Origin of the sequence: Aliterella atlantica CENA595 (genome assembly GCF_000952155.1) — a bacterium.
In the GTDB taxonomy this organism is placed as follows: domain Bacteria; phylum Cyanobacteriota; class Cyanobacteriia; order Cyanobacteriales; family Chroococcidiopsidaceae; genus Aliterella; species Aliterella atlantica.
The window spans coordinates 57,672-115,342 of record NZ_JYON01000009.1 but is presented as its reverse complement, the minus strand read 5'-3'; the positions used below and the strand labels follow the sequence as shown (position 1 = coordinate 115,342).

The following is a 57,671-nucleotide window of genomic DNA, read 5'->3' as shown; positions in this document are numbered from 1 at the left end:
ATCCACATTCGCGTCCCAAAAAATTTACAGGAATTAGCTGCAACTTTTGCAGACGCAATCAAAGCATTAGCAAAACTTTTACGCATTATGTAATAACAAAAAGCTCCATGAAAAATATCGCCAGCACCTAGAGTATCTACAACTTTTATTTGAGGAACATCTGTATATTTAATTTCGCTATTTTCTAAGTATTGAATCGAATCCCCACCACGAGTAATGGCAATATTATTAATACCAAATCTATCTAAAAAAGCAAATACCTCTGTGACACTGTTGCAGTTGGGAGGATAAAAGTTATTAGAACAAATAGCGTAGTTTACAAAAGGTAAAATATGCTCAAATCCCGATTTCCAACTGCCACCGTCAATTACAACAGGAATATTTTTAGATTTGGCTAACCGAGCGATCGCTTGTCCTACTGCCATTTGATGACCGTCAATCAAAACAATATCAGTATTTGTCAAAATATCAGCAGGAATATCACTACTATCTACTTGAGTTTTAACAGCATTGAGAGAAACTACAGCCCTTTCTCCGGTACTTTGAGTAACAATAATAGAGGAAACAGGTGGTACTTGAGAATTATTAGGTGCAAGGTCAGCGATTGCAACTTGGCATTTTGCTAAATCTGACTTAATTACTTCGGCAATTGCGTGAGTTCCTAAAGCTGCCAAAAGTGTTGCTTGGTTGCCTAAATAACTAAAAGTTGCTGCTGCATTTGTCGCCGGACCACCTGCGGCGATTGTAAAATCTGAAGCAACAATCTTTTGATTGTTAGTAGGTACATTACTAGCTAGATATATAGTGTCCAAAGTTGTCAAGCCAACAAATAACCCGTTATAAGTTCGCTCAAATCCCATAACATAAATGACCTCTGAACCACAACCAGGAACGCTTTACATAGTTGGTACGCCCATAGGTAACCTAGAAGATATAACTTATCGAGCAGTACGAATTTTACAAAATGTAGACTTAATCGCCGCTGAAGACACGCGCCATACAGGCAGATTATTACAGCATTTTCAAGTAAAAGCACCGCAAATTAGTTATCACGACCACAACCATAGCAGCCGTACTCCAGAGATATTAGAACATTTAGCCAGTAAAAAAGCGATCGCTCTAGTAACAGATGCCGGAATGCCAGGTATATCCGATCCTGGGTACGAATTAGTCAAAGCCTGCGTTGATGCTGGTATTGCAGTAGTCCCTATTCCTGGTGTCAGCGCCGTAACTACGGCTATTAGCGCCTGTGGATTGCCATCAGATAGATTTATCTTTGAGGGATTTTTACCCGTCAAAGGACAAGAGCGAAAAAACCGCTTAGAATCTCTGCAAACAGAAGCCAGAACAATAGTATTGTACGAATCTCCCCACCGCTTGCAACAAACACTAAAAGACTTAGCCGCAGCTTTGGGAATCGAAAGACAAATCGTACTAGCGCGAGAACTAACTAAATTGCATGAGGAATTTTGGCGAGGAACATTGCAAGAAGCGATCGCTCGTTGCAAGCAGCGCGAACCCCAAGGCGAATACACTTTAGTTGTAGCAGGCACTCCACCAGCATTACCTTACCTTTCGGAAGTAGAACTCAACGCCGAGTTGCTCAAAATCATGCAAGGAGGGGTATCGCGATCGCAAGCTAGCCGCCAGCTAGCAAAAGTTACCGCTCATTCCCGCAGCGAACTATATAAATTAGCCTTAGCGATCGTTATGCCTACCGCAGAAACAGAAAATTCGTAGCCTCATTACTTGCCATCTGCGTTTATCTGCGTTCGATATGTATTTATCCCATAGGCTTTATCTCAGCTTCTCCACAATCTGACTTAGCAGTAGAAAATTCACAAATAGAACTAAAAGAACAGTAACGACAGTGAGAACCAGGATTAGGCGGAAAAATCTTACTAAAATTAACTGGCTTTTGTTCGTATCTCCGCAAATCTTGCTGGTGTTTTTGCGCTACTACTGCCAGTTGATTTTCAATCGTATCTAGCTGGCTAGAACTAACAGTAATTAAGGCTGACTTCTTGCACCTTTCCAAATTGTAGAAAGAGGCAACCGCTTTGTGGTGCGGATACAAGTAACGCGCAGCTACTAAATATACTAAAGCTTGCCTTTGGTCAAACGCTGACTTACCAGTCTTAAAATCCAGAATATGCAACCTGCTTCCAGCTTCGCTAAAAACGCAGTCCATAGCCGCATACAAGCGAAATGGATACTCAACTTGTTTAATGAAAATTGGTCTGGGGAAGCCCTCATCACCGCGCGTTAATTGCACGATCTGCTTGCCTGCCAATACAGGATCGCCGTGATAGTTCTTTAAAATTTGAATTACTCGCTGCTGGACTTCCTCGCTTGTTTTGCTCAATTTTAATAACTGGGCAACTTTTTCTACACCGTCAGCTTGACTTAGTAATTCCCTATGGTGGTGAAATTCATACACGCCTTTTTGGGCAAGGATGCCAATCCGCTGCGGTGGTGTAGCTTGGGCAAGGAGTTCTTGAACTATTGGTTCTTTTTGCCGCGCTTTAATAAATCCTCGCTTCATTTGGCAATGCCAGCGTTCTTGCCCCACTGCTGGCGCAACTAATGACCAAAGATGATAGCTGGCAAACGGTCGCCCAAGAACAAACATCACTCAGTTTCAGTAACTACATTGCCCTATAAAAGAAATTTAGGGTTACAGGTGCGTCCCAACTCAAGGCGATCGCTCTTAACACATCGCAAAGGGAGAAGCTTCCTGTACTATTAATGATAAACACTTCCTTGAGTGGCAAAGGATGAGCAGTATTAGCAATTCTCAAAAAATTAAATTCGGCACTGATGGTTGGCGAGGAATTATTGCCGATGACTTTACTTTTCCCAATGTACGAAAAGTAACTAGAGCGATCGCAAGTTACCTCGAAACCGCTTACTCTAAAGACCGTCCGGTTCTTATCGCTTACGATACTCGCTTCCAAGCGGAGAAGTTTGCCTATAGCGCAGCCGAGGTTCTAGCAGATTTAGGTTGGACTGTTAAGATTTGCGATCGCGATTGTCCTACACCTGTAATTGCCTACAATGCCCGTCATCTCAATTCGGCTGGGGCGTTAATGTTTACTGCTAGCCACAATCCCGCGCCCTACTGTGGAATTAAGTATATTCCCGATTATGCGGGACCTGCCACACCAGAGATTACAGATACAATTGTGGCAAATCTTGAAGGCGCAGCAGATACGCCAGTTACGAACAAAGTAGCAGATAAAATCTCAACTTTCGACCCCAAACCAGAGTATCTCAAATTTATCTACACGATCCTTGATGTCGAGCGAATTCGTAGCGCTCGTTTGAAGGTAAAGTATGACGCGCTATATTCAACGTCTCGCGGCTACTTAGATGAAGTTTTGCAGCATTGCGGTTGTGACGTAGAAAGTTTCCACACCTACCGCGACGTACTATTTGGCGGTGGAATGCCAGAACCCAAGGGCGAACAATTAGTCGAACTAGCTGAGGCAGTCAAGAAAGATAATGCCGATATTGGACTAGCAACAGATGGAGATAGCGATCGCTTTGGTATCATCGACGAACAAGGTAATATGCTATCGCCAAACACCGTTTTGCTACTGTTGGCACGTCATTTGAGCAAAAATAGAGGCAAAACAGGAGCAATTGTTCGTACTGTGGCGACAACCCATTTACTCGACAACTTAGCGGCTAAATACGGGCTAAAGATTTACGAAACAGCCGTAGGCTTTAAGTACATCGGCGAGAAAATGCGCGAAACTGAGGTACTTATCGGCGGTGAAGAATCCGGCGGTTTAAGCGTAATCGGGCATATTCCTGAAAAAGATGGCATTTTAGCAGATATGCTCGTAGCAGAAGCGATCGCCTATGAAGGTAAGCCATTAAGTCAGCTAGTAGCAGAAGCCATTGCTGAAGCTGATGGACCTTTGTACAACCAGCGTCTAGACTTACACCTAGATGATGCCCATAAAGCCGCGACAATCGAATCTTTTACTAACAATCCTCCCGCAGACGTTGCAGGGATTAAAGTTAAAGAGGTTGGACGTAAAGATGGCATCAAGCTTTACCTAGAAGATGGTAGCTGGGTATTGTTACGTCCTTCGGGAACCGAACCATTGATGCGCGTTTACTTAGAAACTAACTCTACAGATAAGCAAAAACAAATTGCTACGCAAATGGAACAATCAATCGAAAAGTTAAAGCCAGTAGCAGTTTGAGTAACGCTAACTCCATAGCAGAAGTAAATACAAAGGTCAGAAGTTTTACGATTATTTGACCTTTTCCTAAGAGTAGGAGCAAAATATCTTTTTGCTTCTATTTTTATATGTTAGACCTCTTGCATAAATAATAAGAGTGCTTTACTTAACTTCGCTAATACAGCATCACATAGATTTCAATCTGCATTTATCTGCGTTTTATGCGAGAAGTTCATTTTACTCATTGCAGGCAGAAAGTAAATTTTGTGAATGTTTTTAACGAAACCTAACATTTTGCTGGAAAGAAAAGATGTAGCCTTGAGGTAATAGTCACAAACTCAAGATCGTTACTTTGTAGTTGGCTCGACCCTACTCATACATTGTTTGAGTGCATTAGCTGCGTACTTTAATGCATCAACAATTGTTGTGCAAAGAACGAGCTTAATATTTTGAGGTGATAAACCATGAAAAACATCAAATACGATGTAGTAGCTTTATCAGTAACTCTATGGTTCAACAGATACGGCGACCACGACCATAATGGTTTGATGTACGTATTGCAAGAACATCAAGATATTATTAACTATATTAAAGACGTTCAATCGGGCAAGCTGGATGAGGAAGAATTAGCGAGGAAAAAACAGGAGCTAATTCTTACTTACGATCTAACTGGAGATACTCGTCGGATTGAAGAATGGCTTCCCGACACTCAAGAAAAAGCTAGGCAACCTCACCCTTTAATTGTTCCTTTGGTGCTACGCGCAAGTGTAGGGGATACTATTACTATAAATTTAAAAAACGAAATAAAAAATCGTCCAGTTGGAATTCATTTAGTTGGTCCTGGTACTGACGCAAACAATGATGGCAGCCACATCGGCAAAAATCAATCTAGCCTGGTAGATTGTGGAAAAGAAAAGTCTTTTGTTTGGCAGTGCGATCGCGAAGGAGTATTTGTCTTTCACGATGCTGGCGATTTTCGTGGCGACGAACGAGGAACCAATGTACATGGACTTTTTGGCGCTTTAGTTGTCGAACCTAGTGGTGCGCGTTGGACAGATCCAGAAACAGGAAGATTGCTAAGTAGTGGTTTATATGCAGACGTGCATCAGCGATCGCAGGCGGAATTAGAAACACTCAAGCAAGAAGGTAAACTAGCACCCTATCCCAACGCCAACAATCCTGAATCGCTAACTAGCGAATATCCCGAACCGAAAGCATCTTTTCGAGAATTTGTCATCTTTTTTCACGACGAGCCAGAATGGGTTCCTCCCCACACACCATTAGAAACTAATCCTTGCGATGACCCGAACGCTTCGCAAGCAGAATTAATGCACGAGCATACAGAAGGCTCTTTGATGCCTGTTAGCTATCGAGCAGAACCAATGATCTCTAGAGAACGAGAGCTTTGGAAAAAGATGAAGGATGGGGAAATCGATCCCCATAATATCGTAGTCAATGAAGAACAACATCACTCAAGCTGGTTATTTGGCGACCCCTGCACGCCAGTTTTCAAAGCTTATTTAGGCGATCCTGTGCGGATTCGCTTAGTTCATGCTGGCGTGAAAGAAACTCACGTTTTCCACCTCCACGTATATGAATGGAACGCGATTCCCTTCCATCGCGACTCCAACATCATCGATGCAATTACAATCAGTCCCCAAGTAGGTTATACAATTGTGCCTTTTTACGGAGCGGGGAATCGGCAAATGGTTCCAGGCGATGTAATTTGGCACTGCCATCTGTATCCGCATTTTCATCATGGGATGTGGGGAATATTTAGGACTTTTGACAAGCTGCAAGCAGGTATAGATGGAGCATTGTTTCACAGTAGAACAGGGAAGGAATTAACGCCAGCAGAATTAGCGGCAATTAATGCAATTGGCGATCGCATTAGAAAAACTAGAGCAAAAAATCAAATCATCCGTCAGTTAGGGCGTTATCCTGACCTTACGCCTATACATAAATTAGTGCCGCTACCAGATCGCGAAGCTCCACCCGAACCAACTCCTTCGCATCCTGGTTATCCTTTATTTATTGCTGGAGAAGTTGGGCAAAAGTCATATATACCACCTTGGCATAAGCGGCAAAACAAACAAGATACCTTTGAAGGTTTGCCAGTAACAGATTACGACTATCGTCAGCCTACGCAATTAGAACTTAACGCCTTCAATCACGATCCTCGACCTGGTGAATTATTTACAACTTTTGCCTATCCAGACAGGGATAAAAGCTTGCATAAAATTGCTAAATCTCAGACAGTCAAACACAATATCGATGTCCTGATGACACCGATTAAATATAACGACTATGGGTGGTGGGACCCTCACGGACATTTGTATGTATTAGCCGATGAAGATCCTGGCATCCAAACTTTTTCCGAACTTCTCGACGAAGCGGTTCACCACGCTACTCATCGCCTGCAAGCTGAAGATCCGCATATAACTCCAGAACGAGCCAGACAAGTAGTGGCAAGTCGGGGAGTAACTATTGAGCCAACTAAGCAACAGCCTTTATTTTTACGCTGTCGTAAGACTGAAGTAATGCAATTGACTCTGCACAATCGTCTGGAAAGGTATATTGCCGAAACGCCCTTCGATAGTGCTTTTCCTAAAGGCATTGAGAGCAATTGTCTAGAATTCGCTAGCTATCGAGGTGAGTGCGGTTTGCACGTTCACATTGTCAAATTTGACCCAATTTGTTCAGACGGAGCTAGCACTGGTTGGAACTACATGAGTGCGCCGCGCTTTGGTAAAAAGTTAGTTTATCGTTGGTGGGCTGATGAAGAATTTGGCACAATTTTTACTCACGATCACCTGTTTGCTAACTATCGGCAGAAACATGGTTTATTTGGTGCTTTGTTGGTAGAACCTGAAGGCGCAACTTTTCACGATCCTAAAAATCCATCTCAAGAAATCTTAGTTGGTCAAAGTGCGGTAATTCGCTATCGAGAGCAGGGGCAAGAAAAAGCCTATCGAGAATTCTGTTTTGGTAATGCTGATTGGGTTCCTCTATTTAAGCAAGCTGCGACTACAAATCCACATTCAGGGCATAATATGGGGGCGATCGCGCATGGTAACGCCCAAATAACACAGAACTTTGTCGCTCAAGCGTTCTATGAAGTAAAAGATAACCCCAAAAAAATCCTCCAAAAAATCAACATTACCTATGGAATGCCCTTGGAACCGCCAAATATGCAGGATTCTCACGATGATAATGGTGTGTTTGGAGTAAACTATCGTTGCGAACCTCTAAGCGAGCGCCCAAACGATCCTAGCGAGTGGTTTAACTCAAAGAAATTTTTTATCAACGCTGACGAGCATGGTAGCGAAGCTTCAAAACCTTTCCAATATGGCGATCCCAATACGGCTGTTTTCCATACCTTACCAGGCGAACCCGTACGCTTGCGTCTAGTACAGGGTTCTCATGAAGAGCAACATAGTTTTCAATTGCATGGTTTGCGCTGGCAGAGGTTTTGGCAAGATAAAAATTCTCCCCTACGCAATCAACAGACATTAGGAATATCTGAGGCTTTTTCCTTCAACCTCGATCGCAATTATGGCGCTGGCGATTATCTATGGAAATACTCAAGTGCTGAAGATTTATGGCTGGGTTGTTGGGGAATTATTCGCGCCCACGATCCTAATTCATACGCAAGTCATAAACCATCACCGTTGATGGCAGACTATACACCGCCCCAACCACTTTGTCCCCCACCGTTAGAGCAATGTCGTCGTTTTAAAGTAGTAGCAAAAGCGAAAACCATTCCCTATAGCCCTGTCCTTAAAGACCCATTTGGCTTAGTTTTTAATTTAGTAGCATGGGCAGAGCCAGGTGAAATTAGTTGTCATCCAGTTACAACTCCTGACGATGAGCCGCTAGTTCTGCGCTGTCGTCAAGGCGAATGGGTAGCTATTGAATTAGTAAATCAAATTCCTGACGAACTAGAAGTAGAACCTTTAGCGCCTGAATTACCTCACGATGATGCTGAGAGAAGGATATCTAATAAGGTTTCTATTCATGCCGACCTACTGACCTATGATGTAATTGCACATGATGGTGCTAATGTAGGCATCAATCAAAATTCTACTGTCGATAATTCAGAGGCAGAGCCAAAAGGCGAAAAATCTCGAACATACTACTGGTTAGCCGATCGCGATGTTGGGGCTGTTTTACTCCAAGATATGGCAGATTTTCGCAATCATCGCCATCACGGTCTAATTGGTGCTTTAGTCATAGAAGATCCCAATACCATCCCCTACGCGGTTGCTGATAATACAACAACTGCTGCACTTGTGCCTAACGCTGTGTGTTGGCATGGAGCTAGAGCCACAATCTATCACAAATATACTCACAATAAGACTGAAGAAATGGTCTTGCTCGTGCAAAATGGATTGCGATACTTTCTACACGGTAATCCAGCGCTACCAATTGGGGATATTCCTGGCGATGTTGGCGAAGATGGACCTGATACTGAAGATCAAGGGTTAAAGGGATTTAACTACAGAAGCGAACCTAGTAGCCATGCACGGGGTTATGCATTTACGCCCTCTACGCCTGTATTCAAAGTCAAGCCTGAAGCTAACGTCAAACTACATTTAGTTGGCGCTTGCGATAAGCCCCGCAACCATAGTTTTACTTTACACGGTCATTCCTGGAAGGAGTGGGAATATTTGGGTGAAAAAAGTCCAGAAACGTCTTCTACTTCTGGGGTTACTTCTGGCTTTGCTCAAACTTATCATTTCACTGCCAATAAAACACCTGGAGATTATATGTATCGTAGTGGTGTGCTTAAGTATGATGTGGAACAAGGATTGTGGGGGATTATGCGGGTGAGAAATACCTGTTGAACTTAGAGAGTACGAACGCAGATGAACGCAGATAGACGCAGATGCAATCGAGGTGACATTGCACTAGCAAGATTTAATACATCAAACTGTTGGACAACCTGAAAAGTCTGCTAATTACGGTTGTTCGACTTTCCCTTTTTAAATTGGCGATCGCTGTTGACACTTCTGCTATTAATTTGCTAGGTTAACGTTAACGTCAATGTTGAGATGCAACTGTGATGGCAAAAATGCGGATAGGAGACTTAGCTCAAAAAGCTGGTGTAACTCCCAGAACAATCCGCTACTACGAAAACTTAGGCTTAATTAGCCCTAGCGAACGCGAAGGGGCAGGCTTTCGCTACTATACAGATACAGAATTAGCTAGACTCCAGAAGATTGATTGTCTCAAGTCGCTAGGATTGACTTTGGAGGAAGTTGCTAGCGTGATCGATCTGTATTTTGAAGACTCTACAGGGATTAAAGGTAAGCAAAAAGTGCTGGAAATTTTACACCGCCATCTGCACGAGACTGACGACAAAATTGAAGCTTTAGCTCAGTTCCGCAGTGAATTGCAAGCAAGTATCCATAAAATTCAGCAGTGCATTGAGACAGGAAGCAGTTAGTATTTATGCTTGAAGCTAATCGCGATCGCTAAACCTAGTTATTTTTTAACAGCAAACTAACGTAAACGTAAAGGTTAAAGCATGATGAAGGTATTCGAGATTCAAAACAAGTTTGGCTTAGAGTCCCTCACCTTAACAGAACGCCCCGAACCTAGCCCTAGTTACGGACAAGTGTTAGTTAAAATGCGGGCTTTTTCGCTCAATTACCGCGACTTGATGGTAGTAAAGGGTTTGTATAATCCCAACATACCTTTACCTTTAATTCCTCTATCTGACGGAGTAGGGGAAGTAGTTGCAACTGGCGCAGGAGTAAAGCGCGTAAAAGTAGGCGATCGCGTTGCGGGGACATTTTTCCAAAATTGGTCGTGCGGTGGGCTTACTGAAGCTGGATCAAAATCAGCACTAGGCGGAGCAATAGATGGCGTACTAGCAGAGTATGTCGTACTGCAAGAAAATGGTGTCGTCCTCGTACCCGAACACCTCAGCGACGAGGAAGGAGCAACTTTACCATGCGCCGCAGTTACAGCTTGGAATGCCTTAGTTACATCTGGCGGCGTAAAAGCTGGCGATACAGTATTAGTGCAAGGTACAGGCGGAGTATCTATATTCGCCCTGCAATTTGCCAAAACTTTAGGCGCAAGAGTAATTGCTACATCTAGCAGCGATGAAAAATTAGAGCGAGTAAAGCAATTAGGCGCATCAGATACGATTAACTACAAACAAACGCCAGATTGGGGCAAACGGGTACTAGAACTTACAGATGGCGTAGGCGTTGACCAGGTTGTGGAAGTCGGTGGCGCTGGGACTTTAAATAACTCGCTGCGGGCTGTACGTCATGGCGGACAAATTAGTTTAATTGGCGTTCTTACAGGCGGTAGTGGCGAGATAACTACAGCATCAATATTGATCAAAAACGTGCGCGTGCAAGGCATTTATGTAGGTTCAGGGCAGATGTTTGAGGACATGAATCGAGCGATCGCATTTAACAAAATCCAACCAGTATGCGATCGCGTATTTGACTTTTCAGACACAGTAGCAGCCTTGAAATATATGGAAAGTGGTTCGCACTTCGGCAAAATTTGTATTCATTTTTAAGGAAAAAGCAGATGCCACAATTATTTGACCCTTATCAACTCAAAGACATTACTCTCCGCAACCGCATCGGTGTTTCTCCCATGTGCCAATACAGCGCCGAAGACGGCGTACCTAACGATTGGCATTTAGTTAATCTCGGTTCTCGCGCTGTTGGCGGAGCAGGGTTAGTTATAGCTGAAGCTACTGCGGTAGAAGCAAGAGGGCGAATTTCTCCTGGAGACTTGGGTATTTGGGCAGACAAACATATCGAACCCCATTACCGCATGACCAAATTTATCAAAGAGCATGGAGCAGTACCAGCAATTCAAATTGCTCATGCAGGGAGAAAAGGTAGCGCCGCCCGTCCTTGGGAGGGCGATAATTCCCTCAAAGATGAAGAAGGTGGATGGGAAACAGTAGCACCAAGCGCGATCGCATTTGGCGGCGAACTTTGGCGCGTTCCTAAAGAAATGACGCATCAAGATATTCAGGAAGTGCAAACTGCTTTTCGTTCCGCAGCCCTCCGCGCCTTAGAAGCTGGATATGAGTGGTTAGAATTGCACTTTGCTCACGGATATTTAGCACATAGTTTTTATTCGCCGTTATCTAACAAACGCACAGATGAATATGGCGGTAGTTTTGAAAATAGAATCCGCTTTGTAGTAGAGACAACTCGCGCCGTTAGAGAAGTATGGAGCGATCGCTTACCTTTAACTGCTCGTTTATCTTGTTATGACTGGGTAGAAGGCGGTTGGACAATTGACGACTCAGTAGAACTATCGAAAAAGCTCAAAGCCGAAGGCGTAGATCTAATTGATTGCAGTTCTGGCTTTAACTCTAGTGACTATAAAAACTATCCATTTGGTGCGGGGTGGCAAGTACCATTTGCCGAAAAGATCCGCAAAGAAGCGCAAATAGCAACAGCCGCCGTTGGTTCTATCACCCAAGCCATGCAAGCCGATGAAATAATTCGCAACGGTAGAGCAGATATAGTCCTATTAGCTAGAGAAATGCTACGCGATCCTTACTGGTCTTATCATGCTGCGCTAGAATTGCAAACTAAAGATGCAGCCAAAGAGTTATTACCCGTTCAGTACGGCGGTCGAGTCTAAACTGAATTTTAGTTACCGAGAAAAATAAAAAATTGGGTGGAGACAAGAGCATGAGTGCAATTATTTTTGATTGCGACGGCGTACTAGCAGATACAGAACACGACGGACATCTACCAGCTTTTAACCAGACTTTTAAAGAATTTAATCTTCCCGTACAGTGGTCGGAGGCTGATTACAACGAAAAAGTTCAAATCGGCGGTGGTAAAGAGCGGATGGCAAGTATATTGACTCCTAACTTCGTGCAGAAAGCAGGATTGCCTAGCGATGCTGAAAAACAAAGCAAAATGCTAGTCGAGTGGCATCTACGTAAAACTGATATTTATAAAGAAATGGTCAAGGGCGGACGCTTACCAGGACGACCTGGAATTGCTAGATTGACCAAGGAAGCGATCGCCGCCGGATGGACGTTGGTTGTAGCTTCAACTTCGGCTGAAGAATCAGTACGCACTGTATTAGAGTTCGTTGTAGGCAAAGAACAAGCGGCACATTTTCATGTATTTGCAGGCGATATGGTACCGAAAAAAAAGCCCGCACCGGATATTTATTTGCTAGCTAAAGAGCGATTGAATTTATCGCCCCAAGACACGCTAGCAATTGAAGATTCCCACAATGGACTTATGGCAGCAGTCGGCGCAGGATTTCGCTGCCTAGTCACTGTTAGCACCTACAGCAAACACGAAGATTTGAGCGAAGCCTTACTTGTGGTATCGGATTTAGGCGAACCGAACTCACCAATGCGGATAATTGCTAACCGCAGCCGCGCTAAACCTGGTGACTACATCACCCTGGAAGACGTAAGAGCTTGTATTAAAACTTAAATCTTAATTAGGGGCGTAAGCTCTAACGTTATCTGCGCTTAGATAAGAATATAAAACGGCTAACATCCTGTGCCGGACACCGAGCCAGAGTTGCCAAGTTTACTTTTCTATCTTTATTGCTAGTTGTATCGACATAAGTGTAGGCAAGGTCGATATTTTGCTCGTTGACATATACTCCCCAAAAATTTTCATAGCCGACAGTACCAGCACTGACAGAATTTATTTTCACTGCTTGGGGTACTTTATCTCCACAAGGTTCGCACAATTTATACATAGTTTGACCTTTTTCTAGGCGCGATACAGCCGCGATCGCTTGCTGCTTTGTAATGTACGCACATTGATCTGCAAATGCTGCCGAACCTAACGCCAAAGTAAAACCAATTCCCAACCCAAATACTTTACCTAATTTCTGCACGTTCATAACTTCACGGACATTGACTGATAAGTGAGACAGCTAGGGATTTGTTATGGTTCCTAGATAAAATAAGCGGTAGACGCGATCGCATCTACCGCTGGGAACATTCTTGCTTTTAGCCTAATTGCTCTCTTTCGTCGCTGCCTTTTCTTCAGCGCTCGCTACATCCCCCAATCGAATCTGAATTTTCGGTCCTGTAGGTGCAATTCGCACGATTGTACCGTCTACAACTGGCACTTGAGAAATTCGCTCATCACCGACAAAAGTTCCATTTGCACCCCGACTAATAAGTTCCCATTTTCCGTTACTTTCCCGCAGTTCTAAGTGCAGGCGCGAAACTACAGAACTATATAGGACAACTTCATTATCTGTTGCCCTGCCAATGCGAATCAGAGATTTGTCCTCAAATTTCCAACTCTGCATTGGCGTAGAATTCTGCGGATGCAAAAGCATTAATGTAATCACTTGCCAGTATGTTATCGCGCGAAAGGGCTAAGAAACTTGGAATATGAAGGTGACTAAATCTCCCTTACCAAGAGCAATGCGATCGCCTGCGCGTAAGCGATGGCGGTTGCCTAATGATAAAGGTAAGTTATTTATGTACGTGCCATTAGCACTGCCTACATCTTCAATATAATAGGCATCGCTTTCTACGCGAATGTCAGCATGAACCCGCGAGACGATTTCGGAATTGGGAAAACCTGCTACATCAACATCTGGCGGTATGCGATCGTTGGGCTTGCCGATATGAATTACTGATAAATTGGGCGGTAATTCAATTAATGTATCTGTCTGGACGTGCAAAAGCCTAGCTATTTGTAATTGTAGTTGCGTTTTAGAACTAGGAGCGGGCGATGCAACTGGTGTTGGCGCTGCTGGCGGTTCTGCAGCCATAGTAGGTTCAGGAGGTGGCGGCGAACTTGGTTGTTGAGACATTGTTGGGTTTGGCGCTGATACTTCTGTCTCAGGGACGGGCATTGCTTCTGTTCTATTAATGATAGAAACTAAAGGGTCGGGCTTAACGAGTGGCTCTGGAGCCATCAGATCGGGCGTTGGAGAGGAAACATCAGTAGCAAGACTTGGTTCTACTTCTGTCGCTCCCGGCTCGTTAGCAAAATTAGCGCCACCTAAACCGACTTCTGTCTCTTCGGTTGTACTCATAATATTTACACCACTATGTCCTACTTCTGTTGCTTCTGTAAGATTAGAGCCACATTGACCGCAGAATGTAGCATCTGATTGAACTTCTGCCCCGCAATTAGGGCAATTTGTCGTACTTGGCAAAGGCGTATAACAAGCTTCGCAAGATTGTGCGCCTTCGGGGTTGGAGTGATTGCAGTTAGGGCAGACGATCATATATCAGATAGGAATAAAAGGATTACTTTACAAGTTTGGGGTAGAAAAAGATACTTTTACCCATCTCAGTTTTAACCTGAGCCAATCAAAAGCAAAGAGAAATAACTATTTTAAGGCAAATTCTCCGATCGCAAATCTTCACCCGCCGCTCGATCTAACAGCCACCACAGTTCGCCTTGCGGTTGAATCAATCTACTGGGGTAAGTAGATGCATCTCCATTGGGGGCAAAAATCTCTGCTAGTGCTGGCTTTTTGCTTGCACCTGCAACTACAAACATTACATAACGAGCTTGATTGATTAATGGATAGGTAAAGGTAATGCGGGGTTGTCCGTCTTTATTGCCGACTGTAACTAAGCGATCGCTTACTTTTAACGCTTCTGTATGCGGAAATAAAGATGCTGTGTGTCCGTCATCTCCTATCCCCAGCAAAATTATATCGAAGAGCGGAAATTCTCCTGGTGCTACTTGAAAAAATTCTTGCAACTCCCGTTCGTGCTTGCTAGCTGCTACTGCTGGATCTGCTTTATCTGTAGGCATAGGATGAATGTTGCTAGCAGGAATATCGACTCGATCGAGCCAAGCTGTACGCGCCATGAGTTGATTGCTTTCGGGGTCATCTGCTGGTACGTAGCGTTCGTCTCCCCAGAATATATGGATCTTATCCCAAGGCAATTTTTGCTGGGCGATCGCTTCATACAATGGTTTTGGCGTACCACCACCTGATAAAGCAATTGTACATACTCCTCTTTCGGCAATCGCTGTATTAATTTTTTCTAAGGTAACGACGCGCGCTCGTTCGATCAGTGCCTCTACATCCGGTAAAACTTCTACTATTTTTTTCATGCTTTGTTTTTCGCTAAGACCTTATCAAAGCTACTACATTTTACGTTCTCAGTGTCCCAAATCACCCTATCATTTAAACAAGTACGCATTTAATATTACTGTTAATAAATATTTTATTAAACTGAACAAGACTATCTAGTTCTACGTGCTTATTAGCTTTTCCCAATAATAGCTTGCTCTATTTTTACATCCATCTTGCTATACTTTTGCCCGGTGAAATAGTCAAAAAGCTTTAACAATAAGATGCATACATGGCAATATAAATTGCCAGCATAAACTTGTATTTTAGTGCCAGTTAATAAATAAATATTAATATAAATCGATTTTATATATGATGCTGTAGATACGATCTGTATAACAAACTCCATAATAATGACACAACAACGTTTAATTGTTTTCACGCGCTACCCAGAACCAGGAAAAACAAAAACTCGTTTAATACCAACTTTAGGTGCGCTAGGAGCAGCAACACTCCAGCAGCAAATGACAGAGTACGTGCTGTCGCAAGCAAAAGCATTACAAGGCATTCATCCTATTTCCATAGAAGTGCGTTTCGTTGGTGGCGAACAGCAATTAATGCAAAATTGGCTAGGAGAACATTTGCAGTACGTGGCGCAAGGTACAGGCGATTTGGGTTGTCGGATGGCAACAGCGCTTGCTGAAGCTTTTCAAAACAAGATAGAATTAGTAGCAATTATTGGTAGCGATTGTCCCCAGTTGCAAGCTGAGTTAATCTACCAAGCATTTCAGCTATTAAACCACGATCGAGATTTAGTTCTCGGTCCTGCTTTAGACGGCGGTTATTATTTGATTGGGTTAAGACGTTTAATTCCAGAACTATTTACTGGCATTGACTGGGGAACTGAGCGAGTGTTGCAACAAACAGTTAATATTGCTAAAACTCTCAACTTAGAAATTGCCTATTTACCTACCTTAGCGGATGTAGATCGCCCTGAAGACTTACATATCTGGCAAAATATTATTACCAAGCCGTAGAAGCGTTTATGGCGTGTAAGCGATCGCTATCCTCAATCGTATGAAAGACTTAAAATCCCTTAGTTATATTGGTATATTAGTTTTAGCTGTTCTAGGTGCAGTTATGGCAATAACTAACCCCGATAAATCTACTTATGAGGAGTATGCAGTCGAACAACTAACAACTTATCTTACCGATGATGTTTGCCCTCAAGTACCTAAAGCTTTTGCAAGTATAGTCAGTAACTCCTGTGCTGCAATAGTTGATTCTAGCCGCCCACACATTCAGCAGATTATCGCTAGAACTACCCAAAGACAAAACTTTATCCTGTTTAGTATTTATCGTACTGATTTATCAATTAGTCCTGCAGTTCCTTTTTATCGTTTTCAAACAGTAGGTATTCTGCAAAACTTTTATACATATTCTGCTGAAAAGCAATAATCTAAGTAGTTTTTCTGATTCGGTGTAAAAGTTTTTACTTAGCAAAAAGTACAAATAAATATTTTTAAACTATCTTCATTAAAGATTATCAAAAACCACCCAAACTTTAGATAGATCCAGTTAAAAAATAATTCTTTCTTAAGGAATAGGATTGTGTAGAGCGCAACAATTAGCATAAATGAAGTCAAGCATTACTGTTGAACACTCGGTGATGCTTTAATTTATTGCTCATAGACTTCATCCTCTGCCGACTTAATATCCATTACAAGAGAGAATTGAATTATGTTTTTTCACAAGAAAGAAACTATCCATACAGTAGATATCAAAGAAGCAGATCCTCGTTTTGCTCAACTACTTTTAGAGCAATTCGGTGGAGCTACAGGCGAACTTTCTGCTGCATTGCAATATTGGGTACAATCTTTTCATGTTGAAGATCCAGGCATCAAAGATATGCTCCAAGATATTGCCATTGAAGAGTTTGGACACTTGGAGATGGTAGGAAAAATGATTGAATCCCATACAAAAAACGTCGATCAAACAGAAGCTTATAAAAGCACGTTATTTGCTGTACGCGGTATGGGTCCGCATTTTCTAGACAGTCAAGGTAATACTTGGACAGCAAGTTATTTAAATGAAGGTGGCGATGTAGTACGAGATCTAAGAGCAAATATTGCTGCTGAAGCTGGAGCGCGTCAAACTTACGAATCTTTAATTAAGTTAGCTACCGACGAAGGTACAAAAAAGACGCTCGTACACTTGTTAACAAGAGAGATTTCCCATACCCAAATGTTTATGAAAGCTTTGGATGCAATGGGTAAATTAACAGATCCAATGTTTGGCAATATTCAGCCAGATGAAACCGTTGATATTTACTACAACCTATCATCCAATGGCAAAGACGAACGCGGTCCTTGGAACTCCGAACCCACTTTCCGCTACGTTGCTGACCCTGTAGGTGAAGCTCAACCTAACTAACAGTGACCAGTGACCAGTGACCAGTGACCAGTTAATCTAACTTAATTAGCGAAAAATTGCATAAGTCAGTAGGTAAATACCTGCTGACTTTTTAATATCTAAAATATAGATACAAAATATACAGAAAGTTAGCCAAAACGCGATCGCATAATAAATACTATATTTGAGTTGAAACTTACAGCCATACACTTACAAAATGCCATCTGCTTATCTGTTGGTGTCTCACGGTAGCCGCGACCCGCGCCCTCAAATTGCAATGGAGGAATTAGCTAAACTGATTTACCAGCATCAAGAGCGGATCGCAGCAAACAATTTTTATAATAGCAATCGGCTAAAATCTCGTAGTTCTCTAGCTTATTTAGCAAAACCCCTAGTAGAAACAGCTTGCTTAGAACTAAGTTCGCTACCATTGCACCAGCAAATCGTCGAATTTAGCGATCGCGCTTTAGTCGAAGGTTACGATCGCCTTCAAGTAGTACCATTATTTCTTTTAGCTGGAGTTCACGTTACAGAAGACATTCCCCAAGAAGTAGATCGAGCAACAGCAATAGTTGGGCAAAAATTATCTATAGATTTGCGATCGCATTTAGGTACTCACCCTAATTTAATGCGCCTGTTAGCAAGCCAAAGGGCAACTAATACAGCAGATGCAAGCATCCTACTCGCTCATGGTAGCCGCCGCCCTGGTGCTAAAGTAGCGGTAGAAAGAATTGCCAAAGAGCTAGGTGCATCAGTAGCATACTGGGCAATACCGCCAAAATTAGCCACAAGGGTACAAGAATTAGTAGATATTGGTCGTCAGCGGATCGCAATTGTGCCATACTTTCTATTTGCTGGCGGGATAACAGATGCGATCGCCTCTCACGTCACAGAACTAAGCCACCGATTTCCATCTGCTCATCTCCAACTCCTAGAACCAATTGGTGCTAGTGCAGAATTAGCTAATTTAATTATGGATTTATTTGAGGAATGAACCACAATACGACAAGAAAATATGTAGGTAAAGTCTATCTAGTAGGTGCAGGACCAGGAGATCCAGGACTTTTTACTCTCAAAGGCAAGGCTTTGTTAGAGTGTGCAGATGTGGTAGTTTACGATGCTTTAGTCAGTCCAGCAATTTTAGCTAGCATCAACCCTCAAGCTGAAAAAATCGACGCGGGAAAACGTCGAGGTCGTCATTCTCTAAGCCAAGAGGAAATCAATCAAATATTAATAGCCAAAGCTGAAGGTAACGCCATAGTAGTTCGCCTCAAAGGCGGCGATCCGTTTGTATTTGGTCGCGGTGGCGAAGAAATGGAAGATTTAGTCAAAGCAGGGGTATCAGTAGAAGTAGTCCCTGGCGTAACTTCAGGAATCGCCGCACCAGCTTACGCAGGTATTCCCCTCACTCACAGAGATTACAGTTCTTCAGTAACCTTCGTTACAGGTCATGAAAAAGCTGGTAAGTATCGTCCTGTGGTCAAATGGAGTGCGATCGCTCAAGGCTCAGAAACTATCGTAGTTTATATGGGCATTCATAACTTGCCCTATATTATCGAGCAACTACACGCAGCAGGCTTAAGCTTAGATACGCCGATTGCTTTAGTTCGTTGGGGTACGCGACCAGAACAAGAAGAATTAATTGGAACTTTGGCAACGATTGTAGCGCAAGTAGAAGCCGTCCAATTTAGCGCACCAGCGATCGCTGTTATCGGTCAAGTAGTAAATTTACACGATATCTTATCATCAGTGACCAGTTAGAATACTTTTATTTGGTTGCTAATCAATTACAGTTTAAATTGCTTGAAATTGCTGCATTAACCAAGCGCCTACCGTACTTTGGTCTGCTACTCTAGTACGCTGCAAAGCTTCCTCTAACAAACTAAAGGATAATCCAGGCAATAACGTTGATTTTGCGATCGCTTGACTGCCACCATTAGCAATAGTAAAAGCTTTCAACTGGGCTTTTTGCACATCTACTATCCAATACTCTTTTACTACTAATTCTTCATACATGAGCCGTTTATTACCTAGGTCGCTAGAAAGGGTGCTATCAGAAATCTCAATGACTAAATCGGGTGCAGGGTATGTATTTAAGTCCACAATTTTAGTTAGCTGAGGAATTAAATTTGCCCTTTCACCTACATAATACGAACAATCTGGCTGACACTCTTGCAGTCCTAATTTACGGAAACTACAGCCAATCTGCCCTTTTAAGGGGATACCTTTTAGAGTACAAAATAAGCTAACTGCAAAAAGAATTATTGTATGGTCACAGGAATGAGCAAAGCCTATAGGAGCCATATCAATCAACATCCTGCCATTATGATAGAAACCTTTTGCTTGCTCGTAAGCTGGATTTTCAATTGTTTGGATATACTCGTCCCAGGTTGCTACAGTCCAAATATCTGTAGCTAATTGTGTCGGTGCTTCCATATAACTACATATAAACTTAATTACTGCTGCACATCCTAATTGTAATGACTGCTGTAAAAACTCTCCAAGTTCAAGAAAAAGGCGATCGCTTAGACCGTTATTTAGCTGCAAATTTATCCGATTTATCTCGTTCTCGCCTGCAACAGTTAATCGAGCAAGGAAACGTGCAAGTTAATGGTAAAGTTTGCACTTCCAAAAAAGTTGTCGTCCAAGTAGGCGATTTGCTAGCTGTAGAAATTCCTGCTGTCCAGCCTTTAGAACTGAAAGCTGAAGATATCCCTTTAGATATCCTCTATGAAGATGATTGCTTGCTGATTATTAACAAGCCAGCAGGTTTAGTCGTGCATCCTGCGCCCGGTCATCCAGATGGTACTTTAGTTAATGCCTTGCTAGCTCATTGCCCAAATTTACCAGGTATTGGCGGCGTGCAGCGTCCTGGAATCGTGCATCGTTTGGATAAAGATACTACAGGAGCGATCGCGATCGCTAAAACCGATTTTGCCCAGCAAAACCTGCAAGCACAACTTAAAGCAAAAACAGCAAGGCGGGAATATTTAGGCGTGGTTTACGGTGTCCCATCGACTGCTAGCGGGACAATTGACTTACCTATCGGTCGTCATCTAGTAGAGCGTAAAAAAATGGCTGTTGTCCCTTTAGAAAAAGGCGGACGCACTGCTATCACTCATTGGCAAATTCAAGAACGATTGGGTAACTATACTCTTATTCATTTCCAGCTAGAAACTGGGCGCACCCATCAGATTCGCGTCCATAGCGCCTACATTGGTCATCCTATTGTCAGCGATCCGCTTTACAGTTCGGGTAAAGATATCGGTGTCAATCTACCTGGTCAAGCCCTCCATGCTTGGCGACTTCAATTGCAACACCCGATAACTGAGCAGTCAATCTCTGTTACCGCTCCTCTTCCCTCAGCTTTGATGACGCTTTTAGAGGTTTTACGGCGGAGAATTGCTGCAATTAGCAGTAATATTTAGACATATATTCGTTATATAAATTTACAAAACTACTTAATTGAGTATTAAGGTTTTAGCCAAAACCGTTGCTAGATAATACTTTTATAAATATTAAAACAATATTAACTTTCTACTAAAACCTGAATTAAGTATAAATACTACAAAGTTGTGTTGCGAAAATTGGAGGCTTCAAAGAGATGAAAGACTTACTGGGCATCAATTGCAGCCTCTATAAGCTTTGTAAAGTTATCATTAATAATTCGTAATAAACAATGGAACGGCAGCATTGTATAAACATAACCTAGAGAGGATAAATCACAGGGAAAGCCATGAAGTAATCGAGTTTGCTAAATTCTCATATAAAAAAGAAACTTCTCAGATTTCTTAACATTGTGAGTAACCATCAACTGCAACTTGAAAATAGAGTATTTCTGCTTAACCTGTCTTATCTGATTAACATTTGCATTTTTAATCAAAACTGCACTCAACTAAAGCAAGTAGGAGAATTGAGTTCATGTTAGACGCATTCGCCAAGGTAGTTTCTCAAGCTGATTCAAAAGGTGAATTTTTGAGCGGCAATCAGTTTGATGCACTGTCGAATATGGTCAAAGAAGGTAACAAGCGGATCGACGCAGTAAACCGAATCAGCACAAATGCTTCTAGCATTGTTTCTGATGCTGCTCGCGCATTGTTTGAAGATCAGCCTCAACTAATCCAACCAGGCGGAAATGCTTATACAAACCGTCGGATGGCTGCTTGTCTGCGCGATATGGAAATCATCTTGCGTTACGTTACATACGCATTAATGGCTGGTGATGCTAGCGTTCTTGACGATCGCTGCTTGAATGGTTTGCGTGAAACATATCAAGCACTTGGCGTACCTGGTGGTTCTACCGCTTCTGGCGTGCAAAAGATGAAGGACATCGCGATCAATATCGCTAACGATCCTAAAGCTCCTGGAATTGTTCAAGGTGATTGCAGTGCCATCATGTCTGAACTAGCAAGCTACTTCGACCGCGCTGCATCTGCTGTTGCTTAATTAATTCAAGTTAATTTATCGCTTGAAAAAATACATTGCAAAACAAGTTTAAGGGAGAAATCTAGAAAATGAAAACACCAATCACCGAAGCGATCGCCTCTGCTGATACCCAAGGACGTTTTTTGGGCAATACAGAACTACAATCAGCTAACGGTAGATTTGCACAAGCAAATGCAGGTCTAAACGCTGCTCGTTCTTTGACTCAAAACTCGCAAAAGCTAATCGACGGTGCAGCTAACGCAGTTTACCAGAAGTTTCCTTACACAACTCAAATGCAAGGACCTCAGTACGCTGCTGATTCTCGCGGTAAGTCTAAGTGCGCTCGCGACATCGGTCACTACCTCCGCATGGTTACATACTGTCTAATTGCTGGTGGTACAGGTCCAATGGACGAGTACCTAATTGCTGGATTGGATGAAATCAACCGTTCCTTCGAGCTATCTGGTAGCTGGTACATCGAAGCTTTAAACCACATCAAAGCAAATCATGGCTTGAGCGGTCAAGAAGCAAACCAAACCAACACCTACATCGACTACGCAATTAGCGCTCTAAGCTAGAAACTAGCTAGTTTGCCCGGAAGAATCAGTGAGTGTTGGCACAACCGCTAGCAGTTACTAATTTTTCCGGGCATTGTTTTTCGCATTTGAGTAACAAAATTTAAAAATTGCGTGGGGTAAGCTGTTCATGAGCGCATTAATGGTGAACAATTTGGCAGCAGCAGGATCGCTAGGTCTATCAGCGTTCGATGCATCATCGAGAATCGAACTGCGACCAGACTGGACAGAAAGCGATTTGCAAACGGTAATTAAAGCCGTTTACCGTCAGGTGTTGGGCAACGACTACATTATGAAATCGGAGCGCCTCACCTCGGCTGAATCGCTGCTACGGCAAGGTAGCATTACAGTGCGCGAATTTGTCCGTGCTGTAGCTAAATCAGATTTATACAAAAATAAGTTTTTCTATCCCAATTCCAATCAACGCTTTGTAGAACTCAACTTCAAGCACTTGTTAGGTCGTCCTCCCTACGATGAAAGGGAACTTAGCGATCATACAGGGATGTGTGAAGACCAAGGCTACGATGTCGAAATTGATTCCTACATCGATAGTATTGAGTACGAACAAAAATTCGGTAACAGTGTAGTTCCTTACTATACCGGATTTATGGTTGATGCTGGAGTTAGGACAGTAGGCTTTAACCGGATGTTCCGCCTGTATCGGGGTTATGCTAGTAGCGATCGCGGTTCTGTTGGCGGTAAGTCTCCGCGTTTGATGCGCGAACTCGGTCAAAACCAAGCAGGAACAATTGTTAAGCCCTCTGGTGGTGGTTCGAGTTGGAGACACGGCGCAGCTATTCCTAAAGACGCTGCTTCGACCAAAGCTTTAGGCGGTACGCCCCAAGAAAGCGGACGGATGTATCGAATTGAAGTAACTGGAATTTTACAACCAGGCTATCCTTCTGTGCGTCGTAGTGCCACAGCAATTATGGTTCCCTACGAGCGGTTATCGCAGAAATATCAGGAAATTGTCAGAAAAGGCGGCAGAATCGTCAGCGTTACGCCCGCCTAGTCCCAATTGTAGAGACGTAGCAGTGCTACGTCTCTACGTCACCGTAATTTTGTCAGGGAATAGGGGTGTAATGCATCATGTCTATACAGGCAGGTTAAAAAATTCGCCCGTATCCAAATTAATCAATTGCAGGAGATACATAAATCATGTTTGGTCAAACTGCACTTGGCAGTAGCAGACTCAGCGGCGCGGAAAATCGAATGTTTCGCTACGAAGTTGAGGGTATGCGTCAGACTTACGAAAACGATCAACTCAGCTATCCAATTCGCGCTAGTGGCAGTTTCTTTATTACAGTGCCATATAACCGCATGAATGAGGAAATGCAGCGGATCAATCGTATGGGTGGCAGAATTGTTAGCATTCAGCCTTTAAAATTGGACGCTGATAGCAACGCTAAAACTCAAGCTGCAACAGCCAACCAAAATCTGGAAGCAAAAGGCAAAAGTAAAGCTACAGCAGCCCAGGAGAGCGAAGGTCATAGCTAACTTTACAGGAGATAATAACTAATGTTTGGTCAAACAACAGTCGGGACTGGCGGAATTTCTTCATCTGCTAGCCGCGTTTTTCGCTACGAAGTTGTTGGCTTACGCCAAAACGAAGAAAACGACAAAAATGATTACGCGATTCGTCGTAGTGGCAGCGTATTTGTTACTGTTCCCTACGATCGCATGAATGAAGAAATGCAGCGCATCACCCGTATGGGCGGCAAAATTGTCAACATCGAACCGCTCACTGCCCAAAGCTAAACAATGCTGGAGTCAAGCGCCCAAGAACAGCCTGAAGCAATAGCACAACCATTAACGGTAGAGCAAGCGATCGCTAATTTGCGCTCTCTCGATCTGAGCTTGCGCTACTACGCTGCCTGGTGGTTGGGCAGATTTCGCGTGCGCGAATCTGCTGCTGTAGAAGGATTAATCCTTGCCTTGGCAGATGAAGACCACCGCACCGAAATGGGAGACTATCCCCTGCGTCGCAATGCTGCTAGAGCTTTAGGCAAAATTGGGGATAAACAAGCTGTACCAGGATTGATCCGCTGCCTAGATTGCTCGGACTATTACGTGCGCGAGGCAGCAGCCCAATCTTTGGGAATGCTAGGCGATTTTACCGCAGTTCCTCCTTTAATGCAATTACTATCTTTAGGGGTGGATGCTACGGCGCAAGTGTCAGGACGACCTCATGCAGTTGAACCTTGTGAAGCAGCAATTGAAGCTTTGGGGAGTTTGGGCGCAACTCAAGCAGTACAGCTGATTCAGCCTTTTCTCAATCAACCTGTAGCTAAGGTGCAATATGCCGCAATGCGGGCTTTGTATCAGCTTACAGGGGATGATAGTTACGGTCAGCGCTTAGTGCAAGCTTTGGCTGGTGACGACCTGAAGTTGAGGCGGGTGGTTTTAGCGGATTTAGGTGCTGTTGGCTATTTGCCTGCTGCTGGGGCGATCGCCAGTTGTGCGGTAGAAAATAGTTTCAAACTATTTGCCCTCAAGGGACTATTGGAACATCAATCTAATTCTGGTACTGGATTGTCTGATGGGGCACTTGAGGTGATGGGATTGATGGATTCTCTGTTGTAACGAACCGCATTTACGTAGTGTAGCGAAGCGTTTAGAGCGCGAAGAAATGAACGATCTAGCCTGCCGAGATTTAATTCAAGCTGTAGAACGTGCGAGTTCTCCGGCTCAGTTGGTTTCGGCGGTGCAGGCTTTGGTTGCAAGTGGTGAGGCTGCGGCTATTCCAACTTTGATTGCTGTGTTGGGATATAACAATCCTGTGGCGGCTGTAGCTGCTGTTGATGGATTGGTGAGTTTTGGGGCGGTGGCTGTGCAACCTTTGATGGAGCAGTTGGATGAGTATAACTATGGGGCTAGGGCTTACTCGATTCGCGCTTTGGCGGCGATCGCTGACCCTCGTGCTATGGATGTATTAATTCCTGCGGCTGCTACTGATTTTGCCCCTAGCGTTCGTCGGGCTGCAGCTAAAGGGTTGGGGAGTTTGGACTGGAATCTGCTAAGTGGGAAGGCGCGATCGCACTCTCAAGCTTTGGCGCTGCAAACTCTGCTGTCTATTTTAGATGACCCAGATTGGTCGATTCGTTATGCGGCTGTAGTTGGCTTGTCAGCTTTGGCTCATAGTCCCGATTTAAGAGCGCAAATTCAAGTGCATCTCAAACAAATTGGGGATGCTGATGTGGCTGTGCGATCGCGCTTGCTATTGGCACAAAAAGTTTTATCTGACGTATAAGAACAAGGTCAATATTTATGTCAATTCCTTTACTTGAAGTTACGCCCAAAACGCAAAATCAGCGCGTTGAAGGTTACGAAGTTCCTGACGAAGATAGACCGAGAATTTATCGCGCTACAGATGTTAGCTCCGATACGGATATTAACGATTTAATTTGGGCTGGCTATCGCCAAATTTATAGCGAACACTTGATTTTGGAAAGCTATCGCCAGCAATATCTAGAGTCTCAGTTGCGTAACCGGGCGATTACAGTGCGCGATTTTATTCGCGGCTTAGGTAAGTCTGAAGTTTATCGTCAGCTAGTAGGCGAGACAAATTCTAATTATCGCTTGGTTGATATTACGTTTAAGCGGTTTTTGGGACGCGCTACTTATGACAAAGACGAACAAATTGCTTGGTCGATTGTCATTGCTACGCGCGGTTTAAATGGCTTTATAGATGCGATCGTCGATGGCGAAGAGTACCGCCAAAGCTTTGGTAATGATGTAATTCCTTACCAACGCCGCCGCTTTAAAGACCGCCCGTTTAATTTGGTTAATCCCCGCTATGGCGATGACTTCCGCGATCGCCAAAATTTACGCGCTTTGGCTGGGCGTTCTTACTATCAAACTCGTCAAACTGGCGAAGTAACTAAAGAAGTAGTTCGTAAAGCAATTCCTTTCAACTTCCTCAACATGGCTGGTAGTATTCTCTCACCGGAAGTCAACTATCAACGTGCGATCGCAACCGCAACCTCCCAAGTCAAGAATATAGAAATTCCTGACATGACTCGCGGGGAAAACTCCATCGAACGCACTGTTAAACCCAAAGAAGCTGCTTTACCCTACCGCTACATCCCCAAAGCTAACCCCAAAGTTTAAACCAACACCTAGCTAAAACTATGTCTATTCCCTTACTTGACTACAAACCCTCCTCGCAAAACCAGCGAGTAGAAGGCTATGAAGTCCCAGGCGAAGATACTCCTTGGATTTATCGCATTGAAGACTGTAGCAATCCTAACGATGTGCTGGAGTTAATTAACGCAGCTTATCGCCAGGTGTTGAGCGAACACCAAATTTTGCAGTTCAACCGTCAAGTTCAACTTGAATCGCAACTCAAAAACCGCTCGATTACCGTGCGCGACTTTATTCGAGGATTAGCTAAATCCGACGCTTTCCGTAATTTAGTTGTAGAAACTAACTCTAACTACCGCGTAGTGGAACTTTGCCTCAAAAGATTGCTAGGCAGATCCCCATATAGCAAAGACGAAGAAATTGCTTGGTCGATCAAAATTGCTACCCTAGGATGGGGCAGCTTTGTTGATGCTTTAATCGATAGCGAAGAGTACCGCAGCAGTTTTGGCGATAATACCGTACCATATCAGCGCCGTCGCTATAAAGATCGCCCGATCAACTTAGTTACACCGCGTTATGGCAACTACTGGCGCGACAAACTCGAAACTGAGCGCTACAAGTGGGGCGATATCAATAACTATATGGATATGGCACGCAGCCTAAATATCAGAGTAGTTACACCCCAACCAGTTCAAACAGCTAACATTCAAATTCCTGACATGACGCGGGATAATAAGGAAGCAGCCGTTTCAGTCAATCCTTCGGCTAGTTTTCCAGTACGGTTATAACAGTCAAATTTTTGACTTTTAACCATTTAATTTATTAACCTTACTAAACGGAGATAAGCAGCATGGCACTGCCGTTGCTTGAATACAAACCCACAACCCAAAATCATCGCGTCCGCAGCTTTGGCAAGGCAGATTTAAACGAAGAAACTCCATACATCTATCGCATTGAAGATGCGGATTCTGTAACTGCAATTCAAGACATTATTTGGGCAGCCTACCGCCAAGTATTCAGCGAACACGAGATTTTAAGAGCAAACCGTCAGTTGCAACTAGAGTCTCAAGTCAAAAATCGCAGCATTACAGTCCGCGACTTTATCCGAGGACTTGCTAAGTCAGCGCGGTTCTATGATGTAGTTGTTTCGGTTAACAATAACTATCGCCTCGTAGATATTTGCCTCAAGCGTTTGCTCGGTCGTGCAGCTTACAATCAGCAAGAAGAAATCGCTTGGTCAATTAAAATTGCTACTCTAGGCTTCTACGGCTTTGTAGATGCTTTGATGGATAGCGAAGAGTACACAGAAGCTTTTGGCGACAATACCGTACCATACCAGCGCAAGCGGATGGAAGGTCGTCCTTTTAACTTAGTTACTCCTCGTTACGGCGAAGACTTCCGCGAAACTGCTGGTACAGTGAAAAATGACTGGCGCTTTACTTTGGAGCAATACTATAGCAGCAAGAGCAAAAATCGCCGCCTGCCAGAAGGAGATCCTGGCAAGTACCGCGAAATGGCAGCATCAATTAACAAGCAAAACAACTACGCGCAAAGAGTCTCTGCTTTTGACCTCGACTACTTGAGCTTAGTACCTACTCGCACAGTCAAACGCTAAATTCATTTTAGAATTGCTCGATCGCACTTTCTGGGCTTAGTTTCTATTTAAATATGGCAATTACCTAGCATACAAGTTAGATTTTGTCAATTTTAAAGGGCAACTAAGCCCAGTAATTTTTTACAAAAAAAATCGCATCACAAGACTGACGCGATTTCTTATTATTTAAGCAATTTTAATAAATTATTGCTCTTTTGTGGCTAACTTTACGTTCGTTGCCAAGCCTAGCATTTGCAAGAAGCGAATAGTTAGCCAAGTTAGGTCAAATTCCCACCACTGCAAGCCATGACGAGCCGAGTATTGATAAGCGTGGTGGTTGTTGTGCCAGCCTTCACCAAAAACGAGTAAAGCTACCCACCAGCAATTAGTAGAATCATCACCTGATTCGTGGCTGCGATAGCCAAACTTATGTGTAGCACTATTTACTAGCCAAGTGCAGTGATAAACTGCTACTACACGCACAAAAATTCCCCAAATTACAAAGGGCCAGCCGCCAAGCAACAACAGCACAACTCCCAAAGCAACTTGAATCCAAATCATGTTGTTTTGAAAAAACTGATAAACGGGGTCATCAGCAATATCTTTAATAAAGCGGGGAACCATCTCTTGAGCAGGTGCTTCGTGTAGCATCCAACCTAAGTGACTCCACCAAAAACCTTTTTTAGAATCATGGGGATCTAAATCTTGATCTGAGTACAAATGGTGAATGCGGTGCATCCCAATCCACTCAAAGGGACCTCCTTGGCAAGCAAGCGTTCCGCAAAATACTAGAAAATACTCTAGCCACTTGGGAGTTTGGAAGCTACGATGGGTAACAAGGCGATGGAATCCCAGAGTAATACCCAAGCCTCCAGTCACCCAGTAGAGAAACAGACCAACACCTACTGCTGCCCAGCTAAAGTTGCTAGGTAGAAGCGCAAACAAAGCGCCAATATGCAAAGCAGCAAAAAAAGCGATGTTAACCCAATTAATAGGGGTTTTGGTTGAGGTGGCAATCGTCATGCAGTAACCTTAGTACGAATGGTCTAGTCCGATCTACGCGAAGCCTTAAGATTCACGCATCTCGATGGCGAAAATAGAAATGAGTAACAGCTTTAATATCCTGCACGCAGCAGAACAAGCACTATTTCCAATTTTTTCTGGAATTGACTCCCAGGTCAAGCATAACCTGAAAAAAGTCTTAACGGCTTTTCGTCACCACCGCGTAGGAGGGCATCATTTTGCTGGAGTTAGCGGTTACGGTCACGATGATTTAGGCAGACAGACTTTAGATTTAGTATTTGCTCAGGTAATGCAAGCTGAGGCAGCGATAGTCAGAGTGCAGTTTGTATCTGGCACTCACGCGATCGCTTGTGCTTTATTTGGGGTTCTCCGCCCTGGAGATGAAATGTTGTCAGTTGCAGGTCCTCCTTATGACACATTAGAAGAAGTAATTGGCATTAGGGGTAACGCTCAAGGTTCACTACTAGAGTTTGGCATTGATTACCGCCAGTTGAATCTAACCAAGGAAGGAACGATTGATTGGCAGGGTTTGAGCCAATCTGTAAGCGATCGCACGTCTTTAGTATTAATTCAACGCTCCTGCGGTTACTCTTGGCGCTCTAGCTTATCTATTGCTGATATTGAAAAAATTATCGCGATCGTCAAGCAGCAAAACCCTAACACTATTTGCTTTGTCGATAACTGCTATGGAGAATTTATTGAAGATCGAGAACCAACGGCTGTAGGCGCGGATTTGATGGCAGGATCGCTAATTAAAAATCCTGGTGGCACAATTGTCACAGCAGGCGGCTATGTCGCTGGACGTGCTGACTTAGTAGAAGCTGCTGCTTGCCGTCTGACAGCACCAGGGATCGGTAGTTCTGGTGGTGCGACCTTTGACCAAAATCGCTTGCTATATCAAGGCTTATTCCTCGCTCCGCAAATGGTTGGCGAAGCAACCAAAGGCAATCACCTCACAGCTTACGTATTTGACAAGCTTGGTTATCCAGTTAATCCGCTGCCAATGGCTCCTAGACGTGATGTAATTCAAGCAATTAAACTAGGTTCAATGCAGAAATTAATTGCCTTCTGCAAGGCGATTCAACAGCATTCCCCGATTGGTTCTTACCTAGACCCCGTTCCTGGGGAAATGCCAGGGTACGAGAGCTTGTTAGTCATGGCTGGCGGCACATTTATCGATGGCAGCACCTCAGAGTTTTCTGCTGATGGTCCTTTGCGCGAACCTTATGTTGTATTTTGCCAAGGAGGAACGCATTGGACTCATGTAGCGATCGCTTTAGAAGCTGCGATTGAGGCTGTAGAAGCAGCCTAAACTTCTAATAAAATTTGTTTAGCCGTTAAAGCGAGTTCTGGAAAGGTTGGAGACACAATCTGCTCGTCACCTCTAAATACAGCTTCCTCATAAAAGCCTTCTATCAAGGTAAGTACCTTTACACCAGGTGGATACGTGGAACTGTTGGCAATAAAGTCTATAACCCAGTATTCAGGAATTTCGACAATATTATACTCAGCCCGTTTGCGGCGATGGTCAATAATTTGAGTTCCCTCACTAACTACCTCTACAACCAGAAGTGGAGGTGAATCTTCTAAAACCGCTGACTTATCTAGCAATCCGTGCCATTGAGCGTTCGTCACTACGCAAATATCGGGAATTCTTGATGTATCTCTTCTGCCTACTTGAGGAATCCGCACGCCAATCGAGCTATGTAAAGATATCCAGTCTTTACCCATTTGCTTGATTTGAGCTTTGAAAATATCATTGAGAGCATCAACGATTAAAGCGTGTTTGCCTCTAGCTAGCGGCATCTCTACTAACTCCCCATTGACCAACTCATAGCGATCGCCGTTATCTAAGTTACAGTATTCCTCAAACGTTAAGCGTCCTGTTGGTGCTTGAATCATCGCGATCGCTTCCTAGATAGCAAGAGTATTATCTTTTATTGTGGCTTACGGCAGGTAGTGAATTGAGCGATCGCTCAGTTAACTGCCATTGAAGCTGTACAAGCAGTCTAAGTTAAAGTAATTATCAAATGTCAAGCGTTCTATGGCTAATTGGCGCGATCGCTACCAAACTTAATTCTATAAAAAATTACGGCAAAATTTTCCGAAATTATCTAATTCATTAGTGTGTAATAGGTGGATTCTTCATTTACTAGCAATCTAAACATGAGTTTGCAAGGAAAATGATGTGAGCGCAAAACGGTTATTCACTAATACAAATTCCAAATTGAGGGGAATATTGTCATGCCCAATCAAATTGAGTCTAATACAGTCGAGGGGAGTAGCTCAAAGAATATAGAGGCGCTTTGTCCGCGCAGAACTTTGCTGTTAAGCGAACCAACAATACGTTGGAATGAAGTGCCGGAGGCAAATTACTATATAGTAAGGTTACTCAAGGGTTCAGAAATTTACTGGCAACAACAAGTAAGCGAAACAGAAATAGTTTATCCTAGCAATCCACCTTTAGAACCAGGAGTCATTTATTCACTAGCTATTGAATCTGATAATAATTTTGAGTCAGCAAGTGTTCTAGATACAGAATTGAAATTTAAGCTTTTAGACTCAACATCTGTGCAGAAAGTAGAAACTAGAACTAAGCAAACTAAAGAACTAAAATTAGCGCCAGAAGTAGAAGCATTTGTTTTGACTAATTTGTACTTAGAATATGGCTTAAATGCTGAGGCAATTGAGACTTTAGAAAAATTAATATCTGCTGGTACTCAAAGCTTCGCAGTTTATCGCACCTTAAGCAAACTTTATCGACACATAGGTTTGAACTTGCTTAGTGAAGAGCGCTCTAAAACAGCACTTGAACTTGAACCTGCTATCGATGCTACGGAACTCAAAATCTTAGAACAAGAGGTAACAAAAGTGTTAGAACAGCAATTTGATAGTAATATTATTACAGAACAAGAGGCTAATATTTCAGAGCAACAAGGCATCAATAAAGAAGTTTTAGTAGAAAGTCGGGAATTTTTATTCTGTGCCGTAGGACAACGTTGCTCATCTGGAGGAAAACAAGGAGTATGGTCTTTATCACCAATTCTTGGCTGCTACTGTCACATACAAGGTTAATAGGTTGACTATAATTGTTGCTTTTCTATAAAGACAAAAATAAATTGAATAGAAAAGCAACGCTCATTTGTGTATGTAGATGCTTCAGGAATTCTATGTCAGCCAATAAGTACCTCTATCAATTCTGTTTCATTACTACTGTTTCTATCTGTAATGCAATTATATCGCAGCCAATTTACTCGCAAGTTCGCAGCGATACAAGCTTATCTACAAAAGTTAATACATTAGACAACAGTAATTTTACAATTACTGGTGGCAGCAAAGTTGGAAATAATCTTTTTCATAGCTTTAAAGAGTTTTCTGTACCTACAGGCGGGTCGGCTAGCTTTGATAACCTACAGGGTATTAACAACATAATTAACCGAGTAACAGGTGGCTCTATATCTAATATTCAAGGTTCAATTCAAGCACAAGGTAATGCAAACTTCTTCCTACTCAATCCCAACGGTATTGTTTTTGGTCCTAATGCTCAATTAAATATACAAGGATCGTTTCTAGCAACTACAGCAAATAGTATCAAGTTTGCAGAGGGTCCCTCATTTAGTGCTAATGAAACTCAAAGTCAGCCATTATTAAACATCAATACCCCTACGGGTTTGCAATTTGGAGCGAATGTAAAACCCATTGTTAACCAAGCTCAAGTAGGAGGCAATGGTTTTGGTCTCCAAGTGAAACCTAACCGGACTTTAGCTTTGGTAGGAGGTGATATAACTCTGGAGAATGGAGCAATGTATGCACCAGGTGGAAGGATTGAGCTAGGAAGTGTTGATGATAATAGTTTCATAAGTCTAACTCCAGTTGGAGATGCTAGTATAGGCTGGCGTTTAGGATATGAAAATGTACAGGAGTTTCGAGATATTCTTTTGTCTAAAGCTCCTACGGAAAGTTATTTTCTACCTTCGATTGTTACTACAGATACAGATACTAACAAAACTTTTGGGCAAATTTACTTTCGGGGTAAAAACATTACCATTACAGATACTTCAATAGTCTCAAGCTTGAGCCTGGGAACAGCACAGCGTGGAATTATTGATATACAGGCTTCTGAGTTTTTGGAGGTGAGCAAGAGCAGTCAATTGTTTAGTAATGCTAACTTGAACAGCCCAGAATTAACAGGAAGTTCTGGTGATATCAAACTTGAAACACAGCGTTTACTTATTAGCAATGGTGCTTTTATTGATGCATCTAGCTTCAGTGCAGGACGAGGTGGAAACGTAACTATAAATGCCCCTGAATCAGTTGAATTAAGAGGTGGCGGGTTATTAACTCAAATAGCTACTCAAGCATTGGGTGAGGGTAATGCAGGAGAAGTGAAAGTAACAACAGGTAAGTTAATTATTAGCGATGGAGGACAAATAGCAAGTTCTACTTTCAGTGCGGGTGATGGTGGAAGTGTAATTGTAAATGCCAATCAACTTGTAGAAATTAGCGGGCAAGCCGAACAACCCCTCACTGGATTGTTGGCTGGAACCAGGGAACTTGCAACAGGAAACGGCGGCATCATAAAAATTGATACAGGGCGCTTGACAATCCAAAATGGGGGAACTGTATCAGTGGAGGCTACTGATAATAGTACAGGTCAGGCAGGAACCTTGGATATTAATGCTGTAAATTCTGTAGAAGTAAGTGGCAGAGGTAGTAGTTTGCGAGCGAGTAGTAATAGTCCAAAACCTGCGGGAAATTTAACAATAACTACCGATCAATTGCTCGTTCAAGATGGTGCTGAAGTTAGCGTCAGCAGTACAAATATTGGAAATGCAGGAAACTTGGAGATAGTTGCTCGTACTGTTAGTTTGGATAATGAGGGAAAACTTACAGCTACAAGTCCATCAGTCACAGGTGGTGGGAATATATCTTTACAGCGTTTAAACTCACTAACACTAAGGCGTGGAAGTGAAATATCTACCAGCGCTCAGGGTGAGGGAAATGGAGGTGATATTACTATCTCTACTAATTTATTAACTGCCTTAGAAAATAGCAATATCAAAACAACTGCTGAAAGGGGTAGAGGAGGAAAAATTACTATCACAACTCAAGGTATATTTATTTCCCCTGATAGCCTAATTGATGCCGCTTCCGAGCAGGGTATAGATGGTGTAGTAGAAATAGATAGGCTAGAAAACAACCCTGAAAATGCATTGCTAACTTTACCAGCAGAACCAGTAAATATCTCTGGATTAATTGCTCAAGGCTGTTCGTCAGGGGCAGGTAGTATAGCAAGAAGAGGTAGCGAATTTGTAGTCACTGGGCGCGGCGGATTGCCGCCTACTCCTAAAGAAGCTTTTAGAGGTGATGTTGCTTTGGTAGATTTGGGCAAACCAATTCAAACTGAAACAACTCAAGCACAGGTAGTTGCACCTACTAATCAAAAACCACTAGAATCAACACCACTTGTAGAAGCTCAAGGATGGGTAATAGGCTCTGAGGGTGAGGTAATGCTTACTGCTTCTGCATCTAACGTTACGCCCTCTATTCCTTGGATGCAATCTAATAGCTGTCATGGGTAATTACCCTTTTTGGTCGTCAATAGGCTTAATTTTACTAGCTAGCGCGATCGCAACACCCCTAAAAGCACAACTACCGCCACCTCAAGATGTGCTACCGCCCACCGAGCAAACCCCCGCACCATCTCCCACGCCCGCGCCGCTACCTCCTCCTGAAGATTTACTTCAACCTGCCCCCTCTACACCCACGCCTCCAGAACCCATCCCTGGCGAAGTACCAGCAACAATTACAGTAGAAAGATTTGAGGTAGAAGGAAGCACTGTATTTAGCCCAGAAGAATTTGCACGAGTTCTTGCCCCTTATACAAAAAGACCAATTTCCTTTGCCGAGCTTTTTCAAGCCCGTTCTGCTGTTACTCAGTTGTATGTAGATAAAGGCTATATTACTTCTGGCGCTTTGATCCCACCGCAAACACTCAGAGGTGGTGTAGTAAGAATTCAAGTAGTCGAAGGTAGCTTAGAAGCGATTAATATTACTGGCACTAAAAGGCTAAATCCAAATTATATCCGCGATCGCATTGCCATCCGTACAGGCAAGCCCCTCAACCAACAGCAACTACTATCCGCCCTGCAACTACTACAACTTAACCCGCTAATAGAGAACCTTTCTGCCGAGCTTGCAACTGGTTCTCGCCCTGGTACGAATATATTAGATGTCAATATTACAGAAGCACAAACATCCCATATTCAAATTCTGGCAGATAATGGGCGATCGCCTAGTGTCGGTAGTTTTCGCCGCCAAGTACAGGCAAATGAAGCCAACTTACTCGGATTGGGAGACAGCCTGAGCGTAGCTTACAGCAACACCGATGGCAGCAATAGTTTAGACACTAACTATACATTACCGCTCAATGCTCGCGATGGTACTCTTAGCTTTAGCTACGGAACCTCAGCTAGCGAAGTGATTGAGCCTCCCTTTAATGAACTCGATATTAACGCTAGCTCTCGCTACTACGAATTAACTTTACGTCAACCAATTATTCAAACTCCCAGCCAAGAATTTGCTCTGGGTTTAACAGCAGCACGTAGAGAAAGCGATGCTTTATTTTTTGGGGGAGTACCTTTTCCCTCCCCAGGTGCAGACGAACGAGGACGTACCCGCATATCAGCCTTACAATTTTTTCAAGAGTGGACTGCTCGTAACAGCAACGAAGTCATCGCCGCTCGTTCTCAATTTAACTTTGGCATTGGCGCTTTAGGTTCGACAATCAATGCTACTGCGCCAGATAGCCGCTTTTTTTCTTGGCGGGGACAAGCGCAATGGGTGCGTCTTTTGGCTGCTGATACTTTGCTGTTAGTCCGCGCTGACGTGCAATTGGCAGATAGAGCGCTCGTACCGTTGGAACAATTTGGACTTGGTGGTATTAATAGTGTTAGGGGTTATCGTCAGGACGCTTTACTGACTGATAATGGCGCTTTTGCGTCAGTTGAATTGCGTCTACCAATTTACCGCCAACCTCAACAACGATTAGTCGTACAGTTAGCACCATTTGTCGATCTTGGTACTACCTGGGACAACTCTAGCAGCGTTGACGGCAATACTTCCGAATCGAATACTTTAGCATCTTTAGGTCTTGGCTTACGCTGTCAATTGGGCGATCGCTTTACTGCTCGATTGGACTGGGGTATTCCTTTGGTTGATATTTCTTCAGGGGATAGAACATGGCAAGAAAATGGCTTATATTTTTCCGTAATCTACAATCCATTTTGACGAATTACTCCTGCCAAAAGGATTTTGCTAGCTGGAACTTGCTCGTCAAACTAACTCTAGCTGTAGCGATCGCGTATTTAGCTCCAGAACAACTACTAGCTGCTACTGTTAGGCAACCTATCGCTGCTTCTGTATCCGTATCCCAGATTCAAGGTACAGATAGTTTGCAGTTATTCCAAACAGGCAAAGAACTATACCAAACAGAACAGTTTGCACGAGCGATAAAAGTTTGGCAGCAAGCCCTACAAGCCTATCAAGCACAAAATGATATCGCCAATCAAGCGATGGTGTTAAGTAACTTATCTTTGGCTTACCAACAACTCGGACAGTGGGATGAAGCAAAAAAGGCGATCGCAAATAGTCTCAAACTGCTCCAAACAGACAAAGCTAAAAATCTACCCATCTTAGCTCAAGCACTCAATACTCAAGGTAGCCTGCAACTAGCTCTCGGACAACCTCAGCAAGCTTTAAATACTTGGCAGCAAGCAACAGCTAGTTATACCCAAGCTAAAGACGAAATTGGTATTGTTCGCAGTTTAATCAATCAATCTCAAGCACTACAAGCTTTAGGACTTTATCGCCGCGCTTTAGTAACTTTAACAACTGTCAATCAAAAGCTACAAAAACAACCAGACTCTCAACTTAAAATAGCAAGCTTGCGTAGTTTGGGTAATACCTTGCGCGTAGTCGGCGACTTGGAACAATCGCAACTGGTATTGCAGCAAAGTTTAGCTTTAGCTCAGAAGCTCAATTCAAATTCAGATATTGGTGCAGCTTTATTTAGTCTAGGTAATACCGCTAGAGCGCAGCAAGATATTAAAGCAGCATTGGGTTACTATAGGCAAGCTACAACAGCATCTACAGGAATTACTCAAACTCAAGCCCAGCTAAATCAGCTTAGTGTGTTAGTAGAAACAAATCAATTGAGTGCTGCACAAGAGTTGTTGCCGCAAATTCAAGCAGAAATTGCTAGTCTACCTCTCAGCAGTAAAGCAATATACGCACAGATCGATTTTGCTCAAAGTTGGCAAGAAATGAGCAAAAAAGGCAAGATTACTGCCTCTTTGCCAGCCATTGCTCAGTTATCAGCTATAGCTGTAAAGCGATCGCAAATTTTAGGAGATAAACGTGCAGAAGCTTACGCACTAAACAACTTAGGCGGATTGTACGAGCAAACAAAGCAGTGGAAAAATGCTCGACAACTAACAGAAAAATCGCTACTTATAGCTCAAGCAATTAATGCCCCAGATATAGCCTACCGCTCCTCTTGGCAGCTAGGGCGAATACTTAAAGCCCAAGGAAATACGGCAAGTGCGATCGCTACATATACTGAATCTGTCAATACGCTCAAATCCTTACGCAACGATTTAGTAGCGATTAACCCCGATGTGCAATTTTCTTTTCGTGAAGAGGTAGAACCAATCTATCGAGAGCTAGTAGATTTATTGTTAAGCGACAATCCGCCAGACACATTGTTAAATAAAGGTCGCCTCAACGTGCCAGTATCCTCAACTGTAAGTCAGCAAAATTTACTACAAGCTCGTAATGTAATCGAATCATTGCAACTAGCTGAGTTAGATAACTTCTTTCGGGAAGCTTGTATTGAAGCTAATTCAGTCTTACTTGACAGCATCGCCGATAAAGCAAATGCCAACGCCGCAATAATCTACCCAATTATTTTACGCGATCGCTTAGAAGTCATCGTTAAATTGCCTCAGCAACCTTTACGCCACTACACAATCGCTCAATCTCAAAACCAAGTCGAACAAACTATAGAGATGCTGCGCTACAAGCTAATCGAGCCAGATCGAGTTAAAGATGTCAAAGCCTTGTCCGAACAAGTATACAGTTGGTTAGTTCAACCTGTAGAAGCAGATTTAGCCAAAACCAAAGTTAATACTTTAGTATTCGTGCTTGATGGCTCGCTAAGAAATATTCCCATGTCTGTGCTATATGACGGCAAACAATACTTAATTGAGAAGTACGCAGTCGCCTTGAGTCCTGGCTTACAACTACTCGATCCCCAACCGTTAGCCAAGAAAAAGTTAACAGCATTAACAGCAGGGCTTAGTACCGCACTGATTGGTTCGCCTTATCCATCATTACCTGCTGTCAGAGAGGAATTCGAGCTAATCAAACAAGCTGGAGTATCGACAAATCAGTTACTCGACCAAAAATTTACCAGCAAAGCTTTAGCAACAAAGATCGATTCATCAGCTTTTAACGTAGTTCATTTAGCTACTCACGGACAATTTAGTTCCCAAGCGAAAGATACCTTTATTTTGGCTGCGGACGGACCAATTAATGTCAATCAACTAGACAATATCTTACGCACTCGCCCTCAAAAGAGCCAAGATGCGATCGCTTTATTAGTCCTAAGTGCTTGCGAGACAGCAGCAGGAGACAAACGTGCTGCTTTGGGACTTGCAGGAGTAGCTATTCAAGCGGGGGCGCGTAGTACCCTGGCTTCTTTGTGGCGAATTGACGATGAAGCTACTGCTATATTTATCGGCGAATTTTATCGAGAGTTAGCAAAACCAGGTGTTACCAAAGCCGAAGCCCTCCGCCGCGCTCAAGTAGCTTTTTTAAAACAGTATCCTAATTACAACCGCCCTAATTATTGGGCTGCTTATGTTTTAATTGGCAATTGGCTGTAAACGGGAGTTAAAAATTAACGATCTCTCCTCCTGCTGTTTTTTCTCCCTTGCTCTCACTTGCTGAGGTTGCAGCTACAACCGACTCAGATTGAACGTTGCTTAAACCTACAGATTGTAAAAGCTTTTGCCAATCAACTTCTACAGACTCATCTGGGAAATGCGATCGCATTGCTGCTAAATCTGCCACAGTATCATACCAAATACCGTTTTCAGCATAAAGAGCAATCTTTTGATAGGGCGTTGCTACGGCTATTTGTTCGGCAATATTTGAGTCAAGCTTGACTCGCTGCACCCAACCTTCGACAAAAATCGGACCAGACATAGTTTGCGCTTGGCAACGCACTTTAAAATACCAATGATACATCTTGCCCACTTTGAGTGGTGCGGACATAGATTCAAGACTCAAGCTCACAATACTAGGAGTTTGAGGCAGATTAATCGTCGTGCGATAAACATCGTTATCTTCCGCATCTTGCAGTACAAACTCGCCCGTCTGAGTTAAACCCTGTGCGTAAGGAACGTAAAACAAAAAAGTAGGATGACTTTTAGCTGTCAAACCCCAAACATTAGTTACTAGCCGAGCTTTTTGTTGCTCGTTAGTCATAAGTTTCTGCTCTGTTGGTACTAAAGCAGTCAAAGGTATATCTACATTCAAGCAATTGCTGCGACTGCCTGCGCCTCTGGCTCTGCCGCTAGGAATGCCTGTAAATGGTAACTTTGGCGAAACAAAACTTACTCTGCCCGATCGCCCAGGTTGCTTTTTTGATGACGAAACTGGTATTTGAGGTTGCGATCGCTTGGGAGTGCTATCGGCAAATTTATTGACATATTCAAATGTTTGTGCATCTGCTGCGTTCGTCCATGTTGTTTGAGCCAGTACCAATGCAAATGCACCGAGTTTATACTTGGTAAAACTGGCTGGTGCGGTCTTGTTCATAGCTAAGTTCATCCAAGTCCATAGTTTTTTTGTTTAAATTGGTACTGATATTATTTAAATCTATAGTGCCTGTAAATTACTATACTTGTAGCTGAAAATACTAAAGTTAATACTGAGGGAACTAACGGAACCCATCCTCCTGAAAGCAAAATTCCCAAACACAAACCATACAAAGCTATTAGTGTAACAGCGATCGCTAGTAGCAGGCGGAAAAATTGTTTGCAGTACCATACCAGCAAACCTCCAACTATCGACCAGTTTGCCATCCAAAGTATCTCACCCCACGCCGACCAAACCCATAACAAAGGTCTTCGATCCAAAACTGTACTAAGAATTTGACTGACCATTTGTGCCTGTAAAAACACTCCTGGTAGTTGCTTTGCCAAACGCGGTTGATTAGCGCTATAAGGTGTAAACCAATAATCATTGACACTTGTGGGCGCAGTAACACCAATAAGGACGAGACGATCTTGCAACTCGTTCCTAGTTTGAGGACTAATCCGATTTTTTAAAATATCGTCAAGACTAACTTGCATCGCAATATCCCGAACATGGCGATATGGGCGGTAGTTGAGCAACACTTGATAACCTCTCAAATCAGCTTGTTTGTAGGCTCCGCTATTAGCTGCTAGCCGCTCAAACACAACATTTCCCAACTGCAAATTGCCTTGACTTGTCACTTTTGCCTCAATACCTTCAGCAGCCAAATAATGCAGTGCTAATTGCAAGCTAAAAGCGTATTGCGTAGTACAAGGAGAATTCGGCGGCGGATTGAGATGAAGAATCTGGCGGCGCACTGTATTGTCATCATCAGCTAGCACGTCGCTAAAGCCGATACGTTCGGGCGCAACTTCTGGAGGCGGTGGAATCCCAGGATTGTTAATATCGGGATCGCTAATTTTGCACAAACCAATAAAGCGATCGCTTTTTTGCAGATAATTAACTAAATCTGGATAAGCCTTGCTTACAGCTACATCTCGATAAATATCTAAACCAATAGTGCGCGGGTTGTATTGTTCGAGTTTGGCTAATAATTGACTCAAAGTGCGATCGCTCAAAGATCCTTGTCTTTGCTGTTGTGCTTGAATCTCCGCTTCGCTAATTGTGACTACCAAAATTCGCGGATCTGCGCCTTCCACTTGTCTGAGACGCATTAGCGCGTCGAAAGCTTGTAACTCTGCTGTTTCTAGTATTCCTAGCTGGCGGATACCTACAACTAAGCTGGTAGTAGCAATACTAGCAAGCAATACACTACAACACTTGCGCCAGAATTGCGGCGGTAAGCAGTGCAACCGAGTGCGATCGCTTTGATTAATTGTAGTTGGCAGTTGTTCGGTTAGCGGTAGCCTAGTCTCATCGCTGTAGCCAGGATCGCTTAAACGCTCTAAAATCATCTGAGCGTTGCTAGGTCGGTGTTGTGGTAATGGTGCAATTAATTCATCAATTAAATGTGCTAGTTGGGCTGATATTTGCGGCGCTCGATCTCGCCAAATTAATTGATTATCAGCGTTTTTAGGCAATTCTGCTGGATAAATACCTGTGAGTAAATGGACAAAAGTGCGCCCCAAAGCAAAAAAGTCAGATTCTAAAACTGCTTGACCTTCAATTTGTTCTAAGGGCGTGTATCCTACGGAGTAAACTTGAGTAACATCGCTCCAGCCCAATTTGCTAATATAAGTACGGGTAAGTTCTCTAACTGTGCCAAAGTCAATTAGTACCAGTTGCCCATCAGGACGCAACATAATATTAGATGGCTTGATATCTCGATGCAGCAGTTTCTCGCCATGCACGCCAGCCAAAATAGTTAAAAGTTGTTTTAACCAGTCAATTGCAGTTGTTTCCGAAATCGAGTTATTTTCCTCTAAATACTGCTTGAGATTTTGCCCCTCAACTTTTTCCATCACCAAGCAATGCAATTTCTGCGCGTCATTTAAGGACAAAACAAAGTATGCATCTACGCGAGGAATCCCTGGATGTTGCACACGCTGCAATATTTGCGCTTCTTGCTCAAATAGCCTCACCAACTTAGGGCGATCGCTATTTAACACCTTCATTACTTTTGCCGTACCGCGATCGTCAATTTCAAAAATTTCTGTATTATTCAACTCGTATAGATCGCGCAATGGTCTAACTAGCTGATAGCGATCGCCTATCAGCAAGCTAGTACCGCAATTTTGGCAATATCCTAAACCGTCTAGGTTGTGCCTGATGTGACACTTGGGGTTGATACAGTAACTCATATTCGCACCCAACTCCAAGTTCTTTGCAGTTTATTATTCTGGTAAACGGTATTGATTGACTATTCGTTTTGCAAACTCTGGTACGTGAGCCTGTAATTTTTCTGGGTAGTTGCGTTTGAGGTAAAGATAATTGCGCGTAAAGTGAGAATCAATCGAAAAACGAGCGTATTCCAAGCCTTTAGGACCAATTTTCTCAATTACTACACCCATCAATTTTGCTGCCCACATTGGTAGCGTCACGCCTTTGTCGTAAGCAGGAATGCTTTGTTGTACGGCAGATGTGCGATCGCCTTTAGACATAACTGGTTGCGTTTGCAGTTGCTCTTTGACCAAATCGAGCATTTCTTGCCCAGTATTATTTCGTACTACAATCCATTGCCAGCCAAAAGGTGCGCCCATATAACCAACTACTAAATCTGCAAGCGAGTTGACATAATCAAAACAACTCATGCAAGAAGGAGCAAAGACATCTTTTAATTGATTTGTCTTCAGTCCGAAAAACGGTACAGTTTCGGTTGAACCATCTTCGTGTTTGAAGTGAACGCGAAAGTCTTGCATAAATTCGTAATGCACGACAGTTGCGGGCGATTTGCTAGTTGTTTCTAAAAACTTCTGCAACCCAGCGCGGTTAACGTTATCTACGCAAGGCGTACCTAATACATAAAGCTTCTCTAAGCCTAACTGCTTTTCTACTGCCCGTAATGCCTGAATTTGGCAGCCTACACCAATTACTAGCAGCCTTTTCATTCCCGATTGTTCGATTTGTTCGAGTACCGAAAGATTAGGCGAAAGTGTTGGTTTATTTACTCTAGCTTTCAGGATATCTTCAGGAGTCCGAGCAATTATCGGCATTGGTGCAAAGCGATCTTCTTTGGTATTTTGGACGCAGACAACACCCTCAACTAATCCCTTAGTTAGCATTTCAATCGCGATCGTGCTAACGATCCCAGTCCACTGCGCTCCCTCAATTGGTGCTGTTTTTTGCGCCGCCATCATGCCCTGATTGACACCAAAATACAACTCGTCAGGATCTTCTAAATTGCGGCTGCGAGTATGACTTTGGGTTTCTAACTCGGCTATATGTTGATGAATAAAAGCGCAGGCATCCTTGACATAATGAATATAGTATGTATCGCACAAACCGCATTCGCTACAAAGTTCTTTAGCAGGGCGACGGCTAGAAGGTTTTAAAGCTTTGGCTTTCTTATGTTGGGCAGAGTTGGGGGAAACTAAAGTCATTTAGCTAAATATACAAAGCAAAAATGTTATTTTCCAACCATACCGCACAGTTAGTTCCGCTTGTGTTGAGACAAGTTAACATTTCCCAATTGCGATCGCCACACGAGCTTTGGCAAAATAGATATAGAAAAATCGCCATACTATTTTTAGTATGCGATCGCAAACGGTGTTATGACTATTGCCACCTACAAATGGACAATTGAACGCTACCATCAGGCGATCGATGCGGGGTTGTTTGACGACGAAACCGTTGAGCTATTGCGCGGAGACATTATAGTTATGCCCCCAGAGCGAGAAACCCATGCATACTATAACAGTGAAGTTGGGGATTATTTGCGAACTATTTTAGGCGATCGCGTCAAAGTCCGCGAGGCGCACCCCATCACATTGCTTAATGACTCCGAACCAATCCCAGATTTAGCAATTGTTAAACCACTAGGGACAGTTTATCTCGAACACCATCCCTATCCTGACGATATTTTTTGGCTGATTGAGTTTTCTAACACCACCCTCAGTAAGGATCTAAATGAGAAAAAAGTAGTTTATAGCGAAGCAGGGATTGTTGAATATTGGGTAGTAAATCTTCAAGATAAGCAACTGACAATCTTTAGAGATTTAGACAACGGGCGATACACCACCGAGCAAACATTCAAAACAGGCTTTGCGTCTCCTCTTGCCTTTCCTAATGTCCAAATTTACCTGCAACGACTGATGAATTAGGTATTTTTGTACAGGGTGCTTTATGTAACTAAAACGTAAATACAGTCCTCAGAGTCCCCGTGATAATCGTGCCATTGCTATCTTGATTAGCAGGATTGGTAATTACCTGTACCAAGGGCGTAATCCGCACGTTGTCGTTAAACGGAAAATTATAAAAAGCTTCAAAGTTTGTTTGCGTACCATTACCAACATCGCTTTCAATAAAAGGCTGACTTGCAGCAATTCCGGCTACCGCACCAGGAAAGAAAAGATCGCGCACAGAAACGCCAGCCATCCAATAATGAGGATTTAGATCGCCAAAGGCAGTATCGTTATAGCTACCGTAGCCGTAACGCCCAAATATTCCTACTTGCCTAGATATCGCCAGTTCAGCATTTGCGCCAAATACATCAAATCGCCCGTCAAATATCTTGCCACCACTGTATTGCAAGCGCAAAGCAAAAGCTCTAGAAGGTGAGTATTCTAACTCGACAACGCCTTGATAGGGATCGCCAAACAAACCGCGATCGCCATTTGTAGCATTAGGATAAAGCACTCTATTTAGTAACGATAAACCTGTAGGATTGCCCTCATCATTGGGACTAAATGCTGCTGCTGCCTGATACAATGCTCTCAGCTTAAATGCTCCTCCACCTGGATTCCAATCAACAATCGCACCAGCGCTTTGCCCGTTAATTGGTAAAAGGAGATAGTTATTAATAAATGTTTGACTAGAAAAGTCTTGAAAGCTGGCATTAGAATAACTATTGCGATCTATATAGTCTGTAGCGACGAGTACGGAGCCTAGAATCACTTGGAAGTTGTCAATAGGTTGGAAAGAGTAATACGCTCGTCCCAGCCCGATCTCGCCGTTTCTAGGCGGTCTAGCAGAGAAGTCTAAAACGCTACCAAAGTTAGGTTCCAATACTCCTGTAGCGTTATCTCTAATGCCATTACTACCTGTATCTAGACGAATTTTGAGTAAATCTGTACCGCTAAAACTGGTGTTAAAATCTATGATAGAGCGGTAAAGCACTGTAGCATTAGGGTTATCGTTGGCAAGTTCTACGCCTGCTGCATTGATAATGCGATCGCCGCCAAAACTGCCAGTATTAGCAGCAAAGATTACTTGTCCTGTCAGTTTGGTAGTTGTAGAAAATTGATTAGCTTCTAATTCAGCATTGCGGGCTTCTAATCCATCTACTCTACCGCGCAAAGTTGCTAGTTCTGCAGAAAACTCACTTTCTAATCTTTGCAATATCTGTAAGTCTTCACGAGAGACGCTATTTTCTACTCCAGTTGCAATCAATTCATTGACTCGATCTAAAGCTGCATTCAATCCTGCTGCAAATTCGTAGCGAGTGATAGAGCGGTTTCCCCGAAAAGTGCCGTCAGGATAGCCAGCAATTACTCCGTAACGTTCTACTAATGATTGCAAAGCTTGAAATGCCCAATCTGTAGGCTGCACATCTGATAGTTGAGATACAGAAGTAACGCGATTTTCTACTGGATTTTGGGCTACTGGTGAAGTAATCTCTTCAGTTTCTCTTTGGGCTGGCTCAACATTAACTGTATTATTTTGTACTGGTTCGGCTAGTACAGAGATACTTTGGATAATAGTGCAAAGTAGAGTTATTCCGCAAGTTTGGGGCAAAGAAATTTTGCTCATTGCTTGTATCGTGGTGTTGAAGGTTTACTGTACTATTGCTACTTGAGCGCTAGCTCGATAGTATAGTTTGCCACATATAGCTACTTAATGCTAGAGCAATCAAAAGCGATCGCCTATAATTCAGTTATCTTTGGCTCTTTGATATATATGGTAAAAATAGAAGACAAGCTCACTCTACAAGAGTTTCTCGCTTTACCAGCAGAAGATGTATATTATGAGTTTGTAGACGGCTATGCAGTACCTAAAGAGCCTCCTAAATTCTTCCATTCAACTTTACAATCGGCATTATTATTGCTATTGCATACTTGGTGTAAAGGAAAGGGAAGAGTTGTTCCAGAATGGGCAATTATTATAAAGCGTCAAGGTGAAGATTGGGTTCCAATACCTGACTTAACTTATATTTCTTATGCCAGACTACCTGCAAATTGGAAATGTAATGAAGCTTGTCCTATTGCACCTGAATTAGTAGTTGAAATTATTTCTCCAGGACAAACTGAACGTCAATTTACAGACAAAGCTAAAGATTACTTTGAAGCTGGTGTATTTAGAGTATGGATTGTTAATCCTGAATCTACAAGTATTAAAGTATTTTTTGCAGATGGTTCCAGTCAATTATATACAGGTGAGCTACCAATTACTGATGCTTTGTTACCTGGTTTAGAACTAACTGTTCAAGGATTTTTTTTAGAAGCAGGACTAATTTAAGTTAAATTAAGTTGAAGATAGAACTTAGATTTAACACAAAACCTGGCAATATATCTTCTTCTGATAAAGTTGCAGGATTCTGGACTATTTCTAATTGTCTCCCCAGGCGATAAATTTCTACTCTCGCGTCTTAGGATCTATTAACCAGCCGAGTTTTGCACCATTTAATTGGTAAGATAACTTCATATTACGATGCCCTGTTTCTCCTCCTGCTGGTAGCATAATAATTATTTCTCCTGTAGCTGTACGTTCTAATCTTAAATCGCGATTAGCCTGACATAATTCGTAGAATTGATCGTCAGTTAATTATAAAACTGGGTGTAAATTTAGTGTAAGTGCAGTCATGTTAGTTTAACATTATTTAATCAAGATTCTATTTCTGCTAATTCAAGCCAGCGTTCGGTAGCAGTATCAATTTGTTGGGTTATATTTTCTACCTTCTCGTAAAGTTCCCGTACTTGCGTAACAGCGCCAGGAGGAGCAGAATATAGTGCTTTTTCTACTTCTGCTTTTTCTACTTCTAATTGAGCAATTTTAGTTTCTAGCGTTTCAAACTCGCGCTTTTCTTTGGATGACATTTTGCGCGGTTTATCGGAGTTATTTGGTGGTTGGTACTTCGGCTTTTGATTTTTTACTTTTTCTACTGGTACTGCTTCCTCTTCTTCAGCTTGCTTATATTCTAAATACACTGAATAATTTCCTGGATACTGACGGATATTTCCACCAGGTTCTAAAGCAAAGATTTTGTCTACTACGCGATCTAAAAAGTAGCGATCGTGAGATACTGCGATCGCGCATCCTGTAAAATCTTCTAAATACTCTTCTAATACAGCAAGTGTCTGTACGTCTAAATCGTTTGTCGGTTCGTCCAAAATCAGTACATTAGGCGCACCCATCAATATTCTTAGCAAAAATAAGCGCCGTTTTTCCCCACCCGATAACTTATGAATCGGCGCATATTGCTGATTTCCAGGAAACAAAAATCGCTCCAACATTTGCGAAGCACTAATTTGAGTACCATCAGCAATCTTGATAAATTCGCCTTCTTCTTTGATATAGTCTATTACTCGTTGATTCTCGTTCAACGCTGCAAGTAATGCTTCCGAATGCTGATCGAAATAACCAATATGGATAGTAGAACCAATCTCCACATTACCGGAATCTGGCTTAACTCTACCAGTAATCATATCCATCAAAGTTGATTTTCCCGCACCGTTACCGCCAATAATACCAATTCTGTCTTCAGGGCTAAATTCGTAGGTAAAATCTTTAATTAGCGTGCGGTCATTATAACTTTTAGAAACATTGTCTAACTCAATTACTTTTTTACCAATCCGACGACTAAGAGTAGAAATATCAACTTTACTTTGAGCTTGTTTAAACTCAGTTTCTTGCATCGCATGAACGCGATCTATCCTAGCTTTTTGTTTGGTACTTCGAGCTTTAGGACCTCTTTTTAACCATTCTAATTCGCGTCGCAATACTCCTTGATGCTTGCGTTGGCTGCTAACGGCTGATTCCTCAGCTAAAGCTTTCTTCTCTAAGTAATAAGAGTAATTACCATTGTATGTATAAATATCACCCCGATCTATCTCTATAATCCGATTAGTAACGCGATCGAGAAAATAGCGATCGTGAGTAATTAGTAATATTGCACCGCGATAGCGATTTAAATAACTTTGCAACCACTCTACAGATAATGCATCTAAATGGTTAGTAGGTTCATCCATCAACAATACATCTGGTTCGGAAAGTAAAGCCGCAGCAAGTGCAATGCGTTTGCGATAACCACCCGATAAAGTACCTATTTTTGCCTCAAAATCAGAAATTCCTAACTTAGTGAGAATAATTTTTGCTTGAGTTTCCAATTCCCAAGCACCGTTAGATTCCATCTGCTGCATCACAGTAGATAAACGAGACATTAATTTATCGGTATCTTCAGGATGATGAGCGAGTTTATCTGATAATTCTTCGTACTCACGCACCAAAGCCATCTGTTCGCCACTATCTGCAAATACTTGTTCTAAAACTGTATTATTTTCATCTAAATCTGGCTGCTGAGGTAAGTAAACAATTCTTGCACCAGAATTGACTAAAATTTGCCCGCTATCAATTGGTTCCAAACCTGCGATCGCTTTTAATAGCGTAGACTTACCCGAACCATTTGTGCCAATCAAACCAACCTTATCAGTAGGATCGATACTAAAACTTGCCTCTTTGAGGATTTCTTTAATCCCAAAGTCTTTTTTAACTGATTGCAGCGTAAAAATACTCATAAATATATACCGTCAAATTGGCGGGAGGCTTGCAAAATAACCATAAACTTGGCACTTTCCTTAAATTTTAGGGTATCAGTGAGGGAGGGAGAATAGAACTCGCCGCACCATCTACCAGGAGAAAACCGCATTATGGACGTTAAAGCCGCTGTAGCCTTCGCTGCAGGAAAACCATTAGAAGTTACCACAGTGCAATTGCAGCCACCCCAAGCGGAAGAAGTGCTAATAGAAATTAAAGCAACAGGTGTATGTCATACCGACGCTTATACCCTCTCTGGTAAAGATCCAGAAGGGCTATTTCCGGCGATTTTAGGGCATGAGGGGGCAGGTGTAGTTGTCGAAGTGGGTAAAGAGGTCAAAAGCTTGAAAAAGGGCGATCGCGTCATCCCTCTATACACTCCCGAATGTCGTCAATGCGAATACTGTCTCAGCCGTAAAACTAACTTATGTCAAGCTATTCGTTCAACTCAAGGGCGCGGTGTGATGCCTGATGGTACGAGTAGATTTTCTATCGATGGGCAAATGCTGCATCATTATATGGGGACATCTACCTTTGCTAATTACACAGTTTTACCAGAAATAGCTGTAGCCAAAATCCGCGATGATGCACCTTTTGACAAAGTTTGTTACATCGGTTGTGGTGTAACTACAGGTATCGGTGCAGTCATTCATACAGCCAAAGTAGAACCAGGTGCAAATGTTGTAGTTTTTGGTTTGGGTGGAATTGGTTTAAACGTCATCCAAGGGGCGCGAATGGTAGGCGCAAACATGATTGTTGGCGTTGATATTAATCCGAATAAGCGCGAATTAGCTGAAAAATTCGGCATGACTCATTTTGTTAATCCTCAAGAAGTTGAAGGCGATTTAGTACCTTATTTAGTTGATTTAACAAAAGGCGGTGCTGATTACAGTTTTGAGTGTATTGGTAATGTCAACATCATGCGTCAAGCCTTGGAATGCTGTCATAAAGGTTGGGGAGTTAGTGTAATTATAGGCGTTGCAGAAGCAGGAGCAGAAATTTCTACTCGTCCTTTTCAATTAGTAACTGGAAGAGTTTGGAAAGGTTCGGCATTTGGAGGTGCAAGAGGTCGTACAGATGTACCGCAAATTGTCGATTGGTACATGGAAGGTAAAATAAATATTGACGATTTAATTACTCACACAATGCCATTAGAGCAAATTAACAATGCTTTCGATTTGATGCACAAAGGTGAGTCTATACGCAGCGTAGTAACATTTTAGTTATTATTTGATTAGGTATGAGGAGGCTTGATTATTTCCACCCCAGTACAAACATTTATTAACTTCAATTCTATTTCTTGGGTAATAAAGATGTATTTATCCGTTCGCTTAATCCGTATAGATGAACCGACCAAAGGAGCATTTTTATGAGATGGATAAGAACTAGAAGTCTTAATTAGTCGTGACAGTACATGGAAGTTTTTATGATTTTTACCAGTGCAGAAGTAAACAATATACCTATAGAAGAACTATTACCAGAAAAAAGAGTTACTTTCTACAATCTAAGTTGGCGTTCCTACGAGCAAATTATAGCGGCTTTAGGAGATAAACGCGCATCGCGCCTTACATACTATCAAGGAATATTAGAAATTGTGATTCCGTTAGAAGCACATGAAAGTGCTAGCGCTCGCATTGGTATCTTAATTCATATTTTGGCGGAGGAACTAAACCTAAATATCAAAAGCATGGCTTCTACTACCCTAAATAACCCCGCTCTAAAAATTGGTGCTGAACCTGATAAGTGTTATTACATTCAAAACGAACCAGCCGTTAGAGGTAAAGTGGTAAACTTAGCAGCCGATCCACCTCCAGATTTAGTTTTAGAAGTTGATATTACTCATACTGATATTGATAAAAATAAACTATATCAAGATATGGGGGTATTAGAGTTTTGGCGTTATAATGGCAAAACTTTAACTGTTTATCTACTTAAAGAAGGTTAATATCAAGAATCAGCAAATAGCTCTACTTTTTCAATATTAACTAAAGCTGCAATCTACGAATCTTTAGCTCAATGCAATACTCAAGGAGAAAGCCAAAGCAAGCGAACTTTTCGTGATTGGGTAAGAAAAAAAATCGAGCAATAAAGCTTAGAAGTATAAACAGAACTAAAAAAGTAATCTTAAAGATACACAATGCATACTTCCTAAGAAAGACGCGATCGCCCTCCTACCTCCTTAGCATTGAGAAAGTTCGCGCAAATGCGTCAGGAGTTTAGATAAGTTATGGATTCATCTACCCGACCTTTGGCTGTTGTTACAGGTGCTTCTAGCGGTATCGGCTACGAACTTGCCAAACAGTTTGCCCAAAATGGTTTCGACCTTATAGTTACAGCTACCGGAGAACAAATCGATCGAGTAGCTCAAAACTTCCAGGATTTGGGTGCAGAGGTCGAAACAGTGCAAGCAGACCTTGCTACCTACGACGGCGTAGAAGCCTTATATAGCAGGATTAAAGCCACTAATAGACCAGTAGATGCGATCGCTATTAATGCAGGTGTTGGTGTTGGCGGTGATTTTGCTCGCCAGACAGACCTTAAAGATGAGCTAAACCTGATTAACCTTAATGTCGTATCAACAGTTCATCTTGCTAAACGAGTATTAAAAGACATGGTTGAGCGCGGTAGCGGTCGAGTCCTATTTACAGCCTCAATTGCTGCTTTGCAACCAGGACCATTTGAGGCAGTTTATGCAGCCTCAAAAGCATTTGTCAAATCTTTTGCAGAAGCAATCCGTAATGAATTGAAAGGTACGGGTATTACTGTTACTGCGCTGATGCCAGGACCTACAGAGACTAACTTCTTCCACCGCGCAGGAATGGACGATACAAAAGTAGGCGCAGATAAAAAAGACTCCGCAGAGCAGGTAGCCAAGCAGGGTTTTGAAGCATTAATGCAAGGCAAAGATCATATTATTGCAGGTTCGCTCCAAACAAAAATTCAAGGTACGGTAAGCCAAGTTTTATCAGATACTATCAATGCGGAAACGCACCGCAAACTTAGCGAACCAGGATCGGCGAATAAGTAATTACTCATAATTCTAGTTGCAACTTAAAGTCAATCCTCCATCGATCGCACCTAACAAGACTGTAAAATATGACAGTTGTGTTCTGTAGCGGACGAGTGATTGAGCGTTATACCTTGCCTGAAATGGGCGAACTTTGGACTGAGACATACAAACTTAAAACTTGGTTGCAAGTAGAAATTGCTGCTTGTGAGGCGCAAGCAGAACTAGGTTATATTCCAAAAGAGGCAGTTGCAGAAATTAAGGACAAGGCGAATTTTGACCCCAAGCGCGTCTTAGAAATTGAGACAGAAGTCCGCCACGACATGATCGCCTTTTTGACTAATGTAAATGAATATGTAGGCGATGCTGGGCGTTATATTCATTTAGGCTTAACAAGTTCAGATGTATTAGATACGGCTTTGGCGCTGCAATTAGTAGCTAGTTTAGATATTTTATTAGCGCGACTAGACGATCTAATTACTGCGATCCGAGTTCAAGCAAGGCAACACCGCCATACCTTCATGATTGGGCGATCGCATGGCATTCATGCCGAACCGATTACTTTTGGCTTTAAATTAGCAGGGTGGCTAGCAGAAGTATTGCGATCGCAGGGTCGCCTTACTAATCTCCGCACTACAATTGCTGTCGGCAAAATCTCTGGTGCAGTCGGTACTTACGCCAACGTCGAACCGCGCATCGAAGAACTTGCTTGCCAAAAATTAGGGCTGCAACCAGATACAGCCTCAACTCAAGTCATTTCCCGCGATCGTCATGCTGATTTCGTGCAACAACTAGCTCTTTTAGGTGCTTCTATCGAAAGATTTGCAGTAGAAATTCGCAACTTACAAAGAACTGACGTTTTAGAAGTAGAGGAATTTTTTGCTAAAGGGCAAAAAGGCTCCTCAGCTATGCCGCACAAGCGCAATCCTATCCGTAGCGAGCGGTTGACAGGTATAGCCAGAATACTGCGCGGAAATGCGATCGCTGCTTTAGAAAATGTAGCCTTGTGGCACGAAAGGGATATTTCTCACAGCGCTGTCGAGCGAGTAATTTTACCCGATAGCTGTATTGCTACCCATTTTATGCTGGTAGAAATGACCGATTTAGTGCAAAATCTGTTAGTCTATCCCGAAAATATGGCGCGGAACATGAATTGCTACGGCGGTGTAGTCTTTAGTCAACGGGTACTGCTAACTTTAGTTGATAAAGGTATGAGCCGCGAGAAAGCTTATACTGTAGTCCAATCATGCGCTCATCAAGCTTGGAACCAACCTCAAGGCGACTTTCATGCCCTAATTAGTCAAGATGATCGCGTCCGCCAATTGCTATCGCCAGCAGAAATTGAGGCTTGTTTCGATCCCGCCCACCATCTCAAGCATTTAGATGAAATTTATCAACGATTGAGTATCTAAATGTGTGAAACTATACATATCAAAGCTTGTTTTTAGAGCGAGTTAGGCTGTAATTAACAAAGCCGAGCCAATTTCAATATGCTTGAAGTCCTAGCCGCGCTATCAGCTTCGGCGGCGGCGGGAATTAGAATCGCCCTGCCTCTCCTCGCACTCGAATTATTGCGAGGAGAGTGTTTGTGGTCTAATGTTCCAGTTTTAGCTCATATTTCTGGGCAAGTGCGATTGGCAATTCTTTGTAGTTGGTCTTTGCTAGAAATAATAGTCTCAAAAAAATTAATGGGACAAAGAGCGCTGCAAATTGTCCAGTTGATATGCAGTCCCTTTGCAGGAGCTTTCGCAGCAATATTTACCCTCCAATCGATTGCCGCTCCTAATTGGATAATCGGTTTAATTGGCGGCTTATTTGCTTTTGTATTGCAAGCTGTACAAGCAGGCTATTTTTATCGTCGGCGCGGTTTTCCTGTCTGGTTTGTCTGCGGACAAGATGTTTTAGGCGTATTACTAGCTGTTTTAGCTGTTAAGCAGCCTCAAGTCGGAGGAATCATCGCTCTTGGTTTATTTTTGCTAGCAGTTGGCAGCTACCAAGAGTTAAGTCGATGGTATTACCGCAAGGATTCGCGCTAATGCTTGTTCTACAAAATCCCGACAAAATGCAATAGTCCCTTACCAGTAATTAGTTCGATTACTAAAGCAATAAACCCTAGCATGGCAATTCGCCCGTTCCAAACTTCAGCAGTTGTAGTCATACCCCATTGCCAACTTTCTTGAGGATACATTTTGACTTTTTTCTTTAACTGCGTGACTTGGGATAATTTGAGGCTAGGAGATTTGAGCGCATCCACTACCAAGTCCGATAATGCTTGAATAAATAACGGGTGAGTATTGGGTGCAGCTACGCGGTGGAAATTATGAATACCTGCGTGTTCGGCAACTTCGCGGTACTCGATATCAATTTCTTGCAGCGTCTCAATGTGTTCGGAGACAAAGCTAATTGGCACTACAACTAAATCTTCTACTCCCTGCGCCCCTAATGCTTGAATTGCATCTTCAGTGTACGGTTGCAGCCACTCTACAGGACCTACTCGGCTTTGATAGGCTAATGTGTAGTCGTTAGGGCGATTGAGGGTTTGCATAATTAGGCTAGTGCATTCCTCAATTTCTTGCTGATAAGGATCGCCTGCTTCTTCAACGTAGCTGCGCGGAACTCCATGAGCGCTAAAAAATATGTGCGCTTTGTCAGGATTAGGTAATTTGTTTAATTCCTGAGCGATCAAATCTGCCATTGCTTGCAAGTAAGCTGGCTGCTTGTACCAAGAGGGAATAACTGTGTATTCGATTTGGCTGAGTTTTGGATCTTCTAACCAAATTCTTTGCAGTAGGCGGAAGCTAGAACCGCTGGTACTAATAGAAAATTGAGGATAAAGCGGTAAAATTACCAACCGATCGCAGCGATCGCGTTTGATGCGGGCGATCGCTTCTTCTGTAAATGGATGCCAATAACGCATCCCGATATATGTTTCTACTTCTTGCCCTAATTCTTGCAAGCGTTGTTTGAGAGCGTAAGCTTGTTCTTCGGTAATCCGGCGTAAAGGAGAACCGCCGCCAATTTGCCTATAGTTGTCTTGAGATGTTTTTGTCCGCCGAGTGGAAATAAACCAAGCTAAAGGTCTTTGCAGCCACTTAAATGGTATGCGAATGATCTCTGGGTCGGCAAATAGGTTAAATAGAAAAGGACCCACATCCTCTAGTTGATCTGGTCCACCAAGATTGAGTAATAGTACCCCAACACGACCCATAACAGTTACAATGCCCTAATCTTTTTTCAGCTTTGTCACTAATTTTAACAATATATCTTTACTAAAGGAGTTACGGTGGCGACTATTTTACGAGCCTGGAGTTATCGATATCAATGGCTGTACGATGCTATATCGCGTCTAGCAGCCATAAGTGTAGGTGGAGAAGCTAAATTTCGCCAGTTAGCCTTGCAAGGACTTGCAATCGCTCCAGACACTAAGATTTTAGACTTATGTTGCGCCTCTGGTCAAACAACTGGGTTTTTAGTGCAGCGTTCGCCAAATGTAACTGGATTAGATGCTTCGCCGCGATCGCTAGAAAGGGCAAGAAAAAATGTTCCGCAAGCTGAATATATAGAGGCTTTCGCCGAATCTATGCCGTTTGCAGATAATAGTTTCGATTTAGTGCATACTAGCGTGGCATTGCACGAAATGCAGCCAGAGCAATTGCGCTCGATAATTAAAGAAGTTTGCCGCGTACTCAAGCCTGATGGTGTATTTACACTTATAGACTTTCATAAACCCACAAATTGGCTTTATAAACCTGGAATATCTTTATTTTTGCTGTTATTTGAAACTCAAACAGCTTGGCAACTACTGCAAACGGATTTAGTAGAGGTATTAACACAAGCTGGGTTTAAAAAATGCGATCGCTCTTTTTTTGCAGGCGGTAGCTTGCAAGTAATTCAGGCTTACAAATAACTTCTAGGTTACTTGGGCGCTAATCCATTGCAGGTAAGGATCGAAACCAGCAACTAGAGGAATAGCAATAATTTCTGGCACTTGGTAAGAGTGCAATTCCTGAATTAGTGCAGAGATTGTGTCAAACTGCGCTAATTCAGTTTTGATTAGCAATTGCCATTCTTGCTCTTGGTGTAATTCTCCTTGCCAGGTGTAAATCGATTGCATTGGTATCAAACTCACGCAAGCAGCTAGCTGAGATTCTACTAACGATTTAGCGAGTTCTTTTGCTTCTGCTTCTGAGCTTGCAGTTACCAGGATAATTCCATATTTAGCTGCTTGAGAATTTTCTGCCATTTAATTGAGATACAGCGAGTAAACTTGACCGTCAACTAAAAGCCGCGTAATACCTTTAGCTTGAAGGTGATAGCGAGCTTTTTGCAGCATTCTGCTGTCGGGGATTTTAATTACTCGATCGCGCTTAGTTGAGAAGCGTCGAGCGACGCGGTGGTTATCAAATATTGGTAAAGTCTTTTGATGCACTTCTTGCGCCGGAATTTGCCCTAAATCGCCAAATTCTCGTAAAGGGCGAGTAATCAATTCTGAAGCGCGATCGATAACTAAATAGCAAGTTCTAGGCAAAGTAGCTTCTGATAGCGGTAAAACTTGAACTAATGCTCCAGAAGCCGAACGCCGCTTGACTAGCACTGGTGTTTCTGGTTCGTCATCTTCGTCGTCTAAGTAGTCTAAGTCTTCATCTTCATCTAGTTCTTCATTGTCATCTGCTTCATCTAGCAAATCCTCACCTAACATCTGTGCAACTAAGGCACTATTTTCTGCATTCGTTACTTCATCGTAAGGCTCTGCGCGATCGACTTCCTCTAACTGAGCTTCTTCTATCCTGGGTAAAGGTTCGCCCCCAATAGGAACGGGATTGGGAATAATCTTCTTTTTGGGTAAAACTGGAGTGCTATTTTCTCGCTCGACAGCAGGTACAACTTGCTCGATTTCTGCTATTAGTGGCTGAGATTCTACTTGTGGCGTGCTTTTTGCCGAACGCCGTTGCCGTTTGGGAGGGCTGGGAACTATTTCTAACTCTGGTTCTGCTGCGACAACTATTTCTGGCTCTTGCGGTTCTGGAGTTGGTTTAGCTCCATCTACGCCAGGTACTCGCGCTGCACGTTTGGACGCGATTAAAACCTCGTATTCATCTTCTGCCAAAGTGCTTTTCAACAAGCGACTGATAGTTGAATTACTCACTCCATAACGATCTGCCAATGTCGAAGTTGTTTCACCTGTGTGCCTGTACAGATGAATAATGTCATTTTTAACAGATTCCGAAATTTTTTTTCCAGTCATAGTTATAGATCGATCCTACGCTCGCCTCCGCCCACGCTTCTCACGGCGAGAACGACTTGATATTTCATACTCTAGGGCAGCACTAATTGCAAACAGCACGCCACTAAATACCCAAAATACTTCTAACAACGCTCCACTTTGGTAGTTTTCAATGTGATTTTGCGCGTAGCTAAACCACACATCTCCAATGTAGAGCGAAAATACTGCCAATGCGATCGCTAACCACGATTGAGAGAAACGACCGCCCCAGAAAGTCAGTAGCAACATTGTAGCAATAATTAATAGCAGCACGTCAGCTACAGTGTAAAACAAAGAAACAGATTCTTCTAACACTGCTGCCCACCCAGGCACA

54 protein-coding genes and 1 pseudogene (2 of these 55 cut by a window edge) are annotated in these 57,671 nt (G+C 42.7%); 36 read left to right on the top strand and 19 right to left on the bottom strand.

Annotated features, from left to right (window positions below; all coding sequences use genetic code 11):
- Window positions 1-860 carry the 5' portion of a sugar kinase gene (locus UH38_RS10550; protein ID WP_045054620.1) on the bottom strand. Its footprint begins 19 nt before the window's first position, so 860 of the gene's 879 nt are visible here — the first part of the coding sequence; it begins with the start codon at window positions 858-860; the stop codon falls past the left edge of the window.
- Window positions 861-867: 7 nt separating this feature from the next.
- Between UH38_RS10550 and rsmI the strand changes: the two genes are divergently transcribed.
- The gene (rsmI, locus tag UH38_RS10545; protein WP_045054619.1) at window positions 868-1,740 is read left to right on the top strand and encodes a 16S rRNA (cytidine(1402)-2'-O)-methyltransferase; all 873 of its coding nucleotides are present in this window, start codon (window positions 868-870) and stop codon (window positions 1,738-1,740) included.
- Between the two features lie 43 nt (window positions 1,741-1,783).
- Here the strand turns inward: rsmI and UH38_RS10540 are convergent, their stop codons facing one another.
- The gene (locus UH38_RS10540; protein WP_045054618.1) at window positions 1,784-2,632 is read right to left on the bottom strand and encodes a PD-(D/E)XK nuclease family protein; all 849 of its coding nucleotides are present in this window, start codon (window positions 2,630-2,632) and stop codon (window positions 1,784-1,786) included.
- Between the two features lie 145 nt (window positions 2,633-2,777).
- On the opposite strand from UH38_RS10540, the gene UH38_RS10535 reads away from it, so the two are divergent.
- The 6 genes from UH38_RS10535 (at window position 2,778) to UH38_RS10510 (ending at window position 12,649) form a co-directional block, all read left to right on the top strand.
- A complete protein-coding gene (locus tag UH38_RS10535; protein ID WP_045054617.1) occupies window positions 2,778-4,217 on the top strand; it encodes a phosphoglucomutase/phosphomannomutase family protein in 1,440 nt (479 codons plus the stop codon).
- A gap of 443 nt (window positions 4,218-4,660) precedes the next feature.
- Window positions 4,661-9,043 (top strand): multicopper oxidase domain-containing protein, encoded by a 4,383-nt coding sequence (locus tag UH38_RS10530; protein ID WP_045054616.1) that lies wholly within the window; start codon window positions 4,661-4,663, stop codon window positions 9,041-9,043.
- A 227-nt stretch (window positions 9,044-9,270) separates the two neighbouring features.
- Window positions 9,271-9,645, top strand: a complete 375-nt coding sequence (locus tag UH38_RS10525; RefSeq protein WP_407640447.1) for a helix-turn-helix domain-containing protein — start codon at window positions 9,271-9,273, stop codon at window positions 9,643-9,645.
- Between the two features lie 84 nt (window positions 9,646-9,729).
- Complete coding sequence (locus UH38_RS10520; protein WP_045054614.1) at window positions 9,730-10,740, top strand: zinc-dependent alcohol dehydrogenase family protein; 1,011 nt, start codon at window positions 9,730-9,732, stop codon at window positions 10,738-10,740.
- A gap of 11 nt (window positions 10,741-10,751) precedes the next feature.
- The gene (locus UH38_RS10515) at window positions 10,752-11,831 is read left to right on the top strand and encodes an NADH:flavin oxidoreductase/NADH oxidase (RefSeq protein ID WP_045054613.1); all 1,080 of its coding nucleotides are present in this window, start codon (window positions 10,752-10,754) and stop codon (window positions 11,829-11,831) included.
- Window positions 11,832-11,881: 50 nt separating this feature from the next.
- Window positions 11,882-12,649: an HAD-IA family hydrolase gene (locus UH38_RS10510; RefSeq protein ID WP_045054612.1), complete on the top strand. Its 768-nt coding sequence runs from the start codon at window positions 11,882-11,884 to the stop codon at window positions 12,647-12,649.
- A gap of 28 nt (window positions 12,650-12,677) precedes the next feature.
- Here the strand turns inward: UH38_RS10510 and UH38_RS10505 are convergent, their stop codons facing one another.
- The 4 genes from UH38_RS10505 to pgl form a co-directional block, all read right to left on the bottom strand.
- Entirely contained in the window at window positions 12,678-13,070 is a 393-nt protein-coding gene (locus UH38_RS10505) for a hypothetical protein (protein ID WP_052672337.1), read from the bottom strand.
- Window positions 13,071-13,184: 114 nt separating this feature from the next.
- Window positions 13,185-13,487, bottom strand: a complete 303-nt coding sequence (locus UH38_RS10500) for an FHA domain-containing protein (RefSeq protein WP_235355186.1) — start codon at window positions 13,485-13,487, stop codon at window positions 13,185-13,187.
- A 69-nt stretch (window positions 13,488-13,556) separates the two neighbouring features.
- Window positions 13,557-14,420: an FHA domain-containing protein gene (locus UH38_RS10495; RefSeq protein WP_045054610.1), complete on the bottom strand. Its 864-nt coding sequence runs from the start codon at window positions 14,418-14,420 to the stop codon at window positions 13,557-13,559.
- Window positions 14,421-14,530: 110 nt separating this feature from the next.
- A complete protein-coding gene (gene pgl / locus UH38_RS10490; RefSeq protein WP_045054609.1) occupies window positions 14,531-15,265 on the bottom strand; it encodes a 6-phosphogluconolactonase in 735 nt (244 codons plus the stop codon).
- Between the two features lie 372 nt (window positions 15,266-15,637).
- Here pgl and UH38_RS10480 point away from each other — a divergent pair, with 372 nt between their 5' ends.
- The 5 genes from UH38_RS10480 to cobA all read left to right on the top strand — a co-directional run bounded on the left by UH38_RS10480 (window position 15,638) and on the right by cobA (window position 19,397).
- Window positions 15,638-16,261: a TIGR04282 family arsenosugar biosynthesis glycosyltransferase gene (locus UH38_RS10480; RefSeq protein WP_045054607.1), complete on the top strand. Its 624-nt coding sequence runs from the start codon at window positions 15,638-15,640 to the stop codon at window positions 16,259-16,261.
- A 40-nt stretch (window positions 16,262-16,301) separates the two neighbouring features.
- Window positions 16,302-16,682, top strand: coding sequence for a DUF4359 domain-containing protein (locus UH38_RS10475; protein ID WP_045054606.1), 381 nt, complete (start codon window positions 16,302-16,304; stop codon window positions 16,680-16,682).
- 282 nt (window positions 16,683-16,964) lie between these two features.
- Window positions 16,965-17,657: a manganese catalase family protein gene (locus UH38_RS10470; RefSeq protein WP_045054605.1), complete on the top strand. Its 693-nt coding sequence runs from the start codon at window positions 16,965-16,967 to the stop codon at window positions 17,655-17,657.
- Window positions 17,658-17,853: 196 nt separating this feature from the next.
- Window positions 17,854-18,630, top strand: a complete 777-nt coding sequence (locus tag UH38_RS10465) for a sirohydrochlorin chelatase (RefSeq protein WP_045054604.1) — start codon at window positions 17,854-17,856, stop codon at window positions 18,628-18,630.
- A complete protein-coding gene (cobA, locus tag UH38_RS10460) occupies window positions 18,627-19,397 on the top strand; it encodes a uroporphyrinogen-III C-methyltransferase (protein WP_045054603.1) in 771 nt (256 codons plus the stop codon). Before UH38_RS10465 ends, cobA begins: the two co-directional genes overlap by 4 nt.
- A 33-nt stretch (window positions 19,398-19,430) precedes the next feature.
- Here the strand turns inward: cobA and UH38_RS10455 are convergent, their stop codons facing one another.
- Window positions 19,431-20,072: a Uma2 family endonuclease gene (locus UH38_RS10455; protein ID WP_045054602.1), complete on the bottom strand. Its 642-nt coding sequence runs from the start codon at window positions 20,070-20,072 to the stop codon at window positions 19,431-19,433.
- Window positions 20,073-20,116: 44 nt separating this feature from the next.
- On the opposite strand from UH38_RS10455, the gene UH38_RS10450 reads away from it, so the two are divergent.
- The 11 genes from UH38_RS10450 to UH38_RS10400 all read left to right on the top strand — a co-directional run bounded on the left by UH38_RS10450 (window position 20,117) and on the right by UH38_RS10400 (window position 28,334).
- Complete coding sequence (locus tag UH38_RS10450; RefSeq protein WP_045054601.1) at window positions 20,117-21,064, top strand: RluA family pseudouridine synthase; 948 nt, start codon at window positions 20,117-20,119, stop codon at window positions 21,062-21,064.
- A 493-nt stretch (window positions 21,065-21,557) separates the two neighbouring features.
- Window positions 21,558-22,082, top strand: coding sequence for a phycocyanin subunit beta (locus UH38_RS10445; RefSeq protein ID WP_045054600.1), 525 nt, complete (start codon window positions 21,558-21,560; stop codon window positions 22,080-22,082).
- A 68-nt stretch (window positions 22,083-22,150) separates the two neighbouring features.
- Window positions 22,151-22,639, top strand: coding sequence for a phycocyanin subunit alpha (gene cpcA, locus UH38_RS10440; RefSeq protein WP_045054599.1), 489 nt, complete (start codon window positions 22,151-22,153; stop codon window positions 22,637-22,639).
- A gap of 127 nt (window positions 22,640-22,766) precedes the next feature.
- Window positions 22,767-23,648 carry a phycobilisome linker polypeptide gene (locus tag UH38_RS10435; RefSeq protein WP_045054598.1) on the top strand — a complete coding sequence of 294 codons (882 nt, stop codon included), beginning with the start codon at window positions 22,767-22,769 and terminating at the stop codon, window positions 23,646-23,648.
- Between the two features lie 146 nt (window positions 23,649-23,794).
- The gene (locus UH38_RS10430) at window positions 23,795-24,133 is read left to right on the top strand and encodes a phycobilisome linker polypeptide (protein ID WP_045054597.1); all 339 of its coding nucleotides are present in this window, start codon (window positions 23,795-23,797) and stop codon (window positions 24,131-24,133) included.
- A gap of 21 nt (window positions 24,134-24,154) precedes the next feature.
- The gene (locus UH38_RS10425; protein ID WP_045054596.1) at window positions 24,155-24,394 is read left to right on the top strand and encodes a phycobilisome linker polypeptide; all 240 of its coding nucleotides are present in this window, start codon (window positions 24,155-24,157) and stop codon (window positions 24,392-24,394) included.
- A 3-nt stretch (window positions 24,395-24,397) separates the two neighbouring features.
- Window positions 24,398-25,219, top strand: a complete 822-nt coding sequence (locus tag UH38_RS10420) for a HEAT repeat domain-containing protein (RefSeq protein WP_045054595.1) — start codon at window positions 24,398-24,400, stop codon at window positions 25,217-25,219.
- Window positions 25,220-25,265: 46 nt separating this feature from the next.
- The gene (locus tag UH38_RS10415; protein ID WP_045054594.1) at window positions 25,266-25,886 is read left to right on the top strand and encodes a HEAT repeat domain-containing protein; all 621 of its coding nucleotides are present in this window, start codon (window positions 25,266-25,268) and stop codon (window positions 25,884-25,886) included.
- A 17-nt stretch (window positions 25,887-25,903) separates the two neighbouring features.
- The gene (locus UH38_RS10410; protein ID WP_045054593.1) at window positions 25,904-26,746 is read left to right on the top strand and encodes a phycobilisome rod-core linker polypeptide; all 843 of its coding nucleotides are present in this window, start codon (window positions 25,904-25,906) and stop codon (window positions 26,744-26,746) included.
- 20 nt (window positions 26,747-26,766) lie between these two features.
- Window positions 26,767-27,507: a phycobilisome rod-core linker polypeptide gene (locus tag UH38_RS10405; RefSeq protein WP_045054592.1), complete on the top strand. Its 741-nt coding sequence runs from the start codon at window positions 26,767-26,769 to the stop codon at window positions 27,505-27,507.
- Window positions 27,508-27,569: 62 nt separating this feature from the next.
- Window positions 27,570-28,334 (top strand): phycobilisome rod-core linker polypeptide, encoded by a 765-nt coding sequence (locus UH38_RS10400; protein ID WP_045054591.1) that lies wholly within the window; start codon window positions 27,570-27,572, stop codon window positions 28,332-28,334.
- A gap of 183 nt (window positions 28,335-28,517) precedes the next feature.
- Here the strand turns inward: UH38_RS10400 and UH38_RS10395 are convergent, their stop codons facing one another.
- The gene (locus UH38_RS10395; RefSeq protein ID WP_045054590.1) at window positions 28,518-29,336 is read right to left on the bottom strand and encodes an acyl-CoA desaturase; all 819 of its coding nucleotides are present in this window, start codon (window positions 29,334-29,336) and stop codon (window positions 28,518-28,520) included.
- Between the two features lie 79 nt (window positions 29,337-29,415).
- Here UH38_RS10395 and UH38_RS10390 point away from each other — a divergent pair, with 79 nt between their 5' ends.
- Window positions 29,416-30,648: a methionine gamma-lyase family protein gene (locus tag UH38_RS10390; RefSeq protein ID WP_045054589.1), complete on the top strand. Its 1,233-nt coding sequence runs from the start codon at window positions 29,416-29,418 to the stop codon at window positions 30,646-30,648.
- On the opposite strand, the gene UH38_RS10385 is transcribed toward UH38_RS10390, so the two are convergent.
- Entirely contained in the window at window positions 30,645-31,238 is a 594-nt protein-coding gene (locus UH38_RS10385; protein WP_052672336.1) for a Uma2 family endonuclease, read from the bottom strand. The genes UH38_RS10390 and UH38_RS10385 overlap by 4 nt on opposite strands.
- 342 nt (window positions 31,239-31,580) lie before the next feature.
- On the opposite strand from UH38_RS10385, the gene UH38_RS10380 reads away from it, so the two are divergent.
- From UH38_RS10380 to UH38_RS10365, 4 genes are all read left to right on the top strand, one after another.
- Window positions 31,581-32,411, top strand: a complete 831-nt coding sequence (locus tag UH38_RS10380; RefSeq protein ID WP_045054588.1) for a tetratricopeptide repeat protein — start codon at window positions 31,581-31,583, stop codon at window positions 32,409-32,411.
- Window positions 32,412-32,506: 95 nt separating this feature from the next.
- Complete coding sequence (locus UH38_RS10375) at window positions 32,507-34,918, top strand: two-partner secretion domain-containing protein (protein WP_045054587.1); 2,412 nt, start codon at window positions 32,507-32,509, stop codon at window positions 34,916-34,918.
- Window positions 34,911-36,626 carry a ShlB/FhaC/HecB family hemolysin secretion/activation protein gene (locus UH38_RS10370; protein WP_045054586.1) on the top strand — a complete coding sequence of 572 codons (1,716 nt, stop codon included), beginning with the start codon at window positions 34,911-34,913 and terminating at the stop codon, window positions 36,624-36,626. The genes UH38_RS10375 and UH38_RS10370 overlap by 8 nt, the downstream gene beginning before the upstream one ends.
- Window positions 36,578-39,283: a CHAT domain-containing protein gene (locus UH38_RS10365; RefSeq protein ID WP_063124293.1), complete on the top strand. Its 2,706-nt coding sequence runs from the start codon at window positions 36,578-36,580 to the stop codon at window positions 39,281-39,283. Before UH38_RS10370 ends, UH38_RS10365 begins: the two co-directional genes overlap by 49 nt.
- Before the next feature lie 7 nt (window positions 39,284-39,290).
- Here the strand turns inward: UH38_RS10365 and UH38_RS10360 are convergent, their stop codons facing one another.
- The 3 genes from UH38_RS10360 to UH38_RS10350 are packed head-to-tail and all read right to left on the bottom strand — an operon-like array spanning window position 39,291 to window position 43,699.
- Window positions 39,291-40,220 (bottom strand): DUF928 domain-containing protein, encoded by a 930-nt coding sequence (locus UH38_RS10360; RefSeq protein ID WP_045054685.1) that lies wholly within the window; start codon window positions 40,218-40,220, stop codon window positions 39,291-39,293.
- A gap of 50 nt (window positions 40,221-40,270) precedes the next feature.
- Window positions 40,271-42,460, bottom strand: coding sequence for a CHASE2 domain-containing protein (locus tag UH38_RS10355; protein ID WP_045054585.1), 2,190 nt, complete (start codon window positions 42,458-42,460; stop codon window positions 40,271-40,273).
- 33 nt (window positions 42,461-42,493) lie between these two features.
- Window positions 42,494-43,699, bottom strand: a complete 1,206-nt coding sequence (locus UH38_RS10350; protein ID WP_045054584.1) for a Coenzyme F420 hydrogenase/dehydrogenase, beta subunit C-terminal domain — start codon at window positions 43,697-43,699, stop codon at window positions 42,494-42,496.
- A gap of 171 nt (window positions 43,700-43,870) precedes the next feature.
- Between UH38_RS10350 and UH38_RS10345 the strand changes: the two genes are divergently transcribed.
- On the top strand, window positions 43,871-44,419 hold the full coding sequence (locus UH38_RS10345; RefSeq protein ID WP_045054583.1) for a Uma2 family endonuclease: 549 nt from the start codon (window positions 43,871-43,873) through the stop codon (window positions 44,417-44,419).
- A 28-nt stretch (window positions 44,420-44,447) separates the two neighbouring features.
- On the opposite strand, the gene UH38_RS10340 is transcribed toward UH38_RS10345, so the two are convergent.
- Window positions 44,448-46,067, bottom strand: coding sequence for an iron uptake porin (locus tag UH38_RS10340; protein ID WP_045054582.1), 1,620 nt, complete (start codon window positions 46,065-46,067; stop codon window positions 44,448-44,450).
- A gap of 147 nt (window positions 46,068-46,214) precedes the next feature.
- Here UH38_RS10340 and UH38_RS10335 point away from each other — a divergent pair, with 147 nt between their 5' ends.
- Window positions 46,215-46,772 (top strand): Uma2 family endonuclease, encoded by a 558-nt coding sequence (locus tag UH38_RS10335; RefSeq protein WP_045054684.1) that lies wholly within the window; start codon window positions 46,215-46,217, stop codon window positions 46,770-46,772.
- Window position 46,773: 1 nt separating this feature from the next.
- Here the strand turns inward: UH38_RS10335 and UH38_RS28155 are convergent.
- Window positions 46,774-47,078: pseudogene (locus tag UH38_RS28155) on the bottom strand (Uma2 family endonuclease); the annotation flags it as partial.
- Window positions 47,079-47,137: 59 nt separating this feature from the next.
- Window positions 47,138-49,048 (bottom strand): ABC-F family ATP-binding cassette domain-containing protein, encoded by a 1,911-nt coding sequence (locus UH38_RS10330; protein ID WP_045054581.1) that lies wholly within the window; start codon window positions 49,046-49,048, stop codon window positions 47,138-47,140.
- Between the two features lie 132 nt (window positions 49,049-49,180).
- Between UH38_RS10330 and UH38_RS10325 the strand changes: the two genes are divergently transcribed.
- From UH38_RS10325 to UH38_RS10305, 5 genes are all read left to right on the top strand, one after another.
- Window positions 49,181-50,290: an S-(hydroxymethyl)glutathione dehydrogenase/class III alcohol dehydrogenase gene (locus tag UH38_RS10325; RefSeq protein WP_045054580.1), complete on the top strand. Its 1,110-nt coding sequence runs from the start codon at window positions 49,181-49,183 to the stop codon at window positions 50,288-50,290.
- A gap of 203 nt (window positions 50,291-50,493) precedes the next feature.
- On the top strand, window positions 50,494-51,012 hold the full coding sequence (locus UH38_RS10320; protein WP_200892382.1) for a Uma2 family endonuclease: 519 nt from the start codon (window positions 50,494-50,496) through the stop codon (window positions 51,010-51,012).
- Between the two features lie 282 nt (window positions 51,013-51,294).
- Window positions 51,295-52,095, top strand: coding sequence for an SDR family NAD(P)-dependent oxidoreductase (locus tag UH38_RS10315; protein ID WP_045054579.1), 801 nt, complete (start codon window positions 51,295-51,297; stop codon window positions 52,093-52,095).
- A gap of 95 nt (window positions 52,096-52,190) precedes the next feature.
- Window positions 52,191-53,486, top strand: coding sequence for an adenylosuccinate lyase (purB, locus tag UH38_RS10310; RefSeq protein ID WP_045054578.1), 1,296 nt, complete (start codon window positions 52,191-52,193; stop codon window positions 53,484-53,486).
- 78 nt (window positions 53,487-53,564) lie between these two features.
- Complete coding sequence (locus tag UH38_RS10305; RefSeq protein WP_045054577.1) at window positions 53,565-54,110, top strand: DUF4126 domain-containing protein; 546 nt, start codon at window positions 53,565-53,567, stop codon at window positions 54,108-54,110.
- A gap of 8 nt (window positions 54,111-54,118) precedes the next feature.
- Here UH38_RS10305 and hemH read toward each other — a convergent pair whose 3' ends face one another.
- The gene (hemH, locus tag UH38_RS10300) at window positions 54,119-55,282 is read right to left on the bottom strand and encodes a ferrochelatase (protein WP_045054576.1); all 1,164 of its coding nucleotides are present in this window, start codon (window positions 55,280-55,282) and stop codon (window positions 54,119-54,121) included.
- Between the two features lie 75 nt (window positions 55,283-55,357).
- On the opposite strand from hemH, the gene UH38_RS10295 reads away from it, so the two are divergent.
- A complete protein-coding gene (locus UH38_RS10295) occupies window positions 55,358-55,981 on the top strand; it encodes a class I SAM-dependent methyltransferase (RefSeq protein ID WP_045054575.1) in 624 nt (207 codons plus the stop codon).
- 3 nt (window positions 55,982-55,984) lie between these two features.
- Here the strand turns inward: UH38_RS10295 and cutA are convergent, their stop codons facing one another.
- The 3 genes in view from cutA to UH38_RS10280 are tightly spaced (at most 15 nt apart) and all read right to left on the bottom strand, a layout consistent with a single transcriptional unit that may run on beyond the window.
- A complete protein-coding gene (cutA, locus tag UH38_RS10290) occupies window positions 55,985-56,317 on the bottom strand; it encodes a divalent-cation tolerance protein CutA (RefSeq protein ID WP_045054574.1) in 333 nt (110 codons plus the stop codon).
- Window positions 56,318-57,319 carry a hypothetical protein gene (locus tag UH38_RS10285; protein ID WP_045054573.1) on the bottom strand — a complete coding sequence of 334 codons (1,002 nt, stop codon included), beginning with the start codon at window positions 57,317-57,319 and terminating at the stop codon, window positions 56,318-56,320.
- A 15-nt stretch (window positions 57,320-57,334) separates the two neighbouring features.
- Window positions 57,335-57,671, bottom strand: the end of a protein-coding gene (locus tag UH38_RS10280) for a hypothetical protein (protein WP_045054572.1). It continues 557 nt past the right edge of the window; 337 of the gene's 894 nt are visible here — the last part of the coding sequence; the start codon falls outside the window, past its right edge; its stop codon occupies window positions 57,335-57,337.

Coding starts and splice junctions, on each gene's coding strand:
- UH38_RS10335 (WP_045054684.1), top strand. CDS start 46,215: ATGGTAAAAATAGAAGACAAGCTCACTCTACAAGAGTTTCTCGCTTTA.
- UH38_RS10445 (WP_045054600.1), top strand. CDS start 21,558: ATGTTAGACGCATTCGCCAAGGTAGTTTCTCAAGCTGATTCAAAAGGT.
- UH38_RS10330 (WP_045054581.1), bottom strand. CDS start 49,048: ATGAGTATTTTTACGCTGCAATCAGTTAAAAAAGACTTTGGGATTAAA.
- hemH (WP_045054576.1), bottom strand. CDS start 55,282: ATGGGTCGTGTTGGGGTACTATTACTCAATCTTGGTGGACCAGATCAA.
- UH38_RS10450 (WP_045054601.1), top strand. CDS start 20,117: ATGACTGCTGTAAAAACTCTCCAAGTTCAAGAAAAAGGCGATCGCTTA.
- UH38_RS10430 (WP_045054597.1), top strand. CDS start 23,795: ATGTTTGGTCAAACTGCACTTGGCAGTAGCAGACTCAGCGGCGCGGAA.
- UH38_RS10535 (WP_045054617.1), top strand. CDS start 2,778: ATGAGCAGTATTAGCAATTCTCAAAAAATTAAATTCGGCACTGATGGT.
- UH38_RS10390 (WP_045054589.1), top strand. CDS start 29,416: ATGAGTAACAGCTTTAATATCCTGCACGCAGCAGAACAAGCACTATTT.
- UH38_RS10515 (WP_045054613.1), top strand. CDS start 10,752: ATGCCACAATTATTTGACCCTTATCAACTCAAAGACATTACTCTCCGC.
- UH38_RS10540 (WP_045054618.1), bottom strand. CDS start 2,632: ATGTTTGTTCTTGGGCGACCGTTTGCCAGCTATCATCTTTGGTCATTA.
- pgl (WP_045054609.1), bottom strand. CDS start 15,265: ATGAAAAAAATAGTAGAAGTTTTACCGGATGTAGAGGCACTGATCGAA.
- UH38_RS10495 (WP_045054610.1), bottom strand. CDS start 14,420: ATGATCGTCTGCCCTAACTGCAATCACTCCAACCCCGAAGGCGCACAA.
- UH38_RS10380 (WP_045054588.1), top strand. CDS start 31,581: ATGCCCAATCAAATTGAGTCTAATACAGTCGAGGGGAGTAGCTCAAAG.
- UH38_RS10305 (WP_045054577.1), top strand. CDS start 53,565: ATGCTTGAAGTCCTAGCCGCGCTATCAGCTTCGGCGGCGGCGGGAATT.
- cutA (WP_045054574.1), bottom strand. CDS start 56,317: ATGGCAGAAAATTCTCAAGCAGCTAAATATGGAATTATCCTGGTAACT.
- UH38_RS10370 (WP_045054586.1), top strand. CDS start 34,911: ATGGGTAATTACCCTTTTTGGTCGTCAATAGGCTTAATTTTACTAGCT.
- UH38_RS10345 (WP_045054583.1), top strand. CDS start 43,871: ATGACTATTGCCACCTACAAATGGACAATTGAACGCTACCATCAGGCG.
- UH38_RS10360 (WP_045054685.1), bottom strand. CDS start 40,220: ATGAACAAGACCGCACCAGCCAGTTTTACCAAGTATAAACTCGGTGCA.
- UH38_RS10525 (WP_407640447.1), top strand. CDS start 9,271: ATGCGGATAGGAGACTTAGCTCAAAAAGCTGGTGTAACTCCCAGAACA.
- UH38_RS10325 (WP_045054580.1), top strand. CDS start 49,181: ATGGACGTTAAAGCCGCTGTAGCCTTCGCTGCAGGAAAACCATTAGAA.
- UH38_RS10530 (WP_045054616.1), top strand. CDS start 4,661: ATGAAAAACATCAAATACGATGTAGTAGCTTTATCAGTAACTCTATGG.
- UH38_RS10455 (WP_045054602.1), bottom strand. CDS start 20,072: ATGGAAGCACCGACACAATTAGCTACAGATATTTGGACTGTAGCAACC.
- UH38_RS10510 (WP_045054612.1), top strand. CDS start 11,882: ATGAGTGCAATTATTTTTGATTGCGACGGCGTACTAGCAGATACAGAA.
- UH38_RS10475 (WP_045054606.1), top strand. CDS start 16,302: ATGAAAGACTTAAAATCCCTTAGTTATATTGGTATATTAGTTTTAGCT.
- UH38_RS10480 (WP_045054607.1), top strand. CDS start 15,638: ATGACACAACAACGTTTAATTGTTTTCACGCGCTACCCAGAACCAGGA.
- UH38_RS10350 (WP_045054584.1), bottom strand. CDS start 43,699: ATGACTTTAGTTTCCCCCAACTCTGCCCAACATAAGAAAGCCAAAGCT.
- UH38_RS10385 (WP_052672336.1), bottom strand. CDS start 31,238: ATGATTCAAGCACCAACAGGACGCTTAACGTTTGAGGAATACTGTAAC.
- UH38_RS10520 (WP_045054614.1), top strand. CDS start 9,730: ATGAAGGTATTCGAGATTCAAAACAAGTTTGGCTTAGAGTCCCTCACC.
- UH38_RS10420 (WP_045054595.1), top strand. CDS start 24,398: ATGCTGGAGTCAAGCGCCCAAGAACAGCCTGAAGCAATAGCACAACCA.
- cobA (WP_045054603.1), top strand. CDS start 18,627: ATGAACCACAATACGACAAGAAAATATGTAGGTAAAGTCTATCTAGTA.
- UH38_RS10415 (WP_045054594.1), top strand. CDS start 25,266: ATGAACGATCTAGCCTGCCGAGATTTAATTCAAGCTGTAGAACGTGCG.
- cpcA (WP_045054599.1), top strand. CDS start 22,151: ATGAAAACACCAATCACCGAAGCGATCGCCTCTGCTGATACCCAAGGA.
- UH38_RS10500 (WP_235355186.1), bottom strand. CDS start 13,487: ATGCAGAGTTGGAAATTTGAGGACAAATCTCTGATTCGCATTGGCAGG.
- rsmI (WP_045054619.1), top strand. CDS start 868: ATGACCTCTGAACCACAACCAGGAACGCTTTACATAGTTGGTACGCCC.
- UH38_RS10505 (WP_052672337.1), bottom strand. CDS start 13,070: ATGAACGTGCAGAAATTAGGTAAAGTATTTGGGTTGGGAATTGGTTTT.
- UH38_RS10405 (WP_045054592.1), top strand. CDS start 26,767: ATGTCTATTCCCTTACTTGACTACAAACCCTCCTCGCAAAACCAGCGA.
- UH38_RS10340 (WP_045054582.1), bottom strand. CDS start 46,067: ATGAGCAAAATTTCTTTGCCCCAAACTTGCGGAATAACTCTACTTTGC.
- UH38_RS10400 (WP_045054591.1), top strand. CDS start 27,570: ATGGCACTGCCGTTGCTTGAATACAAACCCACAACCCAAAATCATCGC.
- UH38_RS10315 (WP_045054579.1), top strand. CDS start 51,295: ATGGATTCATCTACCCGACCTTTGGCTGTTGTTACAGGTGCTTCTAGC.
- UH38_RS10365 (WP_063124293.1), top strand. CDS start 36,578: ATGGCAAGAAAATGGCTTATATTTTTCCGTAATCTACAATCCATTTTG.
- UH38_RS10470 (WP_045054605.1), top strand. CDS start 16,965: ATGTTTTTTCACAAGAAAGAAACTATCCATACAGTAGATATCAAAGAA.
- UH38_RS10320 (WP_200892382.1), top strand. CDS start 50,494: ATGATTTTTACCAGTGCAGAAGTAAACAATATACCTATAGAAGAACTA.
- UH38_RS10410 (WP_045054593.1), top strand. CDS start 25,904: ATGTCAATTCCTTTACTTGAAGTTACGCCCAAAACGCAAAATCAGCGC.
- UH38_RS10465 (WP_045054604.1), top strand. CDS start 17,854: ATGCCATCTGCTTATCTGTTGGTGTCTCACGGTAGCCGCGACCCGCGC.
- UH38_RS10355 (WP_045054585.1), bottom strand. CDS start 42,460: ATGAGTTACTGTATCAACCCCAAGTGTCACATCAGGCACAACCTAGAC.
- UH38_RS10285 (WP_045054573.1), bottom strand. CDS start 57,319: ATGACTGGAAAAAAAATTTCGGAATCTGTTAAAAATGACATTATTCAT.
- UH38_RS10375 (WP_045054587.1), top strand. CDS start 32,507: ATGTCAGCCAATAAGTACCTCTATCAATTCTGTTTCATTACTACTGTT.
- UH38_RS10425 (WP_045054596.1), top strand. CDS start 24,155: ATGTTTGGTCAAACAACAGTCGGGACTGGCGGAATTTCTTCATCTGCT.
- UH38_RS10435 (WP_045054598.1), top strand. CDS start 22,767: ATGAGCGCATTAATGGTGAACAATTTGGCAGCAGCAGGATCGCTAGGT.
- UH38_RS10395 (WP_045054590.1), bottom strand. CDS start 29,336: ATGACGATTGCCACCTCAACCAAAACCCCTATTAATTGGGTTAACATC.